Source organism: Saccharicrinis carchari, from assembly GCF_900182605.1.
GTDB lineage: Bacteria > Bacteroidota > Bacteroidia > Bacteroidales > Marinilabiliaceae > Saccharicrinis > Saccharicrinis carchari.
The window spans coordinates 346,028-403,698 of record NZ_FXTB01000004.1 but is presented as its reverse complement, the minus strand read 5'-3'; the positions used below and the strand labels follow the sequence as shown (position 1 = coordinate 403,698).

Annotated in this window: 34 protein-coding genes and 1 tRNA gene (2 of these 35 running past the window's edge); 28 read left to right on the top strand and 7 right to left on the bottom strand. The window is 41.8% G+C overall.

Features of this window, described 5'->3' with window-relative positions; genetic code table 11:
- Both FN809_RS10325 and FN809_RS10320 read right to left on the bottom strand, forming a co-directional pair.
- Nucleotides 1-394, bottom strand: partial view of a RagB/SusD family nutrient uptake outer membrane protein gene (locus tag FN809_RS10325; protein ID WP_185957528.1) — the start only. 1,226 nt of this gene lie to the left of the window's left edge; 394 of the gene's 1,620 nt are visible here — the first part of the coding sequence; the start codon lies at nucleotides 392-394; the stop codon falls past the left edge of the window.
- Between the two features lie 20 nt (nucleotides 395-414).
- Nucleotides 415-3,390: a SusC/RagA family TonB-linked outer membrane protein gene (locus FN809_RS10320; RefSeq protein WP_142533433.1), complete on the bottom strand. Its 2,976-nt coding sequence runs from the start codon at nucleotides 3,388-3,390 to the stop codon at nucleotides 415-417.
- 480 nt (nucleotides 3,391-3,870) lie between these two features.
- On the opposite strand from FN809_RS10320, the gene FN809_RS10315 reads away from it, so the two are divergent.
- The 13 genes from FN809_RS10315 (at nucleotide 3,871) to ppdK (ending at nucleotide 25,801) form a co-directional block, all read left to right on the top strand.
- Nucleotides 3,871-4,950, top strand: coding sequence for a LacI family DNA-binding transcriptional regulator (locus FN809_RS10315; RefSeq protein WP_246095572.1), 1,080 nt, complete (start codon nucleotides 3,871-3,873; stop codon nucleotides 4,948-4,950).
- A gap of 712 nt (nucleotides 4,951-5,662) precedes the next feature.
- Nucleotides 5,663-7,012, top strand: coding sequence for an MFS transporter (locus FN809_RS10310; RefSeq protein ID WP_142533432.1), 1,350 nt, complete (start codon nucleotides 5,663-5,665; stop codon nucleotides 7,010-7,012).
- A 110-nt stretch (nucleotides 7,013-7,122) separates the two neighbouring features.
- Nucleotides 7,123-7,782: a beta-phosphoglucomutase gene (gene pgmB, locus FN809_RS10305; protein WP_142533431.1), complete on the top strand. Its 660-nt coding sequence runs from the start codon at nucleotides 7,123-7,125 to the stop codon at nucleotides 7,780-7,782.
- Nucleotides 7,783-7,819: 37 nt separating this feature from the next.
- Entirely contained in the window at nucleotides 7,820-9,922 is a 2,103-nt protein-coding gene (locus FN809_RS10300) for a glycoside hydrolase family 97 protein (RefSeq protein WP_142533430.1), read from the top strand.
- A gap of 130 nt (nucleotides 9,923-10,052) precedes the next feature.
- Nucleotides 10,053-12,362, top strand: a complete 2,310-nt coding sequence (locus FN809_RS10295; protein ID WP_142533429.1) for a family 65 glycosyl hydrolase domain-containing protein — start codon at nucleotides 10,053-10,055, stop codon at nucleotides 12,360-12,362.
- A gap of 392 nt (nucleotides 12,363-12,754) precedes the next feature.
- Nucleotides 12,755-14,575 carry a glycoside hydrolase family 13 protein gene (locus tag FN809_RS10290; RefSeq protein WP_142533428.1) on the top strand — a complete coding sequence of 607 codons (1,821 nt, stop codon included), beginning with the start codon at nucleotides 12,755-12,757 and terminating at the stop codon, nucleotides 14,573-14,575.
- Between the two features lie 20 nt (nucleotides 14,576-14,595).
- Nucleotides 14,596-15,897, top strand: a complete 1,302-nt coding sequence (locus FN809_RS10285; protein ID WP_142533427.1) for a Na+/H+ antiporter NhaC family protein — start codon at nucleotides 14,596-14,598, stop codon at nucleotides 15,895-15,897.
- Nucleotides 15,898-16,048: 151 nt separating this feature from the next.
- On the top strand, nucleotides 16,049-16,957 hold the full coding sequence (locus FN809_RS10280; RefSeq protein ID WP_185957527.1) for a DMT family transporter: 909 nt from the start codon (nucleotides 16,049-16,051) through the stop codon (nucleotides 16,955-16,957).
- 39 nt (nucleotides 16,958-16,996) lie between these two features.
- Nucleotides 16,997-18,217, top strand: a complete 1,221-nt coding sequence (locus FN809_RS10275) for a helix-turn-helix domain-containing protein (protein WP_142533425.1) — start codon at nucleotides 16,997-16,999, stop codon at nucleotides 18,215-18,217.
- Between the two features lie 121 nt (nucleotides 18,218-18,338).
- Nucleotides 18,339-20,942, top strand: coding sequence for an InlB B-repeat-containing protein (locus FN809_RS10270; RefSeq protein WP_142533424.1), 2,604 nt, complete (start codon nucleotides 18,339-18,341; stop codon nucleotides 20,940-20,942).
- 294 nt (nucleotides 20,943-21,236) lie between these two features.
- Complete coding sequence (locus FN809_RS10265; RefSeq protein ID WP_142533423.1) at nucleotides 21,237-21,620, top strand: STAS/SEC14 domain-containing protein; 384 nt, start codon at nucleotides 21,237-21,239, stop codon at nucleotides 21,618-21,620.
- A 215-nt stretch (nucleotides 21,621-21,835) separates the two neighbouring features.
- Complete coding sequence (locus tag FN809_RS10260; protein ID WP_142533422.1) at nucleotides 21,836-22,843, top strand: dihydroorotate dehydrogenase-like protein; 1,008 nt, start codon at nucleotides 21,836-21,838, stop codon at nucleotides 22,841-22,843.
- A 240-nt stretch (nucleotides 22,844-23,083) separates the two neighbouring features.
- Nucleotides 23,084-25,801, top strand: a complete 2,718-nt coding sequence (gene ppdK, locus FN809_RS10255) for a pyruvate, phosphate dikinase (protein WP_142533421.1) — start codon at nucleotides 23,084-23,086, stop codon at nucleotides 25,799-25,801.
- Nucleotides 25,802-26,214: 413 nt separating this feature from the next.
- Here ppdK and FN809_RS10250 read toward each other — a convergent pair whose 3' ends face one another.
- Nucleotides 26,215-27,399 carry a response regulator gene (locus tag FN809_RS10250; RefSeq protein ID WP_142533420.1) on the bottom strand — a complete coding sequence of 395 codons (1,185 nt, stop codon included), beginning with the start codon at nucleotides 27,397-27,399 and terminating at the stop codon, nucleotides 26,215-26,217.
- 295 nt (nucleotides 27,400-27,694) lie between these two features.
- On the opposite strand from FN809_RS10250, the gene rsgA reads away from it, so the two are divergent.
- The 11 genes from rsgA (at nucleotide 27,695) to FN809_RS10195 (ending at nucleotide 47,721) form a co-directional block, all read left to right on the top strand.
- Complete coding sequence (gene rsgA, locus FN809_RS10245; protein WP_221929402.1) at nucleotides 27,695-28,765, top strand: ribosome small subunit-dependent GTPase A; 1,071 nt, start codon at nucleotides 27,695-27,697, stop codon at nucleotides 28,763-28,765.
- 142 nt (nucleotides 28,766-28,907) lie between these two features.
- Entirely contained in the window at nucleotides 28,908-31,445 is a 2,538-nt protein-coding gene (locus FN809_RS10240) for an endonuclease MutS2 (protein ID WP_142533419.1), read from the top strand.
- 294 nt (nucleotides 31,446-31,739) lie between these two features.
- A tRNA-Cys gene (locus FN809_RS10235) sits at nucleotides 31,740-31,810 on the top strand.
- A 185-nt stretch (nucleotides 31,811-31,995) separates the two neighbouring features.
- Nucleotides 31,996-32,187 (top strand): YwbE family protein, encoded by a 192-nt coding sequence (locus tag FN809_RS10230; RefSeq protein ID WP_142533418.1) that lies wholly within the window; start codon nucleotides 31,996-31,998, stop codon nucleotides 32,185-32,187.
- 298 nt (nucleotides 32,188-32,485) lie between these two features.
- On the top strand, nucleotides 32,486-34,708 hold the full coding sequence (locus FN809_RS10225) for an amino acid permease (RefSeq protein WP_142533417.1): 2,223 nt from the start codon (nucleotides 32,486-32,488) through the stop codon (nucleotides 34,706-34,708).
- 386 nt (nucleotides 34,709-35,094) lie between these two features.
- Nucleotides 35,095-38,304, top strand: coding sequence for a SusC/RagA family TonB-linked outer membrane protein (locus FN809_RS10220; protein ID WP_142533416.1), 3,210 nt, complete (start codon nucleotides 35,095-35,097; stop codon nucleotides 38,302-38,304).
- Between the two features lie 11 nt (nucleotides 38,305-38,315).
- On the top strand, nucleotides 38,316-39,980 hold the full coding sequence (locus FN809_RS10215; protein WP_185957526.1) for a SusD/RagB family nutrient-binding outer membrane lipoprotein: 1,665 nt from the start codon (nucleotides 38,316-38,318) through the stop codon (nucleotides 39,978-39,980).
- A 24-nt stretch (nucleotides 39,981-40,004) separates the two neighbouring features.
- Complete coding sequence (locus tag FN809_RS10210) at nucleotides 40,005-40,913, top strand: hypothetical protein (protein WP_142533415.1); 909 nt, start codon at nucleotides 40,005-40,007, stop codon at nucleotides 40,911-40,913.
- Between the two features lie 989 nt (nucleotides 40,914-41,902).
- Nucleotides 41,903-45,112 (top strand): SusC/RagA family TonB-linked outer membrane protein, encoded by a 3,210-nt coding sequence (locus tag FN809_RS10205; protein ID WP_142533414.1) that lies wholly within the window; start codon nucleotides 41,903-41,905, stop codon nucleotides 45,110-45,112.
- 11 nt (nucleotides 45,113-45,123) lie between these two features.
- Entirely contained in the window at nucleotides 45,124-46,788 is a 1,665-nt protein-coding gene (locus FN809_RS10200) for a SusD/RagB family nutrient-binding outer membrane lipoprotein (protein ID WP_185957526.1), read from the top strand.
- Nucleotides 46,789-46,812: 24 nt separating this feature from the next.
- Nucleotides 46,813-47,721 carry a hypothetical protein gene (locus tag FN809_RS10195; RefSeq protein ID WP_142533412.1) on the top strand — a complete coding sequence of 303 codons (909 nt, stop codon included), beginning with the start codon at nucleotides 46,813-46,815 and terminating at the stop codon, nucleotides 47,719-47,721.
- 479 nt (nucleotides 47,722-48,200) lie between these two features.
- Here the strand turns inward: FN809_RS10195 and FN809_RS10190 are convergent, their stop codons facing one another.
- Complete coding sequence (locus FN809_RS10190; RefSeq protein ID WP_142533411.1) at nucleotides 48,201-48,617, bottom strand: DUF6146 family protein; 417 nt, start codon at nucleotides 48,615-48,617, stop codon at nucleotides 48,201-48,203.
- An 87-nt stretch (nucleotides 48,618-48,704) separates the two neighbouring features.
- Complete coding sequence (gene carA / locus FN809_RS10185) at nucleotides 48,705-49,802, bottom strand: glutamine-hydrolyzing carbamoyl-phosphate synthase small subunit (protein WP_142533410.1); 1,098 nt, start codon at nucleotides 49,800-49,802, stop codon at nucleotides 48,705-48,707.
- A gap of 478 nt (nucleotides 49,803-50,280) precedes the next feature.
- On the opposite strand from carA, the gene FN809_RS10180 reads away from it, so the two are divergent.
- The 4 genes from FN809_RS10180 (at nucleotide 50,281) to nth (ending at nucleotide 56,231) form a co-directional block, all read left to right on the top strand.
- Nucleotides 50,281-51,345, top strand: coding sequence for an acyloxyacyl hydrolase (locus FN809_RS10180; protein ID WP_185957525.1), 1,065 nt, complete (start codon nucleotides 50,281-50,283; stop codon nucleotides 51,343-51,345).
- A 196-nt stretch (nucleotides 51,346-51,541) separates the two neighbouring features.
- Nucleotides 51,542-52,912 carry a dipeptidase gene (locus FN809_RS10175; protein WP_142533408.1) on the top strand — a complete coding sequence of 457 codons (1,371 nt, stop codon included), beginning with the start codon at nucleotides 51,542-51,544 and terminating at the stop codon, nucleotides 52,910-52,912.
- A 378-nt stretch (nucleotides 52,913-53,290) separates the two neighbouring features.
- Nucleotides 53,291-55,480, top strand: a complete 2,190-nt coding sequence (locus FN809_RS10170; RefSeq protein ID WP_142533407.1) for a glutamine synthetase III family protein — start codon at nucleotides 53,291-53,293, stop codon at nucleotides 55,478-55,480.
- A gap of 103 nt (nucleotides 55,481-55,583) precedes the next feature.
- Nucleotides 55,584-56,231, top strand: coding sequence for an endonuclease III (gene nth / locus FN809_RS10165; protein ID WP_142533406.1), 648 nt, complete (start codon nucleotides 55,584-55,586; stop codon nucleotides 56,229-56,231).
- A 116-nt stretch (nucleotides 56,232-56,347) separates the two neighbouring features.
- Here nth and FN809_RS10160 read toward each other — a convergent pair whose 3' ends face one another.
- Together FN809_RS10160 and FN809_RS10155 are read right to left on the bottom strand one after the other, a co-directional pair.
- On the bottom strand, nucleotides 56,348-57,343 hold the full coding sequence (locus tag FN809_RS10160; protein ID WP_142533405.1) for a YhdH/YhfP family quinone oxidoreductase: 996 nt from the start codon (nucleotides 57,341-57,343) through the stop codon (nucleotides 56,348-56,350).
- A gap of 115 nt (nucleotides 57,344-57,458) precedes the next feature.
- A protein-coding gene (locus FN809_RS10155; protein ID WP_142533404.1) for an efflux RND transporter periplasmic adaptor subunit crosses the window boundary here: on the bottom strand, nucleotides 57,459-57,671 show its 3' end. It continues 897 nt past the right edge of the window; the window shows 213 of its 1,110 coding nt (coding positions 898-1,110); its start codon lies off the right edge, out of view; the stop codon is at nucleotides 57,459-57,461.

The window sequence follows — 57,671 nt, the reverse complement described above, 5'->3', positions numbered from 1 at the left end:
AGGTCACACTCAAGCTCAAACGCTGATATGCAGCAGTTAAAAATGGGTTCTGCGCACTCCATGTCTGGGTGTTCAAATCGGCAATACCCACATCGCCCCACGCATTCATCACTTCGTCGGTGGTTATCTCCTGTAAGTTCCATAAGGCTCTCATCAAAACAAAGAAACCATCGTCGGAGGAAGTAATGTCGGCCTGACCGTCGCCTTGTCCTGAGATAATAAAACTGCTATAAAGCTTACCTAATGCCCGTTCCATATTGGCAGGGTCGTCGCCCAGGTTACCGGCCAACACCTTGTTGGGGTCGATGGGCTTCACATCTAAATCGTTCACGCACGATGTAAACATCAGTGTGGAGATTACGATTCCGAATAATATATTTAATTTGATTTTCATCGTCATCTGTTGTTAAATGATTAAAATGTTAAATTAACACCTAAAGTAAAGGTTCGGGGTCTTGGGTAGAAATTGTTATCGACCCCCCCATCTACCTCCGGATCGAGCCCTGAGTATTCGGTTACGGTAAATACGTTTTGTACGGTAAAGCTTACCCTTGCACTAACATCTTGCCCACCTACCTTATCAAAAAGATAGCCTGCGCTAATGTTATCCATCTTCAGGAAAGATGCATTCTCAACAAAGTGATCCGATGTAAACTGACGTTTCACAAAGTTAGTGCCACTTAGGTGGGTAGGCATGTTTTTCCAGTATCCAATTTGTTGCATCTGGTCGTACGATGATCCCGAAGCTACCTGATTTAATACATAATTGTCGATATTGGCACGTAATGAGGTGGACATATCGAATTGCTTGTAATTAAAACGGGCCGAGAAACCTAATATATAATCCGGGTTTGGATTGTGATATACATATTTATTGGCATTGTCGCCACCTATTTTACCACCTTTTCCGGCAATGTCCTCGTACAGTCCCTCTATTGGATTTCCGTTAATATCATAAATTTGTTTGTTAACAAAGAAAGAATTGGCGGGTTCTCCCACTCTGGTTACTTGTGTAACACCTGTCATACCGCTTCCTATAAGAACACCGATATAATCTGGGTCGTCATTTAACAACAACCTGGTGATTTCATTTTTGTTGTGGGTAAAGTTCAATCCAATATTCAACGACATGTCTTTTTTGGAGATGGGCACAAAATCCAGTGAAACTTCGACACCTTTATTTTCAAGGCTACCTACGTTGGTAAGTAAGGTGTTGGAGAAGTTGCTGCCACTGGGGATAACCACTCGGTTCAACAGATCTTTGGTTTCGCGCATGTAATAATCAACGGAACCGTTTACTCTTCCATTTAAAAACCCAAAGTCAATACCGATGTTCTGTGTTGTGGTTTCCTCCCATTTAATATCCGGGTCGTAAGCTTCAGGACGCAAGGTGGGGATGTAATTGCCATTAATAATATAATAGTATCCCTCGTTTGCCTTTGTATATTGAGCTTGATACGGATAGTTGCTGTCGGTTACATCCTGCTGGCCTGTGATACCCCAACCTAGTCTCAACTTAAGATTGGACAATACATCAACATCCCGTAAAAAGGCCTCTTCATGTATCTTCCATCCAAAAGCAGCCGACGGAAAGAAACCCCATCTGTTGTCCTCAGAAAAACGGGATGAGCCGTCGTAACGGAAAGTACCTGTTAGCAGATACCTGTTTTTAAGTGCATAGTTTAATCGGCCAAAAAACGAAACCAAATAATTTTCGGTCTTAAATTCCGTATCATTATCAACTTCTAAAGGATGATCGGGTAAACTTTCTATTGACCTTGTATAATTGCTGCCTTCGCGCTCAAAGTGTTGCCACGAGTAACCTGCCGTAGCATCCATCCTATGATTATCGTTAAATTCCTTGTTATAATTCAGATAAAAATCGAGCAGGTTATTTTTATTGGTGTCGCCGTAGTCGCTCAACTTACCATAGTCCCCGGGGACCAGGGTGGAGGGCGAAGTTATCGGTCGGTTGTTAATCCCGTCGCTTTCGGTATAATCAGTAGCCACATTTAAGGTAGCCATTAACTCCGGTAGCATGGGTAAAGAATAATCCAATTTTAAGCTACCTACAAATCTAATTACATCGGATGTGTTATCAACTGCCAAGGCTTGCTCAACAGGGTTTGGTGTACCCAGATTGGCACCATAGTTTTGCCATTGGTAATACCCACCAAAATCATCGGCACCTGGATCGTAAACAGGCTGAGTTGGATCCATTGATATGGCCGACCCGATTGCACCGTCGTCACCAAAGTTATGTTTGGTGCTCATTAGTTTGGCATTAACATTTACTTTTAAACTTTCGTTCAGTAGGGTTGGATTCAGGTTAACCGATCCGGTAAACCTTTGCATATCCGTGTTTTCCAATATACCTTCCTGATCGGTGTATCCCAATGAAACACGGTAAGGTAACATTTTATACGCGCCCGAAAGAGCTACGTTATGGTCGTGTGAGATAGCGTTGCGGAAAATTTCTTTTTGCCAGTCGGTATTGGCGGTTCCTAAGGTGTTATAGTTTACCGCACCAAACAGTCCTTCATGATCCAGCGCTATTTTGCGCATTTGATCACCCGAATAAACATCAATATAATCTGTAGGCGACGATATAGAAACATTACCACTGTAGGATATTTTTAGGTCGCTACCTTTTGCACCTTTTTTTGTGGTGATGAGGATAACTCCGTTAGAAGCCCTTGATCCATAGATAGCGGTTGCGGAGGCATCTTTGAGTACGGTAAAAGTCTCAATGTCGTTGGGGTTGATAAATGAAAGGGCATTGGCACTACCGCTCACGTTATTGGCCACACTCTCGATAGGCATACCGTCAACAATAATAAGAGGATCGTTGGAAGCATTCAATGATGATCCACCACGAACACGGATAGTTGAACCACTTCCGGGAGCACCGCCTGATGAAGTTATTACAACACCTGATGATTTACCCACTAAAAGATCCTGTGCCGAGGTAATATTACCTTTGTTAAAGTCCTTTGAGGATACGCTGACCACCGATCCGGTTTTATCTTCCTTCTTTTGAACTCCATAACCAATAACAACTACCTCTTCCATACCTATAATGTCAGGTTGTAATTGAATATTAATGGTTTGCTGGTCTCCAACAATAACCTCTTGTGTTGTAAAACCAATAAATGAATAGATAAGTACATCACCTTTGTTGGCGGTTAAAGTGTACCTGCCATCCGGTGTAGTTATAGTTCCGGATGTGGTTCCTTTTATGGCAACGGTAACGCCCGGTAGCGGGTCGCCAAAATCGGCATCGATCACCGTACCGGAAACAGTCATTTGCTGAGCCATGGCAACCGTTGTTATCATAAACAAACCTGCCAGTGCCAGCACGACTTTGCTGAAACGAAATGATTTAATCATAAAACTAAAGATTTAACATTAAAAAAACATGATTATTTTATTAAGATTTTAAAACAATGGAAGTAACTGCGTTCAGTTACTTAATAACTTAATCAACAAGAGTAAGCTCCTGTTTTTAAACATTTTATTTACTTTTTGGACAATACAAACATAGTACAAATATCTGTCGATATTAAACATTTATTAACATCGCGAGTTGCTTTTGTTACATTTTTTAACGCAAACGTTTGCGAAACCGTTTGCGAAACCGTTTGCGAAAAATAAGCATGTTGCACAACATGTTTTTGTTTGGCCGCTAAGCACATGAATTACCTGAATTTTTACTATTGCAGTTTTAAAAATTGGTGTAATTAGTGAAATTAGCAGTCGAAATGTTAAAGAGCTGTTAAGCAATACGGGCTTTATTCTCGCCGGATAGTGGGGATTGTTGAAGGCCTTATCAATATATGTTGAATAATGATTTGCTAATACGGCATTATTATGAACAATTATTGTATTTTTAACCAGACAACAGTAAATAATTTCAACACACAAATGGCAACACCTCCTATAACTATAAAAGATATTGCAAAAACATTAGGTATTTCTGCGTCTACCGTTTCCAGGGCATTAAAAGATCATCCCGATATTAGTCCCCGTACCAAACAGTTGGTGCAGAATTTTGCCAAAAAGGTACATTATCGACCCAATGCTTTAGCCTTAAACTTACGACGCAGTAAAACCAATACGATTGGTATCATATTGCCCGAATTGGTTCATCATTTTTTTTCTTCGGTGTTGGCCGGTATAGATAAGGTGGCCTACGCTGCCGGCTATAATGTAATGATTTGCCAATCGAACGAAGAATACGAACGCGAAGTAATCAATGCTCAAGCATTGATTGACAATCGGGTGGATGGGATATTAATATCATTGAGCAAAACAACCTACGATTTGGATCATATACAAAGTATCATAGACCAAGGGATTCCCGTTGTTTTTTTCGACCGGGCACCGGAAAGCATTGAAACCGATAAGGTGCTTATTGATGATTTTACCGGGGCAAAAATTGCCACACACCATTTAATGGCCATAGGATGTAAAAAAATTCTTCATCTGGCAGGGCCGCAAAATCTTTTGATAGGTCAAAAACGTTTGGAGGGATACAGGGATGCCTTGAAGGAAAATGGCATAGCCTTCGATCCTAATCTGGTAATAAAATGCGACACACAAGATGAAGTATATGCCAATGCCGGAAAAATACTACAAATTGCGAATCAAATAGACGGCATATTTACCGTTAACGACTCTACTGCCATTGCCGCTATGCAAATATTAATGAAAAACGGTTATGAAGTGCCCGATCAAATCTCCGTTATCGGTTTTGGTGACGGCCCCAATGCTACCATCGTGTACCCGGCTCTATCTACTGTTGAACAAAAAGGAAGTGAAATGGGCAAAGAAGCTGTTCAGCTCCTTATGAAACAAATGGAAGACGAAGGTGAAGTTCATATTCCACAAACAAAAGTCCTTACCCCGGTTTTAAGAATTAGGGAATCAACTACTAAGATGAGGGATTAGAGCCCCCTCCAAACTCCCCCGAATGGGGGAGGGATTGGAAAACCACTCTTTGAGCACTTTGGGCATGACGGGTAAAAGATGGCTTTGATTTACAGCGAAATGAGGTAAGTTATAGCCAGGTATATCTCGCAACGGGGTGGTTTTATGCTTTGCCGCCAAAAAATAAGCACTTAAAGGAGCTGTATTAATCCCCATCCCTGCAACTGCGTCGCAGTACTTCCCCTTCCAAAAAACTGGAAGGGGAAGAGTCGCCGTTGGTTGTAATAATGCTTTAAACTGTGAGCCTTGCCTTTTCCTGCAACCGTTTGCAAAACACCTTACAAAAAAACTTACAATTATTTTTAATTATTTTCACCTTCCATTTACGTTTAATGCAAACGGTTGCAATATACCAAAAGCCAATATTAGGCTGTCTTTTTTATGTTATTTCATGTTTTAAGTGTTTAGGTTATTGGTGTTTATATTGTATATTTGTAACAGATTTTAAATCATTGGACACGATTTACTACTTATCCATACATCATCCTTTAATAGGATATGTTTGATTAAAAGTTAATATAGAATAACTTAACCCGTTCCGGTTCCGGAACTTGTTACGCATTTTTTTACCTTGGGCAAAAAAAACGGTGGGTACAATATTAATGTACTAACCACTATTACAAGCGGCCACGCATATAGGCTGCACAGTAACCATGTAATTAACTTTTGCTTTATGAAGAAAATGCCCCGATTATCCTTTTGGCAAATATGGAACTTAAGTTTCGGTTTCCTGGGAGTACAATTTGGCTTTGCATTGCAAAACGCCAATGCCAGCAGAATTTTAACCAGTCTGGGTGCCGATCCCCACAACTTATCCTTTTTTTGGTTAGTAGCACCTATAATGGGACTGTTAGTACAACCTATAGTTGGAGCTGCCAGTGATAAAACCTGGACCCGCATTGGTCGTCGCTCACCCTACATATTGGGTGGCGCTATAGTTTCGATGATAGCCATGTTTTTTATGCCCAACGCCCCACTGGTATTTAAGGCCGGAGGGGTTGCTGCGCTGGCTTTTGGTGTAGTGATGTTGGCGCTCATGGATGGATCTTTTAATGTTACCTTTCAACCTTTTAGAGCCCTGGTGGCTGACATGACGCCGGATGAGCAACGCAATGTGGGCTATTCGGTACAGAGTTTTTTAATCAACTTTGGTGCTGTAATAGGTTCTGCATTACCCTTTGTTTTAACCGCTGGCGGTATATCCAATGTTGCCGATGCCGGAAAAGTGGCTCCCTCGGTCATTTGGTCCTTTTACATTGGTGGCGCATTATTGCTGCTTAGTGTGTTGGTTACGGTATTTAAAACAAAAGAATATCCACCCGCCGAATACGAAGCCTACAAAAACATCACAACAGAAGACAAGGAGAAAAAGGAGAATTTTTGGCAGTTGTTAAAAACTACGCCCAAGGTGATGCGCCAACTCTCGCTTGTTCAGCTCTTTTCGTGGTTTCCGCTTTTCTTGCTATGGGTGTATTCCACCACCGCCATATCGCAACATTACTTTGGCGTTCCCATAGATTATAATGCCAGCCAAAATACGGACCAGGCACTACGCGAGGCTTTTGACGAAGCCGGAAACTGGGTGGGTATATGCTTTGCGGCCTACAGTTTAGTTGCCGCCCTATATTCTATTGTACTACCCAAATTAATTTCATGGACCAGCCGCAAGTTAGTTTATGGCGGGTCTCTTTTGCTTGGAGGACTAAGCTTTATAAGCATCTTCTTTTTTAGCAACCAGTATTATTTGCTGATACCCATGATAGGTATCGGAATGGCTTGGGCGGCCATACTATCCATGCCGTATGCTATTTTATCGGGCGTTCTACCTCCCAAGAGAATGGGGATTTACATGGGCCTTTTTAACCTTACGGTGGTAGTGCCACAAATTTTGAGTGGCGTTATCGGCGGCCCCATATTGCGCACTTTTTTTGGTAACCAGGGGGTTTATATCCTGGTACTGGCAGGTGTCATCATGGTTTTGGGGGCACTTTCTGTTTCGTTTGTAAAGTCGGCAGAGGAATAAGTTAAAAAATGAATATAACCCAAATAGTAAAACGCCCCGAATAAAAGGTAAAATTCATGAACGCTGACTTTTTGGGGAGACGCATAATTATTAAATTTAAAAACATCAACATGACAAAAATAAAAGCCTGCATTTTCGATTTGGATGGGGTTATCGTGGATACCGCCAAATTTCATTACATAGCCTGGAAAGAGTTGGCCGACGAAATGGGCTTCGAGTTTACCGTGGAAGACAATGAACGCCTGAAGGGTGTAAGTCGGATGACCTCGTTGGATATACTGCTTTCGATAGGTAAAGTGAATAAGAGTGAGGATGAAAAGCTTGCCCTGGCTACCCGTAAAAACGAAAATTATTTGACCTACATCCTAAAAATGGGTCCTGAAGAAATACTCCCCGGCACAAAAGCATTTTTGGATACTTTAAAAGAAGAGGGCGTAAGGATAGCTCTGGGATCGGCCAGTAAAAATGCGATGACCATTTTGGAACGACTAAAGTTGACTAATTATTTTGAAGCTATTATCGACGGAACGAAAGTGAGCAAAGCGAAACCGGATCCTGAAGTGTTTTTAAAAGCAGCTGAAGCTCTGGGTGTTCAGCCGGATAATTGCGTGGTGTTCGAAGATGCCGAAGCAGGTGTAGAAGCAGCCCTTTCCGGAGGAATGAAATGCGTGGGCATAGGTAAAGCCGATGTATTGGGCAAAGCACATTTAATAATAGACGGATTGCACCAAATGAACATGCAAAAACTATACGCGTTAAACGAAAAATAAGCGTTTGCTTCTGGCAAACCAACAAAAATATGTAATTATGAAGAAGCAATTTTTATTTATTTTAATTGTTTTAATATCCTTCAGTGTTAAGGCGGAGGAAATTAAATCGCCAAACGGGAAATTCCTGTTAAATTTTGACGTAAAAGAAGGGGTACCCGTTTACCAACTCCAGCTCAACGGCAAAGTAGTTATTAAAGAAAGCAAGCTGGGTTTGGAGCTTAAAGATACGGAGTCTTTACTGGATGGATTTGAGCTGAGCAATACAGGTAAATCTACCTTTGACGAAACCTGGCAGCCAGTATGGGGCGAGGTAAAGGAAATTAGGAATCATTATAATGAAATGGTGGTTACCTTGAAGCAAAATGCTACCGAACGTACTATGCTTATCCGTTTTCGTTTGTTCAATGATGGACTGGGATTCCGTTATGAGTTCCCGGAGCAGGACAATCTGATTTATTTTGTGATAAAGGAAGAGAAAACACAATTTGCCATGACCGGCGATCATAAAGCTTTTTGGATACCCGGCGATTTTGACACCCAGGAATACTCTTACACGACCTCAAAACTATCTGAAATCAGAGGTTTGATGGATGAGGCTATTACGCCCAACGCTTCGCAAACACCATTTTCAGATACCGGGGTACAAACCTCCCTCATGATGAAAACAGACGATGGGCTGTTCATTAACCTGCACGAGGCGGCTTTAGTGGAGTATTCCTGTATGCACTTAGAGCTGGATGACGAAAACATGGTTTTTGAGTCGTACCTTACTCCCGATGCCCGCGGCGACAAAGGACACATGCAGGCGCCCTGCCATACCCCATGGCGTACCGTTATTGCAAGTGATGATGCAGCTGATATTTTGATGTCGCACATTACCCTTAACTTAAATGAGCCATGTGCTTATGAAAACACCTCGTGGATAAAGCCGGTAAAATACATTGGCGTTTGGTGGGAGATGATTACCGGAAAAAGCAGCTGGGCTTATGCCGATATACCCAGCGTAAAATTGGGCGAAACGGATTACTCCAAAGTAGAACCCAACGACACACATGCAGCCAACACGGCCCATGTTAAAATGCATATCGACTTTGCCGCAGAGCATGGTTTTGATGCCGTATTGGTAGAAGGTTGGAACGAAGGTTGGGAAGATTGGTTTGGCAAATCGAAGGATTACGTGTTCGACTTTGTTACGCCGTATCCCGATTTTGATTTGGAGCTGCTGCGCGACTATGCAAAAAGCAAAGGAGTACGCCTCATGATGCATCACGAAACATCCGGATCCGTGCGTAACTATGAGCGCCATTTGGACCAGGCTTATCAATTTATGGTAGATAATGGATATAATTCGGTAAAGAGCGGTTACGTGGGCGATATCATCCCCCGTGGCGAAACGCATTACGGCCAATGGATGGTGAACCATTATTTATATGCGGTAAAAAAAGCAGCCGATTATAAAATCATGGTCAATGCGCACGAAGCGGTACGCCCAACAGGCTTGAGCCGTACCTATCCCAACCTGATTGGTAACGAATCGGCTCGTGGCACCGAGTATGAATCCTTTGGCGGCAACAGCCCCGATCATACAACAATACTGCCATTTACCCGATTGATTGGCGGACCGATGGATTATACGCCCGGCATCTTCGAAACCGATATCAGCAAATACAATCCCGACAACACATCGTATGTGCGCAGTACCATTGCCCGTCAGTTGGCGCTATACGTTACCATGTACAGTCCATTGCAAATGGCGGCCGACTTGCCTGAGACTTATAATAAATACCTGGATGCTTTTCAGTTTATTAAAGATGTGCCTTTAGATTGGGACGACACCAAAGTTTTGGAAGCCGAACCGGGCGATTACATTACTTATGCGCGAAAAGAAAAGGGATCAGACAATTGGTTCGTTGGCCGTACTAACGATGAGGAGGCACGTACCTCAAGCATAAAACTGGATTTTCTTACACCGGGTAAAAAATATATTGCTACCATTTACAGCGATAAAAAAGAGGCCCATTACAAGGACAATCCTAAAGCTTATCAGATTAAGCAAAAAACGGTAAGCAGCAATACAAAACTGAAGCAATATTGTGCTCCGGGTGGAGGTTATGCCATTAGCATTATAGAGAAAAAATAAAAAATTGATATAACTATCATGATAAAGTAAAAGAAGATTAAAGATGAAGACTGAAAAATTTACTGGTGTAATCCATGGTTTTAGTCATCTTAATACTTGATACTTAAATCCTGATACTAAATTAAAAAATATGAAAAAATATTTGAGACCCGACGAATGGTGCGTAATAGAGGAAGGTTTTGATCCCGCCAACCACCGAGCTTCTGAAAGTATTTTTAGCATCGGAAACGGTAAAATGGGCCAACGGGCGAATTTTGAAGAGAAATATTCAGGATCTAGCTTGCAAGGGAGCTATGTGGCAGGTGTGTATTATCCCGACAAAACCAGGGTAGGCTGGTGGAAAAATGGTTATCCGGAGTACTTTGCTAAAGTGCTCAACTCACCCAACTGGATAGGTATTAACGTACATGTCGATGGCACCGAACTGGATTTAAACTACTGCGATGTGGAAAACTTTGTGCGTACCTTGAATATGAAAGAGGGTTACCTGCAAAGGGAATTTGATGCCACCCTGGACGGTAATAAAAAAATACACGTAAAAGCACAGCGCTTTGTAAGCATGGCCGACACCGAAAATGGCGCCATACGTTACGAAGTAACGCCAGTAAATTTTAGCGGAAAAATTAGTTTTACGCCTTATATCGATGGCGATATAGAGAATGAAGACAGCAATTACGACGAGAAGTTCTGGAATATTCTGGATGTTGATGCAAGTGAAGGAGCGGCCTATCTGGAGTCGCAAACAAAAAAATCAGATTTTCGCTGTGGCTTTGCCATGCGATACCAAGCCACGGTTAACGGTAAAGCGGTAACTACCAAGCCCGAGCTTATCCAATCGGCCAAATGGGTGGGCAACCGTATAGAGCTTGAAGTGAAAGAAGGTGAAAAGGCCTGTCTGGAAAAATTTGTGGGGGTTACCTCATCGCTCAACTATGCAACGGACGTGCTAAGGAGCAATGCGGTAGAACTGGCAACATGTGCGTACAAAAAAGGCTTTGACCAATTGTTTGCCGACCATAAACAAAAATGGGAAGATAAGTGGGTGCACAGCGACATAAAAATAAAAGGCGATGTAGAAGCGCAGCAGGGCATTCGCTTTAATATCTTCCATCTGAACCAAACTTATACAGGCGAAGACGAAAGGTTAAACGTTGGACCCAAAGGTTTTACCGGCGAAAAATACGGAGGTACAACTTACTGGGACACCGAGGCTTATTGTATCCCTTTCTTTTTAATGACTTCGCCTTCGCAGGTAACCCGCCAGCTGCTCATTTACCGATACAAGCATCTGCAAAAAGCGATCGAAAATGCAGCAAAGCTGGGATTTACAGATGGTGCGGCGCTATACCCCATGGTTACAGCCAATGGCGAGGAGTGCCACAACGAATGGGAAATTACCTTTATGGAGGTGCACCGTAACGGAGCCATGGCTTATGCCATTCATAACTATATTCGCCATACAGGTGATTATAAGTATCTCGAAGAATATGGGCTGGAAGTATTGGTGGCTATCTCCCGGTTCTGGAGTCAGCGCATTACTTTTTCAGAGGCAAAAAATCAGTTTGTGATGCTGGGCGTTACCGGACCTAATGAGTACGAAAACAATATCAACAACAACTGGTATACCAACAAGATAGCTGTTTGGTGTATGAAATATACAATGGAAGCACTCAACTATGTAAAGGACAGCCACCCTGCCCGTTACAAAGAGTTGGTTGCCAAGATGAACTTCAACTCCGGCGAGGAAACGCAACGTTGGAAAGATATCATGGGCAATATGCATTTCCCTTACAACCAGGAGTTGGATGTGATTATGCAGCAGGACGGTTTTATGGATAAAGAGCAACTTATGGCCGACGACCTGGATCCCGCTCAACGCCCCATAAACCAATACTGGTCATGGGATAGGATTTTGCGCTCCAATTTCATCAAACAGGCTGATACGCTTCAGGGCATTTATGCGTTTGAAGAGGAGTTCACTAACGAAGAAATTGAACGGAACTTTAATTTCTATGAGCCCCGCACGGTCCACGAGTCGTCGTTGTCGCCCTGTGTGCATTCTATCCTGGCCACTAAGATCGGGCGTATAGAAAAGGCGTACGAAATGTACCTGCGTACCTCGCGTTTGGATCTGGACGATTACAACGCCGAAGTACACGAGGGCTTGCACATTACCAGCATGGCCGGCACATGGATGTCGATAGTAGAAGGCTTCGGAGGAAAGAGAGCGTACGACCAGAAGCTCTACCTAAGCCCGGTTATACCGGAGCAATGGCAGGAATACGCTTTCCGCATAACCTTTAAGGGCAACGATTTGGAAGTAAGGGTTACTGCCAAGGAAGTGGAAATTATCTCTCATGCCAAAGAAACCATCGAATTATATTTATACGATGAGTTGGTAAGCGTGGAAGCTAATGAATCAAAGACGGTTTGGCGATAAGTTGATAACGGTATGGAATATATGGAACGGTTCTTTATTTGCAAGCTGCAAGTAAAGAACCGTTTCTTTTTTATTGGCATTGATGTATGGTTTTAATAGGCGATTATTACCTTTGATTAATTCATGTGGTAAAAATAATGAACCACAACGAACACAAAAGATACACAACAGCCACTAATAATCATGGTGGACTTAGTGCCTTTGTTGTGAACATGGTGGTGTAAATAGCAACCGTAAAGCACATAAGAGACAGGCACGGGACACTAGAATCATGGAGGGCATAGCAGCTTCATTATGAACATAATGGTTAAAATTACAAACAATATTGGACAAATTATACATTTCCCGTAAGCACCTGAGCTGTAACTGATATATCAACATTTGAATCATTTATGTTACCAAATAACACAACTCAAAAAAAACAATCCCCGATACATCGCATCGAACCAGGCAATTGGTGGATAGGCATGAAATCATCTGCCCTGCAATTACTAGTGTATGGCCCACAAATAACACATGCCCGCGTAAGTATCGACTATCCCGGTATTAGCTTGCAAAAGCTTACTAAAGTTGAGAATCCCAATTACCTGTTTATCGATTTGCTGATTGATGATGCTGCCCAAGCCGGCAATGTCCCCTTAAATTTTACTATTAAGGGAGTCCATATCTGTACCTACGATTACCCCTTGCTGAATAGAGAACCCCACTCGGCTGTGCGCAAAGGTTTTGATTCGGGCGATGCCATCTATTTGATTATGCCGGATAGATTTGCCAATGGCAACCCAAGCAGCAACCATGTGGATGGCATGCGCGAAATAGCGGACAGAGCTGCCCCCTACGGAAGGCACGGCGGCGATTTGCAGGGCATACTGAGCCATTTGGATTATATCCAGGAGATGGGCTACACGGCCTTATGGCTCACCCCGGTGTTGGAAAACAACCAGCCCTCGGCATCGTACCATGGATATGCCATCACCGATTTTTATAAGATAGACGCTCGTTTGGGTTCTAACGAGGAATTTAAACTGCTGACCCGTGAATGCAACAAACGGGGCATTAAAATGATAATGGACATGGTGTTTAACCATTGTGGTAGCCACCATTGGTGGATGAACGATTTGCCCATGTTTAGTTGGGTAAATCAATGGCCCGAGTTTACGCGTTCCAACAATCGTTTAGGCATTATATCCGACCCTTATGCCTCAGATGCCGATAAGCAACTTTTGGTGAAGGGTTGGTTCGACACCGCCATGCCGGATCTGAATTTAGAAAATCCATTACTGCTCACCTACCTGATACAAAACAGCATATGGTGGATTGAATACGCCGGATTGCAAGGCATACGGATGGATACCTATCCATATCCCGATAAACGGAGCATGGCGATTTGGGCGAAACGTATATTAAACGAATATCCCAATTTTAACCTGGTAGGGGAGTGCTGGATTAACGAGGCGGCTAAATTGTGTTACTGGCAAAAGGACTTCCCCGGCAAGGGCGGTTACAACTCGCACTTACCCAGCCTTATGGACTTCCCCCTGCAAGAGGCCATTAAATATGCTTTTAACGAGGCAGAAGGATGGACGACCGGAATGGCCCGATTGTACAATGCTTTGGCCAACGACCATCTGTACCCGAAGCCGATGAACCTGATGGTTTTTGCCGATAATCACGACGAGGGGCGCATATTTCACCTGCTTGGTAATGATATCGCCAAACTTAAGATGGCACTTACCTATGCAGCAACAATACGTGGCATACTGCAAATTTATTACGGAACAGAACTGCTGATGGATGGCAACGGTTGGGATGGTCACGATAAAATACGTTTAGACTTTCCGGGTGGATGGGATTCGGATACCGTAAACGCATTTACCCTAAAGGGAAGAACCAGGGAGCAAAACAATATTTTTAATCATATTAAAAAATTGCTGAATTACCGCAAACAGTCCGAAGCGCTGAAATACGGAAAAACACTTCATTTTATCCCGGAAGAGGGCATCTATGTTTATTTTAGATATACGGATAATCAAACCGTAATGGTAATCCTGAACAATAATACCAAAGGCAGTAAAAAAGTCCACAGCATGCGGTTTAGAGAAGTGATGGGTGGTTTTACCCATGGAACAAATATCATATCAGGGCGAAAACTGATAGATTTAAAAAATATTAATACCAAAGCCAAGACAGCCATGGTGCTTGAATTAAAATAACTTTCTTTGCAAAAAAAACAATGAACAGCAATCCGCTAAAACGGCCTGCATTAGCTTTAGTGCCCATAATTGTATTTTTAATACTCTATTTGGTTTCCTCAGTTATTGCGGGCGATTTTTATAAGATGCCCGTTCCGGTTTCCTTTCTGGTGGCCTCGGTTGTAGCCCTGGGCATGAACACCAAACGCAAATTCAGGGAACGCATAGAGACCTACCTCAAGGGGATGGGAAATTCGGGCATTATGATGATGTGCCTGATTTTTATTTTGGCCGGTGTATTTGCCAGCCTGGCCAAAGCCATGGGCGCTGTTGATGCCACGGTAAATATTGGCATTAACCTGTTGCCCGCTAACATATTAATTGCAGGTGTTTTTGTAATCGGCTGTTTTATCTCCCTTTCGGTGGGCACCTCATTGGGCACAGTGGTGGCGCTTACACCGGTAGCCATGGGCATTGCCGAGCAAACAGGCGTGTCAGCCGGGCTGGTCCTGGGGGCAGTGATAGGAGGTGCCATGTTTGGCGACAACCTTTCTTTTATTTCGGACACTACCATTGCCGCAGCCAGAACACAGGGCTGCCGGATGAAAGATAAATTTAAAGTAAATTTCATCATCGTTTTCCCTGCCGCCGTACTCACCTTTATTATTTACTTGTTTATTAACCCCGAACAAATAGCCATTCCTTACGATGGCTCTATCGAATATCAATGGCTGAAAATTTTACCCTACTTATTTGTTATCGTGGCAGCACTGGCAGGTACCAATGTATTTTTGGTGCTTTTAATCGGGTCGGTTCTATCCGGTATTATTGGCCTTTCCATTGGTAGTTTCGACGCCTGGGGCATGGTAAATTCCATCGGCAACGGTATCGACAGCATGTCCGAAATCATCATTATTTCCATATTGGTGGGCGGTATGGTCGAGATAATCAAATACAACGGAGGCATCGATTTTATCATTCGGGTTATCAGTAAAAAAACGAAAACAAAAAAAGGTGCCGAGTACAGTCTGGCATTTCTCACCTCGGTTGTCAATATATTTACGGCCAACAATACCATTACCATTTTAATGGTAGGCCCGCTGGCCAAAGACATAGCGGCTGAGTATGGGATACCAGCGCGTAGGTCGGCCAGCATATTGGATACGTTTTCGTGCTTTATGCAGGGGCTGCTCCCGTATGGTGCCCAGCTATTGGCAGTGATAGGTTTGGCCGGAGCCATAATAACACCATTTGGCATAATGCAATTTTTATTTTATCCCTACTTGATGGGCTTTATTTCCTTATTGGCTATCACGTTTGGTTTTCCCAGGTTAAAGGGTTAAATAGTACCTTTTCTCTAACACTAGCTGTCCCGCCAAAACGGGAGGAGAGGCCTTATTGGCTGGTTCCATCGAAACGAAGTTCTTTCCAATGCCATAAAGAATTAATCCTTTAATGAGGAAAATACCAATAAGAACAAATATTTATGACGAGATGAAAAATACCATTAGGCAGACTTATTTCCTTGCCATCATTGCCTGCTTGCTTTGGTCAACAGCATTTGCAGGAATAAAAATAGGCTTGGAATATACCACGCCCCTGCAATTTGCCGGGATACGCTTTTTTTTAGCGGGAATCATACTTTTCCCTCTTGTTAAAAACAGGAAAAACATTACCCTTGCAATCAAACACCATTTTTGGCTTATACTAAAGATATCGCTGTTCCAGACCATGATTTTGTACAGTTTATTTTACCTCGGTGTAAGCCTGGTTCCTGGTGCCATTGCAGCCATCTTCATCGGTTCGTCGCCCTTGTTTGCCGCTATCGTATCGTCGCTGATGCAGAAAAACGACAAGCTAACCCTACCCAAAATGCTTACCATATCCCTGGGCATCGCAGGTATCGTGCTGATTGCCTACCATAAGGAATGGAGCGATAAGGACGAGCTGAAACAATTGTTGGGTATGGGTATTTTAATTGCAGCCAATATATCCTCGGGCGTGGGCAATGTTTTCGTATCCCGACAAAAAGGAAAAATTCCACCTACTACCTTAAATGCCTTACAAATGAGCCTGGGCGGCTTGGTGTTGTTTGTAGGTTCTTTGTTTTACGAACCCTTTACGGGCTTTAACCATCCACCTGCCTATTTTATTTCGTTGGCCTGGCTTAGTTTTCTTTCGGCGGCTGCTTTTAGTATATGGTTTAAACTCCTGCAGCGCCCCGGCGTATTGGTTTCGGACCTGAATATTTGGAAATTTATAGTGCCCATCTTTGGGGCAATATTGAGCTGGTTACTCCTGCCCGATGAACAACCCGAACTCATACCCATTATAGGAATGCTCATTATTGCTGTTTCCTTGATAATGTATAATTTTGTGAACAGAAAGGCCAGAATAAAATAAGGTAACCTGCAGTATTTGTGAGTTTATAAAAGACAAACCATGTTAAACTATTCCTATATATTTCTGCTATTCCCTTTTATCGTAAGCCTTATTTGGTTTTTCACTTTTATATTCAGCAAAATATCATTGCGAAACCCCAGGTTCATCATGGCTTTGTTCATGGCGTGCGGTAGCATTACATTTCTCTCCGGTATAGGCATGTACGGTGGAGCATTACATATCTATAAAATAGTTTACCCCTTTGTGTTTTTTACCGCTCTGGCTTTATTTCCGCTATTTTATATTTATGTGCTCCAAATTGTGACCCCATCGAAAATACGTAAGCAACTTTTTATTCATTTCGTGCCGGCCGGAATCTTGCTCTGTTGCTCGGTAATCCTGTACGCGCTACTTATGAGTCCGGAAGAAAAACTTTATTATATAAATCAATTTCTACTCAATAAAACGTCTGTTGCCGATGAGGTGTATCGAAAATTTAGCTTGATGAAATTCGTTGACACAACAGCCAAACTATCCTATATACTTCTTTCTATTGTTTATTATATAGCCACGGTTCGTCTGGTGAACAAGCACCAAAAAACCATTGAAGATTATTATTCTTCGCTTAAAGCGGTATCCCTGGATTGGGTAAAAACACTCGGCATCTTTTTTGTGCTGGCCGTTATTTCCGGTATCGCTGTGCATTGGTTCCATCGCCGCGATATTCTCGACAACGACATGTTGTCATCCATCCCGTTTCTGTTTTTGGGCATCTTCTTTGCCATGATTGGCAATCATAGCAACCGGCAAAGTGTTAATATATTTCCCTCTAAAAATTTAGAAAGCGACGAATCGGAAGATACAAGCGTACTGAAAAGTCTGCCCGAAGAAAACACAAATGACGGGGAAGACGAAAACTCCGGTACAATCCCGGACGGATTAAAAGATAAACTGGAAATTTATTTTTCCGAAAAACGCCCTTACCTCAATCCCGAACTAAAAATATGGGACGTGGCACGCCACCTCAATACCAACCGTACTTATATTTCGCGTCTGATAAACCAGGCGCATGGTGTCCGATTTTCGGTTTTCGTAAACCGTTACCGGATACAGGAGGCGAAAGAAATGATGACGCATCCCAAAACCGGTCAATACTCGCTTTCGGTAATCGCCGGCATGTCGGGCTTCGTCAATTACTCCTCTTTTGTGCGGGCTTTCAGGCAATTCGAGGGTATTGCCCCCAATGAATTCCGTCAGAGAAACACGGCGTTTAATCAATAGTTCCCCGCTTTTTTACCTTTTTATAGCACGTTTTACCTTTTGCACGAACGCAAATTCATCGCACACGTATTTTTAGCGAGAAGAATATATTATTGACTACTCATAATTGAAATTTACCGCGATGAAAAAAAATTTATCATTTCTATGTATCCTTACTTTGCTTTGCATAGGCACTTATTCAACTTTAAACGCGCAAAGTTACCAGACTGAAATTTTTACCGGAGAATCCTATTCAACCGCCTCTTATGTTGGCTATTCTCATGGTCACAGGTCAAATCTTTATAAAGACAATGCCGGCACTTTGCATTTGGTGGTGGTGGATAATTATAAGTTGAAATATTTAACCAGTTCGGATGAAGGATTGAATTGGCAGGAACAATCCGTCCCCTCTGAATTTGATGGAAAAATTTCCAATGCCATGATTAAGGGAAATGGAAACGGAGATTTGTTTCTTGCCATAGATGTTAGACCAGGTTATGACTATGGAAATTCAATTTCATTGGACTACTACTTTTGGCGCCATATTTATGTGTATAAATATACGGGTAACGCATGGCAACAAGAGGCCATAGAAACACCCGGCCAAACCATGGGCGGTAAGGTGATAAGAGACCTTTTGGTTGATGAGGATGGAACGGTGCATTTAATTACCATATATAGCGGCTGGTGGGATTATGGCGGAAAAGCTTATGAATTTAGGAGGGATCCCATCACCGGAGCCTGGCAAACCATTACAATAGCCGATTATAGCGACACCGGAGTTGATAGCGGTATGGGCTATTTCTCTGCTATAAAGCAACAGGACGGCTCCATAGCCGGACTTTATTGGAGAAATAAAGGTAACGGAGAATTGGGCTATAGAACGTGTGTGGATGGTGCCTGGGGCGCACCGGTGGTTATTTCTTCGGCTGCTAAAAACTATATGGATATTTGCAGACATTCCGATGGAAACCCACGTATTGTTTATATAACTAAATCTTCTCCACAGAAAATAATGTATAAATCGGTACTTGACAACAGCCCGGGAGAAGAAATTTTGACACTTGCAGAGGGGCAAGCAGTAAATGCAGTAAATGTTCACGCCAATGCTATGGGTAAAGAAACCATAATTGTTAGTATAGCAGGCGAACGTGCCATGTACGCAGAAAAATATCCGGAGGACGAAACCTGGCCTACCGAATTTCAGCAAGTTCCCTTGATTGAGGCTGCCTATGGCCTTTCAACTGTGTCATCTTCATCGGATGCATTGGTCAATTTTTCGTGTACCTATATAGATTATAAAAAGAATGGCATCTATGGTCCCCACGGCCCAAACGTTCGGTACTTTTTTAATGTTCCCGATATGCGAATAGTCTCTTGTGTAACAGCGCCACAGGAGGGAGGAATGGTAAGTGGAGCAGGACAGTACGAAAACAATGCCGCTGTATCATTAACAGCTACCGCTAACAGTGGTTATATTTTTACCGAATGGAGCGAAGGCGGAACTATACTTTCATCTGAAAATCCGTTGACATTTAGTGCAACAGGTAATCGCACCATAAGCGCACATTTTGTTCCTGTTCACAATATTATTGTGCAACCCTCGGCTAATGGATTGGTACAAGTTTTAAATGGTGCAAGTGAGGTTCTTCTTCCTGATAATGAAATTACAGGCAGTTATATTATTCGCGAAAATGAGAATGTGCAAATTAAATGCATTCCGGGCATAGGCTATCATTTTGTTGAATGGCAGGAGGCTGGAAGTTTATTGAGTACAGATAATCCTTACGTACTGACGGTAACCGAAGATAGAACATTTACGGCTGTGTTGGAGATCAATACTTACAACCTTACCTACACTGCCGGTGCAAACGGTTCTATCAGTGGTGCTGCCTCCCAGAGTGCAAAACACGGTCAGGATGGCACTGAGGTAACAGCGGTTCCCAATCAAGGCTATCATTTTGTACAATGGAGCGATGGTGTAACAACAGCTGCCAGATCCGATATGTCAGTTCAAGCAGACATAAATGTGAGCGCTGAGTTTGCTATCAATACTTACAGTCTTACCTATACTGCCGGCGTAAACGGTTCTATCAGTGGTGCTGCCTCGCAGAGTGTAGATCACGGTCAGGATGGTGCAGAAGTTACAGCGGTTCCCGATCAAGGTTATCATTTTGTACAATGGAGTGATGGTGTAACAACAGCGGCCAGAACCGATATGGCGGTAAATGGAGACATAAATGTGAGCGCTGAATTTGCTATTAATAAATGGGTGGTGACTTTTAGCGTAACCATGGACGGGGAAGCTGTTGAAAATGCCCTTATACAAATTGAGAGTGTTGGAGAAGATATATTGACAAATTATGCAGGCGAGGCTACAATCGAATTGCCCAATGGGAGTTACACCTATCAGGTAACAGTAAACGCTGTGTCTGTTCATGATGCCGTATTACTTGTTGCTGATATGGATGTTTCTGAAGCAATAGTTTTAACAGCGACCTCAATGGCCTCCACAGCACCGTCATCTGTTAAAGTTTGGCCAAACCCTGCAACTAAAATTGTTTTTGTAGAAGGGGTATTGCAAATTTCTAAAACAGAAATTTTTAATGTAGATGGTAGTTTAATCTATTCAACCCCTATGCAAAATAACGCGATTGACATATCACGTTTACCAATGGGGATATATATATTCAGAATTACAGATGTACAAGGAAATATAATAAGTAAGCGCATTATTAAAAAATAGGTAATAAAAGATTGCTTATAATTAATCAGGGTATCCCATTTTGGTGAAACCCTGATTTTATATGCGCTTTGCAATAGTATTGTTAATGTGGGGGAGTAAATACTTCCCGGGGGTAAAGTAATACTACGCTCTATACCCATAATACAGAACTGCCTTCCGCAATATCGTGGGAGGCAGTTACTGTTTTAATTGCAGGTTTATATTTTTTAAAACTTCATATCGGTCTAAAGTAATTTATCGTTATATTGTAGCTATAAACTAGTTGGCCCCGTTCCAACACTACAGACATCAATTATGAAGTTTTCGATAAGCGTGGATCATGACTTGAGGATAGTTAGATATACACATTCGGGATTGATAACAAAAGAAGATATCGGCGAAGCGTGGGCGGAACTATTAACTATGAAAGAATTTACCCAGCTAAATTATAACCTGTTATCCGATTACAGAAAAGGCAAATTTGAAATACCGCTGGATGCCTTACCCGAGATAATAGAGTTCTTGCATACGGTAAAGCACGTTGTTCAGGCCAAAAAGCAGGCACTTATTGTGAATGATCCATATTCGGTTGCTGCATCCATACTTTTTTTGGAGAAAGTAGGTAAAGAAACCGGTTTTGAAGTTCAGGTGTTTTCTACAAAAGTATCCGCACTAAACTGGCTTATAGCCAAGTTGTGAACAAAGTCAGCGAGGCTGGAGTTTTTTTCCCTGAATGGATGCCTTCCATAAAATACTAATGAGTTCTTATTTTTAATAGAAAACAAATAGCGTAGGCAAAGAATTAATATCCACAAACATATTAGTCAGTTTACAATTGTTTATGTATTTTTACGTATCAACTTTTAATTATCATCAATTGTTAAATACACTATAATCCCTTAACAAATAAAAACATGGATCTAAAAACTACCTACATGGGAATTGAACTCAAAAATCCCATTATAGTTGGAGCCAGCAATTTGGTTACCAATGTAAAGATGGCTCAAAAACTGGAAGAGGCAGGAGCGGCAGCAATAGTTTATAAATCACTTTTTGAAGAACAGATACACTTGGAGTCTGCCGAACTGGAGGAGGATTTGAGCGAATATGAGCATCGTCATGCAGAGATGATTACCCTGTTTCCCCAGGTTGAACATAGTGGCCCCAAACTTCATTTGATGGGGCTTAAAGAGGTGGTTGATGCTGTTTCAATTCCTGTTTTTGCCAGTTTAAATTGTGTGTACGATGTTAGTTGGGTCGAGTATGCCCAATATCTGGAGCAAACAGGGGTGGCAGGTATAGAGCTTAATTTTTATCACACTATATCCGAAAATCAAAAAAGCTCGTCGGATATTGAAAAAGAACAATTGAATGTGTTTAAAAAGGTGAAAGAGGCGCTAAAAATACCCGTAAGTATTAAATTGAGCCCCTATTATGCCAATACATTGAATGTGATTCGCAACTTTGATGAGGCGGGTACAGATGGTTTCGTTTTATTCAACCGTTTTTTTCAGCCCGATATCGATATCGAAACGGAAGAATTAAAAATGCCCTATAACCTAAGCAGCAAAAACGACAACAGACTTTCCTTGCGTTATGTTGGCTTAGTTTCCGGTACCGTTAAAGGTTCCTTATGTGCATCCAATGGAATTCACGATTCAGAAGATTTAATAACGGTATTATTGGCCGGCACAGATGTGGTGCAGGTTGTGAGCACGGTTTATAAAAACGGTGTATCGGAAATCACTACCATGCTCGAAGATTTAAATGTATGGATGAAAAATAAGGGTTATACTAAGTTAAGTGATTTTAAAGGGAAGCTGTCAAAGGAAAACCTAACAGAGCCTTTCGCTTATAAAAGAGCGCAGTATGTCGATTATTTGATGAAATCGAAAGATATTATTAAAAAATATATGGTGTAAACCCATGTTTACAAATATTATATTTAAAGAGGTGCTTAACAGTACCTCTTTTTTTTTGGTTGTAACCGGTAAAATGGATTGTTTATATGGCCACTTCCTGCATTCATTACAGTAAAAAACAATCCCGTTGTGAAGAAGTGACCAGAGGCATTTTTATTCTCAAAAAAAAACGTTTACTTTATTAGCGCTTAAAATAAATACCTAACAATTCAAAATTCTAACTTATAAAATTCCTTAATTATGGCTGTAAAAAGAGTTTATACCTTCGGAAATGGAAAAGCCGAAGGAAGGGTTGACATGAAAAATCTGCTGGGCGGTAAGGGTGCGAACCTGGCCGAAATGAATTTGATTGGCGTACCGGTGCCCCCCGGGTTTACCATAACCACAGATGCCTGTATCGAATACAATAAATTAGGTAAAGATGCTATTGTTGACCTTTTGAAAGCCGAGGTTGAAGCCGCTGTTAAAAATGTAGAGGCCTTAACCAATACTTCCTTCGGCGATAAAAATAATCCTCTTTTGGTTTCCGTACGCTCAGGTGCCAGAGCATCAATGCCCGGTATGATGGATACGGTACTTAACTTAGGACTCAATGATGATTCCGTTGCAGGAATTGCTGCCAAATCAAATAACGATCGTTTTGCCTGGGATTCTTACCGTCGCTTTGTGCAGATGTACGGCGATGTTGTGTTGGGCATGAAACCAGAATCGAAAGAAGAGATTGATCCCTTCGAACGCATAATGGAAGAGGTGAAGGAGCGCAAAGGGGTTGATTTAGATACCGATTTGGATGTGGAAGACTTAAAAGAGCTGGTTACTTTATTTAAGCTTGCTGTAAAAGAACAAACAGGTCATGATTTTCCGGAAAGTGCCTGGGAGCAACTGTGGGGTGCGGTTACAGCCGTTTTTGACAGTTGGAATACCGATAGGGCAAAAATATATCGCCGCATGGAAGGCATACCCGATGAATGGGGAACTGCCGTTAATGTTCAGGCCATGGTGTATGGTAATATGGGGGATAACTCGGCCACAGGGGTAGCCTTTACCAGGGATGCCGGAACAGGTGAAAATATATTTAATGGCGAATACCTTATCAATGCACAGGGCGAAGATGTGGTTGCCGGTATACGCACACCACAGCAAATAACCAAAGAAGGCTCTCTACGCTGGGCCGAGCTTCAGGGGGTTACTGAAGAGGACAGAGTAGATATGTATCCTTCGCTCGAAGAGGCGATGCCAAAAGTGTACAAGGAATTGGATGCCGTTCAGAAAAAATTGGAACACCATTATAAGGATATGCAAGATCTTGAGTTTACCGTTCAGGATGGTAAATTATGGTTGCTGCAAACACGAAACGGTAAGCGAACGGGTGCGGCTATGGTAAAAATTGCGATGGATATGTACCGCGAAAAAATTATCGACGATAAAATGGTTTTGATGCGTATTGAAGCCAATAAGCTGGACGAACTTTTACATCCGGTTTTTGATCTGGATGCCATTACTTCTGCTCAGGAGTTGGCAAGGGGATTGCCTGCATCGCCGGGAGCAGCCTCCGGACAAATTGTTTTCTTTGCCGATGAGGCCAAAAAGTATCCGGTAACTATCCTGGTGCGCACCGAAACATCACCCGAAGATTTAGAAGGCATGGTAGTGGCCAAGGGCATACTCACCGCCAGAGGGGGGATGACATCGCACGCTGCCGTAGTAGCACGCGGAATGGGTAAGTGCTGCGTATCTGGTGCCGGTGCCTTAAAAATTGATTACAAAGAACGTGTGATGCGTATAGATGGTAAAGTGTATAAAGAAGGGGATTGGATATCGTTGAACGGTTCAACAGGTAAGGTTTATGGCGGAAGCGTTAAAACAACTCAGCCTGATTTAGATGGCGATTTCGGTCATATCATGGATTTTGCTACAAAACACACCCGGATGAATGTACGCACCAATGCCGACACGCCCAAGGATGCCAGGGTAGCACGCGATTTTGGTGCCCAGGGTATTGGTTTATGCCGCACAGAGCATATGTTTTTTGAAGGTGGCAGGATAAAATCGGTACGCGAAATGATTCTTTCGTCGGATGAAAACGGAAGAAGAGCTGCATTGGATAAACTGCTTCCTTATCAACGTGAGGACTTTGAAGGTATATTTGAAGCCATGGACGGGTACAGCGTTACCATTCGTTTGCTGGATCCGCCTTTACATGAGTTTGTACCGCATACCGAAGCCGCCCAGCAAGATATGGCCACGGAAATGGGAATCAGCCTGGCTGAGGTGAAAACAAAAATTTCGGATTTGGAGGAAATTAACCCCATGTTAGGTCATCGTGGTTGCCGTTTAGGGAATACTTATCCCGAAATTACCGAAATGCAAACCCGGGCAATTATAGAGGCAGCTATTAATCTTAAGAAAAAAGGTGTTATTGCAAAACCCGAAATTATGGTACCCCTCATTGGTACAGTGGAAGAATTGAAAATGCAAAACGACATTATCCGCAAAACAGCCGACCTCGTATTTGCCGAAAAAGGGGATAAAGTAGACTACTTGGTAGGTACCATGATAGAAATACCGCGTGCCGCCTTATTAGCCGACAAGGTGGCCGAAGTGGCCGAGTTCTTTTCGTTTGGTACCAATGATTTAACGCAGATGGCCTTCGGTTACTCACGCGATGATGCCAATAAGTTTTTACCTGTTTATCTCGAAAAAGGTATTCTTAAAACAGATCCCTTCCAGGTGCTGGATCAAGAAGGGGTGGGGCAACTGGTTGAAATGGGAACCCAAAGAGGACGTTTTACCAAGCCCGACCTTAAGGTAGGTATTTGTGGCGAACATGGAGGTGAGCCTAAGTCTGTAGAGTTTTGCGACTCAGTGGGGATGAACTATGTTTCGTGTTCCCCTTTCAGAGTGCCGATAGCCCGGGTGGCCGCAGCCCAGGCTAATATCAAAAAGGATCTAAAATAAGTTTATAATATTGGATGAGTAAAAAGGCGGGTCTATAACAGATCTGCCTTTTTTAATGTGAAATAAACTTATATCTCAAAGAGAATTAGTTATTGCATGTTGGCAGTAAGCGGAAAACGATTTGCTATGCAACCATAATACTAAAAATGCACCTATATTGTAAACAGGTTAAAATATGAAAATTTCTTTTCTAACAGAGTGTAAACTGAATTCTGTCCGATGTTTATTTTGCGTTTTCAAATTAACTCATATTTTTTCGTTGAACCAATTTCTAAAAGCTTATTCAGGTAGCGATCATGTTCTGTCAAGGGTGGCTGAGGTACGTGCCGCAAACGCTGCAGCGCGTATAAATCAATCTTAACTCAACGCAAAACTTATTACTGTAAAGCCTCCCGCTTTCCGATTCCTCATTTTTAACCCTTATATCGATATCCCATTAGCAATACATCGTCTATCTGTTCATTGTGCCCCATCCAATCGTTAAAGTAATCAGATAAAAGCTTCTTTTGTTCTTTCATGCTTAAATTGTGTTGTTTAAGCAGCAGGGCCTTAAAATGGCCCAGCATCATTTTCCTGTTTGCCTCTCCTCCAAACTGGTCGGGGTAGCCATCTGTAAAAAAATACATGAGATCTCCCGGTCTGAGTTTAATTTTGTGATTACTAAACGGAGCTTGTGATGGATAAATTCCAACAGGCATCCTGTTCCCTTTAAATTCTATAAGTTCATTGTTGCGAATCAGGTAAATAGGAAGGTTGGCACCGGCATATTCCATGCTATCCGTTTCGGGATCAATTAAAACAATGGCCGCATCCAGCCCATCCGAAACAATATTGTTACCATCGTTGCTGAAGGTTTTAATAATAAGGGTACGCAACTGATCTAAAATGAGGTTGGGCCGATTGGTTTTTTCTATATTGATAATCTCATTAATCAGTGCCATGCTCATCATACTCATTAAAGCACCCGGTACACCATGGCCGGTACAATCGGCGACTACCAACAAAATTTTATGCGCTATCTGATGTACCAGGTAAAAGTCGCCACTAACAATGTCGCGTGGTTTATAAAATAAAAAGTGCTCGCCTAAAACTTTATCTAAATAAGATTTGTGCGGTAAAGTGGCCTCTTGTATTCGTTGTGCATAATACATGCTATCGGTGATGGTATCATAAATAGCCTCTATCGACTTTAAATACAGCAGGTTATTGTCGGCTATTTTTTTATACTTAAGTTGGTTGGCAACCCTTGCTCTGAGTACATCTTCATGAAACGGTTTATTAATAAAGTCGGATGCGCCCACCTTAAATCCTTTTACCAATGTTTCGGGTTGGTTTTGATCCGTTAAAAATATAACCGGTATATCCTTTGTAAGCTGATCTTGCTTTAGCTCTTCACAAACATCGTAACCGTTCATGTTATCCATCACCACCTCAAGTAAAATCAGGTCGGGTTGTTTTTCAGCTTTGGCTAATAAAAGTGCATTAGCACCTGATGTGGCTACTATACATTTATATTGGTCCAGTACTTTTTGTAATACCTTAATGTTCGAAGCGGAATCATCGACGATAAGTATTTTTTGCGGCTCGGGAGTGAACATAAATAAGCTTGTTGATTGCGATATAAGTTAATGAATTTAGATGGAAATGATGAATTAAAGTCTAAATTGTTGTTTGTGGGTCTCAAAACAATAAATTAGCTTTGTAACTTATGACTACTTCCATACATATCTTCTTTGCTGAGTACTTGTATTCGGTATAATGGGCAGGTGCCTTACCTGTAATAACTTCAACAATATTGTATTGAGGGCTTTGTGGCACCTGTCGGTTTAACCTTATAACATCAAATTTAACTATCACGATTAACTTATTCAATAGTGTACAAGAATCAGAAAAATGACAGATAAAAAATATATAATTTCACTTGAAAGCTTAGGTTTCGGTCCTGAATTTGAAGTGTTTAAAGCAGAAATAGGCGAGCAGAATTTAGCCAGGGTAATCGCCGAGCATAAAGAGCGGTATATCGTAAAAAACGAAAATGGTGAGTACATAGCAGAGGTAATTGGAAACCTAAGGTTTAGCGCCCATTCCAGATTTGATTTCCCAAGCGTGGGTGATTGGGTATCCATCTCGGTGTACGAAGGAGGAAAAGCATTTATACATCGCATTGCGAATCGAAAAAATGCCTTAAAAAGACAGGCAGTCGGAAAGGATGGCGAGGAGCAGATAATCGCAGCAAATATTAATTATGCATTTGTTGTTGAAGCTGTAAACAGAGATTTTAATATCAACCGCTTTCAACGTTTTCTGACCATTTGTTACGAGGCCGATATTGAGCCCATCCTTATATTAAATAAGATAGATTTAATAGGTAAGGATAAATTAAGTGAGCTCTCAAAACTAATAAGCAGCAGAATCCCGAATGTAGATTTAATAACAACAAGCTGTTACGATAGTTCCGGTATAAGTGCATTGCGAGAAGCTATACAAATTGGGAAAACCTATTGTTTTTTAGGCTCGTCAGGTGTGGGTAAGTCCACCCTTGTTAATCGGTTGTCGGGTGCTGTCATGATGCAAACCAACAGTGTCAGCGAAACAAGCGATAGGGGAAAGCATACCACATCCCACCGTCATCTGGTGGTTTTAAAAGAGGGCGGCCTACTTATCGACAATCCGGGAATGCGTGAGGTAGGCATTGCAAATGCTCAAATGGGCTTGGAGAGTAGTTTTCAGCATATTACCCGCTTATCAGAAACATGCCACTTTAAGGATTGTGCTCATCGGCACGAAAAAGGCTGTGCCGTATTGAAAGCGCTGGAGAATGGAGAGATAGGTAAAGATAACTACCAAAACTACTTGAAAATGCAACGGGAAACGGAGCATTTTGAAGCCAGTGAGCTGGATCGGAAACAAAAGGGGAAAAAGCTATCGAAATTGATTAAGCATGTGAATAACAGAAGGACATGATAATACAGTGATTCTTGATTAGGTGAATCCCCCAGCAATAAGGTTGCAGGATTCATGTTTGCTACTATTAAAAGCATGCTAAGGTAATCAAGCCATTTTTACTATTTTTGCAGCTTTAAATAAATTAAATAATACATCAGCATTGATATATCCGGAATTTTTTGAAGAGAAGATAAGGTTTAACCGTGTGCGCGAACTTGTTAAGGAACAGTGCCTGAGTTCACTGGGTAGGGAGCGTGTTGACGAAATGCGCTTTGTTACACTGCACGATGTGGTGCAGCGCTGGGTAAATCAAACCAATGAGTTTAAACGTATTTGTGTTGAGGAATCGTCGTTTCCTACGAGTTATTATATCGATGTGCGGGGACCCTTAAATAGAATTAAGGTTGAGGGTTTGTTTCTGGAGGAGAGGGAGTTATTTGACTTGCGGCGTTCGTTATTGTCAGTAAAAGAGATTGTACGTTTTTTTAAAAATAAAGAAGAACAAAACGCTTATCCCTATCTGCGGGAAATTGCTGCCAAAGTAATGGTATATCCTTATGTTTTTGAGCGTATCGATGCTATTTTAAATAAGTTTGGCAAGATAAAGGACAATGCTTCACCTGAGCTGGCACGTATACGCCACGAAATGGTGAAAAAACAAGGTAGTGTTTCGCGTAAAATGGCGGCTATCCTTAATAAAGCACGTCAGGATGGTTTGATCGAAGCCGATGTGAATGTGGCTATTCGCGACGGGCGGGCGGTTATTCCTGTGCCGGCCGGCAACAAACGCAAGCTGAGTGGTATCATACACGACGAATCGGCCACTGGCAAAACATCTTTTATCGAACCCACCGAAATTGTAGAAATTAATAATGAGATTCGCGAGCTCGAATATGCCGATCGAAGGGAGGTAAGTCGTATTTTGATTGCCTTTTCGGATAATATTCGTCCATATTTGGGCGACCTTATTTTTTCTTACGAATTTTTGGGTATTATGGATTTTATCCGTGCCAAAGCAAAATTTGCCTTACAAATAAATGCTGGCCTGCCCAACATGGTTACACATCCCGAGGTAAACTGGGAGGAGGCCACTCACCCCTTGTTGTATTTGCAGCATTCGGCCGAAGGCAAGGAAGTAGTGCCACTTACCATCCAACTCAACCGTGAACAGCGTATTGTGCTTATTTCAGGACCCAATGCGGGCGGTAAATCGGTTTGTTTGCAAACAGTGGGCTTACTCCAATATATGTTTCAGTGTGGGCTATTGGTTCCTATGGACGAGCGCAGTGCCATAGGTATCTACAAGCATATATTTATCGACATTGGCGATCAACAATCCATCGAAAACGACCTGAGTACCTACAGCTCCCATTTGGTCAATATGAAGTTTTTTCTTAAAAACGGTACCCCGGAAAGCCTCATCCTGATTGATGAGTTTGGTACCGGTACCGAGCCTGCCTTGGGCGGTGCGATTGCCGAATCAGTATTAAAAGAATATAACCGGATGGGCCTGCATGGGGTAATCACCACGCATTATACCAACTTAAAACATTATGCCTCGGGTGCACAGGGAATCGTAAATGGCGCCATGCAATTTGATACCCACCAGATTAAACCCTTGTTTAAACTGCTGACAGGCCAGCCCGGTAGCTCCTTTGCTTTTGAGATTGCCCGTAAAATTGGTCTGCCTGATCACCTGCTGGATAGTGCAAAAGAGCAAATAGGGGAGGATCATATTAATTTTGACAAACATCTGCGCGAAATAGCCCGTGACAAACGCTACTGGGAACAAAAGCGCGATAATATACGTCGTAAGGACAAGCAGTTAGAGGATGTGTACGACAAATATCTCAGCTTGCTCGAAAACAGCAAAAACGAACGTAAACTAATTATAGAGAAAGCGCGCCACGAAGCGGAACAGTTGATGGCCAATGCCAATAAGCAGATTGAACGCACCATTCGCGAGATAAAAGAGAGTCAGGCCGAGAAAGAACGAACCAAAAAAGCACGCGAAAACCTTGCCGATTTAAAAGTAAAGTTAGAGAAGCCCGACAATCAAAAGCATAAAATTGATCGTGAGATTGAACGCATTAAAAAACGTAGGAAAAGAAAAGACGAAAAAGAAGAGAGCCAAAAAGAAAATGTTGCTACAGATGCGCGGTCAGATTCAGAGATAGGGGTAAAAAAACAAACTTCAAGCACCAAAACACCGCACGACGATGTTATCCGCAAAGGGGATAAAGTTAAGCTGGAAGGACAGTCCCTGCCGGGAGAAGTAATGGAGGTAAACGGAAAAAATGCTTTGGTGGGCTTTGGACATTTAATTACTAATGTTAAAACATCGCGTTTGCAAAAAATGAGCAACAACGAAGTGAAACAAGCGCTGCGTGTACTTAACAGACCAAGTGTAGGAGCAGGTGTGGCCGAAAAAGTGAGGGAAAAAAAACTTACCTTTAAGCCCGACATCGATGTGAGAGGGCAACGGGCAGAAGAAGCCATACAAAACGTTACCGAACATATTGACGATGCTGCCATGTGCGAAGTGGCTACAGTGAAAATATTACACGGTAAAGGAAACGGCATTTTAAGACAAATGCTGCGCGAGATGCTGAATACCATGCCACATGTAAAAAGTTTTAAGGATGAGGATATTCGCTTTGGGGGGAGTGGAATCACAATTGTTGAAATAGATATTTGACAAAAATATAAAGAGGGAATAGCAATGGCACTGCGGTAATGGGGACCTGCAGCTTTTTAATTTTATCCTTTAAGCACACAGATGCTGCGCTATCTTGGTCGGGCTGAATCATACAAATGTTGAGAAAATAAACAGGCCAGGAGGTTTACCAAATAGTCCTGTGTTTTTTATTTTGCATCATAAATAATTGATTGGCGATAATTTACAGATGCAATAAGTAAAAAACGCCTCAAATGCCTTGTGTTTATTTGCGGGTAACAAAATAAATTACTTAATTTGCATCCCTAATAAAACGGTTCCTTGGCCGAGTGGTTAGGCACTGGTCTGCAAAACCAGGTACGGCGGTTCGAGTCCGCCAGGAACCTCACAAAAAACTCCCCATTTTTTTCTCCGAAACAGATAGGGAGTTTTCGCTTATACCAAAGTGTGCCTCTGCTTTAGCCAATACTATGCAAATTATTGTATGCTGCCTAAGCTAAAATGTATGGGCCCTAAGGCCTTTTGTGCGTGCAGGATAAAAAAGACAGTTAAATTTTAAAGTGACAATTCGATGGACGGAAGAGAAAGAAAAAACATTAAAGTGGGTAGCAAGGTAGCCATAGTACAAAACATGGATGCCCGTTCGGGACACCTAACCCATGGTGTGGTAAAAGAAATATTAGACGAAGATCAATTTCATTTAAAGGGCATACAGATTAAATTAAAAACAGGACAAGTAGGCCGGGTGAAGATGATAAAGTGATTGATTTTCTTTTTTTTATTCATGCCACCTGTACTATAACTGTAAGCTGCTGAATAAACTTATTTTTCTTCACCCAAAGTAAACAAGCCTTTTTCCCAAATCATCTCGTGCGATGGTTTATCCAACCCAAAAAAGCTGCTTACATTAATGCTAACCCAAAGCATTATTTTACATTTCAATGTCCTTTTGTACCTAATAGTTTTGGTGCTGATTCGGTTTTTACACCGTGGATAAGCACGCTTGCGCGCTCACCTTCGTTTTTTTTCCTATTTTTGATTTGGACTAACAACTAAGGGATATGCAAAAAACACTCACCAACCCCAATGCCTCTTTTGGTGCCATGCCGGTATTTATGACCGCCATTTCTACTATTTTGGGTGCCATACTTTTTTTACGTTTCGGGTGGGCCATTGGTAACGTTGGCTTTGTGGGCGTTATCACCATCATCATTATAGGTCATCTGGTAACTGTACCCACAGCCTTGGCCGTGGCCGAAATAGCTACCAATCAAAAAGTACAGGGCGGTGGGGCTTATTATATTATATCGCGCTCCTTTGGTCTTAACATTGGTGGTGCCATAGGTATAGCATTGTATCTTTCACAAGCCATAAGCGTGGCCTTTTACATCATTGCTTTTGGTGAGGCCTTTGATGCCATTATTCCTTATTTAAACCTGAGCCTGGATCCCGTTCTTTTTAAAAAACTGATTACCCTGTTAATGATGGGTATACTAAGTGCGGTTGTGCTTATACGCGGAGCCAACATTGGTATGAAGGCACTCTACGTAGTGGTGGGTATATTATTTTTATCCATTTTTATGGTGTTTTTAGGGTCACCTACCGGTGAGACAGTTACTTTTGAACTGAATGAAAAAACAAGTGATCCTAAACCGTTTTTTTACGTCTTCACCATTTTATTTCCGGCATTTACGGGTATTGCCGCCGGCCTTGGCTTGTCGGGCGATTTAAAGGACCCCAAACGCGCTATCCCAAGGGGTACCTTATGGGCCACGCTGGTGGGTATGGTGGTGTATATTGCCATAGCTTACAAAATGACAATGTCGGCATCCACCGAAGAATTGGCTTCCGATCAGTTGGTAATGCAGCGCATTGCTATCTGGGGTCCTATCATTCCCATCGGCCTGGCTGCCGCTACCCTTTCATCGGCTATTGGTTCCATATTGGTAGCCCCACGTACCTTGCAAGCCATAGGTTTCGATGATATTTTTCCATACCCCATACTCAATCGCTGGCTGGCCAAAGGAAAAGAGAAGGATAACGACCCGGTTAACGGAACCATTGTTACGATTGTTATTGCCTTCTTTTTTACCGGTATTGGCGATGTAAACTTTGTAGCGCAAATCATCTCCATGTTTTTTATGGTTACCTATGGTGTGATCTGTCTAATCAGCTTTTTGGAGCACTTTGCTGCCGACCCTGCCTTCCGTCCCACATTTAAGCACAACCGTTGGTATTACTCACTTGCCGGCGCAGTTTTTTCGTTCTGGCTGATGTTTAAAATGGATACTACCTACGCCTTCCTTTCTATTCTTATCATGGGCCTTATTTATATGGTTATCACAAAATACCGACCGGAACGCCGGGGGTTGGAGAAGCTTTTCAAGGGTGTGATGTTTCAGCTTAGTCGTCAGATACAAATATTTGTGCAGCGCGCCAATAAAGAGGAAGCGCACTACAACTGGCGCCCTTTTGCAGTGTGCGTTAGCGCCGATAGCTTTGAGCGGCAGTCGGCATTCGACTTGCTGGGCTGGATATCGCATAAATATGGCTTTGGTACTTACATCCATTATGTGCAGGGTATGTTAACCTACCAAACTAACCAGCAATCATCCGAAATTCTGGAGCGCTTGATTAACAGAGCCAAAGGAAGTAACACACGGGTTTATATTGATACCATCATCAGTCCCTCGTACACCTCGGCCATTGCCCAGGTAATACAGCTATCGGGTATATCAGGAAAGGGGAGTAATCTAATTCTTTTTGAGTTTCCCAGTAACAATCCCGCATCGCTAAAAAACGCCTTAGACAATTATGCCTTGTTTAATTCGTGCAAAATGGATGTATGCTTGTTGAATACTTCGATAAAAGGATTTGGTTATAAAAAAGAAATACATGTGTGGATAGGCCGGCATGATTTTTATAATGCCAACCTGATGATTTTAATGGCTTACATTATTTTGGGTCATCCCGATTGGAAAAAAGGTTTTATCAAGATATATTTTTTGGCGCCTTCGGACGATATAGATCGTGAACGCAAAAAATGGCTCGATTTGATTAAATCAGGTCGGCTGCCCATTGCACCGGGCAATGTGCAAATGATACTTTTTAGCGAAGGCGACCGTAAGGAAGAAATTATACGCAATAAAAGTCATGATGCCGACCTTACCATCACCGGCTTTTCGTCCGATGATATTAAAAAGGGCACCGAGTGCTTTACGCGCTACGATGGCATGGGAAATATTCTGTTTGTAAATGCCTACCGAAAAAAGGAAATAGAGTAAATATCGCGATTATTTATCCGTCAAATAATAGAATTATCACCGCAATGGTTTAAAATGTGTTGATTTGTCATTGTGCGTCCAATAAAAATTATATATTTGTCCATTCATTTATAAACTGTAAGTGTTCCACCACTTTTACAAATGATTTAACTCACATTGAGTACTACTAATTACAAAAACCTTTAATCGAATGGAAATCGCAAGTGATTGTTATCTTAAATTTATGGATTTGTAAGCGTAAGCCATGTTGTTTAAATAATACGACATCGCAAACGGTAGTGGATTATGCAATATTATAACAGTTTGTAATGCATGATGTAGTCCTAAATATATCGCTTTTAAACTTTTAAATAAACACACATTTATTAATTTAAACCTTTTGTTTTATGCGCAAATTAGCATTATTACTGTGTCTGGTTCTTTTTATAGGGCTAGAGACACTTACAGCCCAAACAAAAGCTCTTACGGGTAAAATCGTCGATAATCTTGGCGACCCTGTTCCCGGAGTATCTATTGTTGTTAAGGGCACCACCACCGGGACGATATCCCAAATGGATGGTACGTACCAATTGAATGTACCTGAAAATGCAACAAGCATTTTATTTTCTTTTATAGGCATGGAGACCCAAGAGGTGCCTTACACCGGGCAGAGTACCATCAACGTGTCTATGGTGCCTGATACCGAAGACCTTGACGAGGTAGTGGTAACGGCTCTTGGAATTAAGAGGAGTGAGAAATCACTGGGTACGGCTGTTACAAAAGTAGATCAAAGTCAACTTGTTCAAAAGGCTGAGTCGGATGTGCTCAAGACCATGGAGGGAAAAGTACCCGGGGTGAACATATCATCATCGGGTGGTTCTGCAGGTAGTGCAACCCGGATTACCATTAGAGGTACCTCTTCTATGTTGGGAAATAACGAACCCCTGGTGGTAGTTGACGGTATCCCTTACAGTAACCAGAACTACCAAACTACAAATATGAGTACGGGTGGTGGTGCCTATGGTAATGCCATGGCCACGATAGACCCCAATGATATTGAATCAATGAGTGTTTTGAAAGGAGCCTCTGCTTCTGCACTTTATGGATCCCGGGCAGCCAATGGTGTTATCCTGATCACAACCAAAAGTGGCAATGCAAGGGATACGAACAAGAAATTCGAGATTACGGTGAACAGCAGTGTTACGTGGGAACAGATTGCTAGTTTACCCGATTATCAGAATACCTATGGTAACGGATCTAATTTCAACTACGCCAACTCCAATGGCTCATGGGGTCCTCGATTCGATTCAATGGACTCAATCCCTGTTTGGGATGGATACAAAGACTACGTGGGTGTATTGCCCGGACTGGATTCCGATTCTGTTCCTTATGTTGCGCAGCCCAATAATGTGGAGAGTTTGTTTGATACAGGTATGCTGGTTGAAAATTCTATCTCAATTCAAAAAGGCAGCCAAACCGGCGCTTTTAATGTTACCATGAGTAATAGCCAGAACGATAGTTATATCCCCTTTGGAGAGTTTGAGCGGACCAGTATATCGGTCGGTGGTAATTCAAAACTTTCCAACGGCTTCAGTGTAAACGGTAACCTAAGTTTCAGTACCACGGATCAAACAAGTGGTATATTTGGTAACAATCAATCCTCGAGTGATGGTGGTGGAGGATCCGGCTTTGCAAGAACACTATGGTTGGGTCGCACCTGGAACATGAACTTACCTTACGAGGATCCTGTAACCGGATTTCCTATTTCAACAAGCCCTTCTCAGTACGATCATCCACTATGGTCGTGGAAGCATAATCAGGTTAGGACGCAACAGGATAGAACTGTGGCTAATTTTGGATTAGACTATGAATTTGCGCCATGGTTAAATGTGTCCTATAAATTAGGATATAATAATTTGGCAACCAATCGACTTGAGATAATTGATTTAGGCTCCAGAAAGTTTGCCGGTGGCGGTGCCATTTATGAGGACCATATTCAATTTAGAGAAATAGAGTCAAACCTGTTATTAAATGTAAACAAGAGGTTGGGTGACGACTTCACTATAGATGGTGTAATTGGTCATCAAGTGAATCAAAGGGAGCAAATGAGATATACCTATCAAGGTAAAGATTTTGTTTCTCCGGGCATTTATAATATGGCCAATGTGCAAAGTATCGTAAATACTAAATCAGAAGAGTATAAAAGAAGATTGATTGGATTATTTTTCTCTGGTACATTGGGATACCAGGATTTTGCATATCTGACGGTAAAAGGCCGTAACGATTGGTCCTCAACATTAGCTCCGGATAACTGGAGTTATTTTTATCCGGCTGTTGAGGGTTCTTTTGTTTTTACAAATCTAATTGATATAGACAAGAATATCCTGACTTACGGTAAATTAAGAGCATCATGGGGTAAAACCGGTAACGATGCCGGAGTTTATTCAATTTACCCTTATTACAATATTAAAACCAGCACTTATTTTACTGATGCGGCTTATCCATTTAATGGACAGTCGACCTATTCGTTGCCCAATACGGCAAATAATATTAATCTAAGTCCGGAGTTCTCAACGGATTTTGAGATAGGTGCAGAATTAAGGTTTCTAAGGAACCGGATCGGAATTGATTTGACCTATTACAATAAAGTGACTACAGATTTGATTACAGCTGTTCAAACACCTGCAACTTCCGGTTACGATCAAAACTATATCAATGTAGGTGAAATAACCAACAAGGGTATTGAGTTGATGCTTGACGCAAACCCTGTAAATTATGGTGGATTTAGTTGGGATATCATTTACACTTTTGCCAAGAATGATAATGAGGTGACCGAATTGTTTGGAAAGGATGACGACAAGGTTGTATTGTATGGTCTATTTGGGGATCCTCAAATAGTGGCACAGGTAGGCTCACCCGTTGCAAGCTTCGAAGGTAATGTTCCACTAAGGGATGATGCGGGGAACTTATTGATTGATTTTGCCTCAGGCTTACCTTTGATTGCCCCGGATAAAGAAATAATAGGAGATCCTTATCACGATTTTGAAATGGGTTTAAGTAATACTTTGAGTTTTAAAGGTATAAGTGTTTCTGCACATCTGACCTATAAGCATGGTGGAGACTTCTACTCAAATTCTATTACCAGTTTGCTAGGTCGTGGTGTAACTAAAGATAACGAAGATAGGGAAAAAACAGTTATCGTACCGGGCTATTATGGCGATCCAAATACAAATGGCCCGCTTTTAGTTGATGGCAATAAAGTTGAAAATTCGACACAGATTCAGGTGAACGATCTATATTTTTCTTCGGGAGATGTGAGTTCCTTTGCAATTAACAGTGTTGGTTACTATCAGGTTTATGATCGTTCGGTGTGGAGACTCAATGAACTGGCAGTAGGTTACAACTTGCCAAAATCCTTGCTGAACAGAACACCCTTTGGCAGTGTTTATTTGGGTTTTGTAGGTAGAAACTTATGGTATCACGCTCCCAATCTGCCAGAACACACTAATTTTGACCCGGATATGGGAACTTATGGTTCTGGAAATGTTCAGGGTGTTGAATATAGTGGTGCGCCATCTGTTAAAAGATATGGTTTTAATCTTAAGGTAACATTTTAATGAATTTGATTATGAAAAATAAAATTATAGTATTATTTTCTGTGATCTTTATTAGTCTATCGAGTTGCTCCGATTTTTTAGACATCAATCAAGATCCTAACGTTCCGACGAAACCGGAAATTGAAAAATTACTACCCGGAATCATACGAGAAGTGGGTGATATTTTTTCACTAAGATTTTCCGGTATCAATAACGTTACCGCGGTATATGTACATCACCTGACTACCAGGGAAAGCATTGACGCTTATCAGGTGAAAGCGGGCGATTACGCCATACGGACCTCCTGGGATGCCACTTATGTTGAATCGTTGGCAGATATTGAAGTGTTAATGTCTTTAGCCGAGGCTGATGGCGATGGCGACGGCTTTAAAGACTATGCAGCCTATGCCGGGATTGCAAAAATCTTTAAAGCTTATGTTTATAGTCAGCTGGTAGACCTGTGGGGGGATATTCCTTTTAGCGAAGCGATATCAGATATAAATAGCCCCAACTTTAATCCCGTATTCGACGATGATGAGCAGATTTATGCTGCTTTGTTTAGCTTGCTTGAGGAAGGTATTGCCGATCTCCAAGACGATACTTCTAATAATTTTTTATTGCCTGCAGATGATGATATAATTTATGGAGGTAGCATCAATAAATGGATAAGATTTGCAAATACGGTAAGACTAAAGCTATATAACCAGGTAAGGGGAACAGCATTGTGGAACGAGTCAGTTGTTACTAGCTTACTGACCAATAAAGGAGACTCGCTAATGGCTGAAGGAGGTGATTTTTGGATGCCTTACGGTTCGTCGAATGCACCCGATAACAGACATCCCGGTTTTGTGAGCGATTACGAAGGAAGTCAGATTAGTATGTACTGCAGCCCATGGTTTTACGAGATACTCAATGGCGAAAATGCAAGAATCTTCAATGGAATTACAGACCCACGGATCCCTTATTATTTCTATAACCAGTTGAGCGGCGACGACTCGGAGGCTCCACCAGAGTATAGGAATGGCGATTTCATGTCCATCTATTTTGGCTCCCAAGGTATAAACAGGGACCATTCGGCCAGGAAATCTGCCACACAAGTGGGCATATATCCTGTTGGCGGTAGGTTTGATGATGGCAGGGGAGGTTCAGGTACCCCTGATAATGCAACCGGAGATGCTCCGCATCGTTTCCTTTCCTATAGCGATTGCTTATTCATCCAGGCAGAATTAGCACATAATGGTGTGGCGGGCGATCCTAAGGCCCTTCTCGAGGAGGCTATCACTAAGTCTTTTGAGCAAGTGGATAAGGTGGTTGCTATGACTTCAACTACTCAAGAAGTTCCGGTTTTGAAGGGAAGCGATGAATTATCGGATTATGTAGGTTTTGTAATGAGCGAATATGATTCAGGTGATAACAATAAAAAACTTGAAATTATCATGACCCAAAAGTGGATTTCGATGTTTGGTGGTAATGAAACCGATTGTTATACCGACTACCGAAGAACCGGATATCCGGTATTGTTCGATGCCAATAATGATGTAGCTAGTGGGGGTCCTGATGGAAGTGGTGTGGTGCCTACACGTGTTGATAGGGATTATCCTCTGTCTATGCCCTATGCGGATACCGAATTAGATACGAATGATAATGCCCCGGCACAAAAAAACATCACCACCGATGGTATTTTCTGGGATAATTAGTTTTAATTGTTAAATTTTAGTTATATGAAAAATATATTTAAGTTATTATTTGCATTTAGTGTACTATTGGTCACTTCGTGCGATAACGACCCGGATTTAAGGATGCCGGATACTACTGACGGTTTTTTACCACGCATCGATATAAATGCCGTTGCAGGAAGTAGTCTGGTTGATGCAAGTAATATTGATGATGTTGTCTTTGCCATGGATTTGGGCATAGAAGATGGTTTCACTAAAACAACTGCTTCCAGATATGATTTAATCGTTAAATATGGCAAGCTCGATAAGTCGTACGTTACAGCCGTTGTAGAAGCGGATGTGAAGCTTGGTGCAGTATCTTATACAATTGACGAAGTAGTGGCTGCCTTAGGTGTGAATAAGGCAAATATTGCGGTGGGGGAATCCATGGTTTTTGCATTGGATGTAACCCTTGCATCGGGGAAAAAGCTACCGGCCTTTGTAAATGGGAATAGTACCTATAGCTCATCCGTTCTTAGTCTGCCCAATGTATCGCCTATTGCCAACTATGCCGTTGCATGTGGTATTTTTGCCGACTTCACTGGGAATTATAAAGTGGAATATGTTTCTGGTGCACAGGGAACCGTATTCGGTTATGGCATTTTTGAGGAGGGTGAAATTGTTGAAATGAAAAGCACAGGTTACACTTCGCGCCAATTTGGCTTCTCTTATTTGTTTGGCGATTTTGGCCTGGTGGATTTAAAACTGGAGCTTTCCTGTGGCGATATTCTTGTTCAACATTCCAAGTCGGGTATCGGTTGTGGCGGCCCCGGGTTAAACCTCGGCCCAACAAACACTATCTATAGTTACGATCCGAATGATGACAGTGAGCTGATGATAAGCTTTACCGAAAATATTGATGCCGGTTGTGGTGGCTCACCGCAAGAAGTTGTACTGCGATTGGTAAAACAATAGCACTTAAACCCAAAGCAACTAAGCTGTGGTGGGACACATAGATTAAAGGTTTAGTTGTGCCTGCCAGTCAGGCAAGTGAGTGAGGGCAGATCCGTTGGGGTCTGCCCTTTTTTATGTTGTAACTCCGCGGGTGTTCCCGGATTAACCAGGTGTAAAGGTAAGGCTCCCGAGATAATTGGGGCAGGTATTGCCTGTGACAAGCAGGGATGCTTTATTCTTTTCTATTCTCCCCGGCTATGTTTCTTCACCAAAAAATGAACCGTCCGGTCGGTCTAATATCCATTAACAATAAGGATTATCTTTTTATTTTATCTGCATAAGCACAATAAAATAGCGATAAAAGCAATAAATTCTTTAACAAATGTTTACAAAAAACAATAAACATTTGTAAGTGTAAATAATATTTGCAATATTGTGAACATCTTTTAACACAAAAGCGATGTTGAAAATACTAATTGTTACGACTAAAAAAAGGGATATCATTTCGTGCGAAATGATATTTAAATAAGGTTTACGGGCAGCAAGCTACTATTCGTTGCCTATGAATATCATTAAATTTACCTCGACCAAAGCTCCCGGAACCTACTTGGCAGAAATTCTACTTATCGTAATATGTACGAATATCCTGCAAGCGCACAAATTGACAAAACCTTCTTGATGCTTTTAGCAAGCGACTATTTGTCAATGGAATATCACAATTGGACCCCTATTTACAAATGATAACTGTTTTCCCCGATTTGTAAATACGCTAACTCACTTACGTTCTACCAATTACAAAAACCTTTAATCGTATGAAAATCTAAACTTTAATCCCTTAAAAACTTACGAATGCAGCAGGTGTTTACCTAACTATTCGAATAATCTGCCACTTATAGTTCAAGTGTCGGGTTGGCTGCCTGTTTACGGTTTGATACATAGGGCCGTAACATTGCTCTAAATGAGTTGTTATAAAAATAAACACACATTTACTAATTTAAACCTTCTGTTTTATGCGCAAATTAGCATTATTACTGTCGTTGGTCCTTTTTATAGGGCTGGAGACACTGACCGCCCAAACAAAAGCTCTTACGGGTAAAATCGTCGATAGTCTTGGCGACCCTGTTCCCGGGGTATCCATTGTTGTTACGGGCACAACCATCGGAACCATATCGCGTCCCGACGGTACGTATCAAATAAACGTACCTACCAATGCAACAAGCATTTTATTTACTTTTGTCGGCATGGAGGACAAAGAAGTGGTCTACAGCGGACAGAGTACCATCAATGTGTCTATGGTTGCCGACATCGAATCCCTTGACGAGGTGGTGGTAACGGCCCTTGGAATTAAGAGGAGTGAGAAATCACTGGGTACGGCTGTTACAAAAGTAGATCAAAGTCAACTTGTTCAAAAGGCTGAGTCGGATGTGCTCAAGACCATGGAGGGAAAAGTACCCGGGGTGAACATATCATCTTCGGGTGGTTCTGCAGGTAGTGCAACCCGGATTACCATTAGAGGTACCTCTTCTATGTTGGGAAATAACGAACCCCTGGTGGTAGTTGACGGTATCCCTTACAGTAACCAGAACTACCAAACTACAAATATGAGTACGGGTGGTGGTGCCTATGGTAATGCCATGGCCACGATAGACCCCAATGATATTGAATCAATGAGTGTTTTGAAAGGAGCCTCTGCTTCTGCACTTTATGGATCCCGGGCAGCCAATGGTGTTATCCTGATCACAACCAAAAGTGGCAATGCAAGGGATACGAACAAGAAATTCGAGATTACGGTGAACAGCAGTGTTACGTGGGAACAGATTGCTAGTTTACCCGATTATCAGAATACCTATGGTAACGGATCTAATTTCAACTACGCCAACTCCAATGGCTCATGGGGTCCTCGATTCGATTCAATGGACTCAATCCCTGTTTGGGATGGATACAAAGACTACGTGGGTGTATTGCCCGGACTGGATTCCGATTCTGTTCCTTATGTTGCGCAGCCCAATAATGTGGAGAGTTTGTTTGATACAGGTATGCTGGTTGAAAATTCTATCTCAATTCAAAAAGGCAGCCAAACCGGCGCTTTTAATGTTACCATGAGTAATAGCCAGAACGATAGTTATATCCCCTTTGGAGAGTTTGAGCGGACCAGTATATCGGTCGGTGGTAATTCAAAACTTTCCAACGGCTTCAGTGTAAACGGTAACCTAAGTTTCAGTACCACGGATCAAACAAGTGGTATATTTGGTAACAATCAATCCTCGAGTGATGGTGGTGGAGGATCCGGCTTTGCAAGAACACTATGGTTGGGTCGCACCTGGAACATGAACTTACCTTACGAGGATCCTGTAACCGGATTTCCTATTTCAACAAGCCCTTCTCAGTACGATCATCCACTATGGTCGTGGAAGCATAATCAGGTTAGGACGCAACAGGATAGAACTGTGGCTAATTTTGGATTAGACTATGAATTTGCGCCATGGTTAAATGTGTCCTATAAATTAGGATATAATAATTTGGCAACCAATCGACTTGAGATAATTGATTTAGGCTCCAGAAAGTTTGCCGGTGGCGGTGCCATTTATGAGGACCATATTCAATTTAGAGAAATAGAGTCAAACCTGTTATTAAATGTAAACAAGAGGTTGGGTGACGACTTCACTATAGATGGTGTAATTGGTCATCAAGTGAATCAAAGGGAGCAAATGAGATATACCTATCAAGGTAAAGATTTTGTTTCTCCGGGCATTTATAATATGGCCAATGTGCAAAGTATCGTAAATACTAAATCAGAAGAGTATAAAAGAAGATTGATTGGATTATTTTTCTCTGGTACATTGGGATACCAGGATTTTGCATATCTGACGGTAAAAGGCCGTAACGATTGGTCCTCAACATTAGCTCCGGATAACTGGAGTTATTTTTATCCGGCTGTTGAGGGTTCTTTTGTTTTTACAAATCTAATTGATATAGACAAGAATATCCTGACTTACGGTAAATTAAGAGCATCATGGGGTAAAACCGGTAACGATGCCGGAGTTTATTCAATTTACCCTTATTACAATATTAAAACCAGCACTTATTTTACTGATGCGGCTTATCCATTTAATGGACAGTCGACCTATTCGTTGCCCAATACGGCAAATAATATTAATCTAAGTCCGGAGTTCTCAACGGATTTTGAGATAGGTGCAGAATTAAGGTTTCTAAGGAACCGGATCGGAATTGATTTGACCTATTACAATAAAGTGACTACAGATTTGATTACAGCTGTTCAAACACCTGCAACTTCCGGTTACGATCAAAACTATATCAATGTAGGTGAAATAACCAACAAGGGTATTGAGTTGATGCTTGACGCAAACCCTGTAAATTATGGTGGATTTAGTTGGGATATCATTTACACTTTTGCCAAGAATGATAATGAGGTGACCGAATTGTTTGGAAAGGATGACGACAAGGTTGTATTGTATGGTCTATTTGGGGATCCTCAAATAGTGGCACAGGTAGGCTCACCCGTTGCAAGCTTCGAAGGTAATGTTCCACTAAGGGATGATGCGGGGAACTTATTGATTGATTTTGCCTCAGGCTTACCTTTGATTGCCCCGGATAAAGAAATAATAGGAGATCCTTATCACGATTTTGAAATGGGTTTAAGTAATACTTTGAGTTTTAAAGGTATAAGTGTTTCTGCACATCTGACCTATAAGCATGGTGGAGACTTCTACTCAAATTCTATTACCAGTTTGCTAGGTCGTGGTGTAACTAAAGATAACGAAGATAGGGAAAAAACAGTTATCGTACCGGGCTATTATGGCGATCCAAATACAAATGGCCCGCTTTTAGTTGATGGCAATAAAGTTGAAAATTCGACACAGATTCAGGTGAACGATCTATATTTTTCTTCGGGAGATGTGAGTTCCTTTGCAATTAACAGTGTTGGTTACTATCAGGTTTATGATCGTTCGGTGTGGAGACTCAATGAACTGGCAGTAGGTTACAACTTGCCAAAATCCTTGCTGAACAGAACACCCTTTGGCAGTGTTTATTTGGGTTTTGTAGGTAGAAACTTATGGTATCACGCTCCCAATCTGCCAGAACACACTAATTTTGACCCGGATATGGGAACTTATGGTTCTGGAAATGTTCAGGGTGTTGAATATAGTGGTGCGCCATCTGTTAAAAGATATGGTTTTAATCTTAAGGTAACATTTTAATGAATTTGATTATGAAAAATAAAATTATAGTATTATTTTCTGTGATCTTTATTAGTCTATCGAGTTGCTCCGATTTTTTAGACATCAATCAAGATCCTAACGTTCCGACGAAACCGGAAATTGAAAAATTACTACCCGGAATCATACGAGAAGTGGGTGATATTTTTTCACTAAGATTTTCCGGTATCAATAACGTTACCGCGGTATATGTACATCACCTGACTACCAGGGAAAGCATTGACGCTTATCAGGTGAAAGCGGGCGATTACGCCATACGGACCTCCTGGGATGCCACTTATGTTGAATCGTTGGCAGATATTGAAGTGTTAATGTCTTTAGCCGAGGCTGATGGCGATGGCGACGGCTTTAAAGACTATGCAGCCTATGCCGGGATTGCAAAAATCTTTAAAGCTTATGTTTATAGTCAGCTGGTAGACCTGTGGGGGGATATTCCTTTTAGCGAAGCGATATCAGATATAAATAGCCCCAACTTTAATCCCGTATTCGACGATGATGAGCAGATTTATGCTGCTTTGTTTAGCTTGCTTGAGGAAGGTATTGCCGATCTCCAAGACGATACTTCTAATAATTTTTTATTGCCTGCAGATGATGATATAATTTATGGAGGTAGCATCAATAAATGGATAAGATTTGCAAATACGGTAAGACTAAAGCTATATAACCAGGTAAGGGGAACAGCATTGTGGAACGAGTCAGTTGTTACTAGCTTACTGACCAATAAAGGAGACTCGCTAATGGCTGAAGGAGGTGATTTTTGGATGCCTTACGGTTCGTCGAATGCACCCGATAACAGACATCCCGGTTTTGTGAGCGATTACGAAGGAAGTCAGATTAGTATGTACTGCAGCCCATGGTTTTACGAGATACTCAATGGCGAAAATGCAAGAATCTTCAATGGAATTACAGACCCACGGATCCCTTATTATTTCTATAACCAGTTGAGCGGCGACGACTCGGAGGCTCCACCAGAGTATAGGAATGGCGATTTCATGTCCATCTATTTTGGCTCCCAAGGTATAAACAGGGACCATTCGGCCAGGAAATCTGCCACACAAGTGGGCATATATCCTGTTGGCGGTAGGTTTGATGATGGCAGGGGAGGTTCAGGTACCCCTGATAATGCAACCGGAGATGCTCCGCATCGTTTCCTTTCCTATAGCGATTGCTTATTCATCCAGGCAGAATTAGCACATAATGGTGTGGCGGGCGATCCTAAGGCCCTTCTCGAGGAGGCTATCACTAAGTCTTTTGAGCAAGTGGATAAGGTGGTTGCTATGACTTCAACTACTCAAGAAGTTCCGGTTTTGAAGGGAAGCGATGAATTATCGGATTATGTAGGTTTTGTAATGAGCGAATATGATTCAGGTGATAACAATAAAAAACTTGAAATTATCATGACCCAAAAGTGGATTTCGATGTTTGGTGGTAATGAAACCGATTGTTATACCGACTACCGAAGAACCGGATATCCGGTATTGTTCGATGCCAATAATGATGTAGCTAGTGGGGGTCCTGATGGAAGTGGTGTGGTGCCTACACGTGTTGATAGGGATTATCCTCTGTCTATGCCCTATGCGGATACCGAATTAGATACGAATGATAATGCCCCGGCACAAAAAAACATCACCACCGATGGTATTTTCTGGGATAATTAGTTTTAATTGTTAAATTTTAGTTATATGAAAAATATATTTAAGTTATTATTTGCATTTAGTGTACTATTGGTCACTTCGTGCGATAACGACCCGGATTTAAGGATGCCGGATACTACTGACGGTTTTTTACCACGCATCGATATAAATGCCGTTGCAGGAAGTAGTCTGGTTGATGCAAGTAATATTGATGATGTTGTCTTTGCCATGGATTTGGGCATAGAAGATGGTTTCACTAAAACAACTGCTTCCAGATATGATTTAATCGTTAAATATGGCAAGCTCGATAAGTCGTACGTTACAGCCGTTGTAGAAGCGGATGTGAAGCTTGGTGCAGTATCTTATACAATTGACGAAGTAGTGGCTGCCTTAGGTGTGAATAAGGCAAATATTGCGGTGGGGGAATCCATGGTTTTTGCATTGGATGTAACCCTTGCATCGGGGAAAAAGCTACCGGCCTTTGTAAATGGGAATAGTACCTATAGCTCATCCGTTCTTAGTCTGCCCAATGTATCGCCTATTGCCAACTATGCCGTTGCATGTGGTATTTTTGCCGACTTCACTGGGAATTATAAAGTGGAATATGTTTCTGGTGCACAGGGAACCGTATTCGGTTATGGCATTTTTGAGGAGGGAGAAATTGTTGAAATGGAAAGCACAGGTTACACTTCGCGCCAATTTGGCTTCTCTTATTTGTTTGGCGATTTTGGCCTGGTGGATTTAAAACTGGAGCTTTCCTGTGGCGATATTCTTGTTCAACATTCCAAGTCGGGTATCGGTTGTGGCGGCCCCGGGTTAAACCTCGGCCCAACAAACACTATCTATAGTTACGATCCGAATGATGACAGTGAGCTGATGATAAGCTTTACCGAAAATATTGATGCCGGTTGTGGTGGCTCACCGCAAGAAGTTGTACTGCGATTGGTAAAACAATAGCACTTAAACCCAAAACAACTAAGCTGTGGTGGGACACATAGATTAAAGGTTTAGTTGTGCCTGCCAGTCAGGCAAGTGAGTGAGGGCAGATCCGTTGGGGTCTGCCCTTTTTTATGTTGTAACTCCGCGGGTGTTCCCGGATTAACCAGGTGTAAAGGTAAGGCTCCCGAGATAATTGGGGTAAGTGCTCTAGCGGCCCCTGCAAGTGGAAGAATATAAACTGCGCTTTTTCTTCCTGTTCTTTGTGCATCCATCGTATTGCTTGCGGTTTTCTATTGCAGGTATAGATATAGGTAGTATATGCACCCGATAGTGTAGAGCGATTAAGAAGGTAAAATTTGATTTGCAGAAACTTCAGTAAAGCTTGCAGAGAATCAATCACATATTGGTTGCCTGCCTTATGTAATATTTCATGTGCAAAAGATTTATGGAAATTGATTTTTTATCGGCTGATGGTGACTGGTAAAGCTAATCTGTATTTACCTTGGGGTTTTTCCTCTACGTATCAACACAATGCCATATTCCTTTTCAATAAATAAAAAGTAGTTATAAAGTTGGTAATTCAGGTCAATACCATAATCGATATGTGGGCTATAATCAATCCTTGTTTCATAAAAATCACCGTAACGTAACGTATTGTTGTGGCGGATATTCCATTCTGTAACATATTGCTGGTTCCAATTACTAAGGTATTGGTTCGAGTAAAAGGATTTAGGGGGCTGGGTGGCAAGAAACGAATCAAATCGAGCATCCATAACAATGAGCTCGTATTGCGTAGAGTCACTTGTAGCTTCGCTTATTTTAGCTGTGGCTGTGTCTCCTTTAGTAACCGGTTTTGTGGTGTGGCAGGCCATTACAGCAAGCATGAACAGTAGTGATAGTATAGAAAGTCGCATAATCTGAACCTTTAAGATGAATACTTTCCCTTAAAGTTACAAAAAAGCCCCGGCATTTTACATCTCGGGGCTTTAGCTTATTTCAGATTAAGTGTTACTTATTTTTTTGCTTTCTTCTATCAATTGGATAAAATCATCGAACAAAAACTCGGTGTCGGTAGGTCCGCTCGAGGCTTCGGGATGGAACTGAGTAGAGAAAAAAGGTTTGGACTTATGACGGATACCTTCGTTACTTCCATCGTTCAGGTTAACAAAAAAAGGCTCCCAATCGTCGGTAAGTGAATTGTTGTCAAGGGCATAGCCGTGATTTTGCGATGAGATATAGCAACTGTTGGTACCTACTTTTATAACCGGATGATTGTGGGCGCGGTGTCCATATTTTAATTTATACGTACTGCCACCCGAAGCAATACCCAGCAATTGATTGCCCAGGCATATGCCAAATATTGGCTTGCCAATTTCAATGGCTTTTTGTATGTGCTTTACGGTCTGAGAGCACATCTGCGGATTGCCCGGACCGTTGGAGAGCATGATGCCGTCGTAATCCTCCTGAGTAAAATCATAATCCCAGGGCACTTGTACCACAGTAGTGTCTTTTTTTAGCAGACACCTTAAAATATTATTTTTGGCTCCTGTATCTACTAATACCACTTTATGTTTTCCATTGCCAAATACCTTACGCTCTTTAATGCTTACCTGTGCTACCAGGTTTTCGTGGTTGGGGTCGTAGGTGGCTATATCTTCATCATCCACCAATATTTTACCCAACATGCTGCCTTTTTCGCGAAGCAACTTGGTGAGGGCGCGGGTATCGATACCAAAAATTCCCGGCACTTTGTTTTCAATAAGCCAATCGCTCAACGAGGTTCTTGCATTCCAGTGGCTGTACTCAAAAGAGTAATCGGATATGATTAAACCCGAAATATGGATTTGATCTGATTCGTAAAACAAAGGGATACCATATTCGTCCGTATCGTTAACCGGAACACCGTAGTTACCAATCAAAGGGTAGGTAGCTACTAATATTTGTCCTTGGTACGATGGATCGGTTAAACTCTCGGGGTAACCTGCCATGGCAGTATTGAATACCACTTCGCCGGCCACAGATTTGTTATATCCAAACGACTTTCCTTCAAAGATAGTCCCATCTTCGAGTACCAATTTAATTCCTTTTACTTCGGGCATAATATCAAGATAATCTATTGATTAATATGGTAGAGGGGCGTAGCGCAATAATACGCAGAACCCTCTTATTTTTGTACGGGCGCAAAGGTAAAAAAAATATTTGCTCTTTTTATTAAAAAACACACTGCATGTATAAATATTAAGCAAAAACAGCATAAAATGTATAAATATGCAGAAGTGAAAACGGCTATCCGTTATATCGGTAAAGGGTATTCTGTCCGAGTAAAAATTGCTCATCTGTTGGTTTTTTATTGTATACGATATGTTTACTAATCCAAAAGCGTTAGTATGGCCATGCTACTTTAACCGTTTTTAATTTTTAAATCGACACTGCATATGGCAAACAAGCAAGCTAAATACCAAACTGGTGGATAACGTATCACAATCTTTACTTATCTTTAATCGCATCAATTTGTACATATTTAATGTGCTATTTGAAAAAATAACCATGCGCTTACAGATAAAAAATATAGGTATCATGTTATTCACGAATTACAATGTTGTGCTGTGTTTGTGTTTATTGTTGTTCCTACCTGATGTATTATCGCAAAGCAAGCAAACCGACAAGCCGGTTTTTTATAGTCTTGCGGCCAATTATGGATATTTTCAGGTACATACCAAAGTTTTATCTCCATTTCGGGGTTCGCAGCCCAGGGGTGTGGAGCTCCAGGTGAGCCAAATGTTATTTACCAACAAGGCAAAAAACACCTTTGGATTTTATCCTAAATGGGCACTTGGTTTGAGGTACGTTAATTTTGGACATCCTGATTTGGGCTATGCGGTTAAAGGTTTGGCCTATTTCGAGCCTTTTTTAAAAGTACAGGGAGCATGGCGCTTTTCGGTCAAAGCCGGTATGGGAGTAGCTTATATGAGCAATCCGTACGATGCTAATTCCAATCCGTTTAATCGTACGTATAGCACAAAGCTGGCCTTTCCCTTATCGGCGGGTGGGAGTGTATATTATTTTTTTAACCATAAATGGGCGTTAAAAACCAGCGTTTCCTTCGAGCATATATCCAATGGCGGATTAAGAGCGCCCAATCTTGGCATTAACTATCCCTTGATGTCGCTTGCCCTTGAGCATACCTTGGATAGATACAATGCGAATCCAATAAAAAGTTCCGGGCTCCTACCCAAAAAGCAGAGGCAGGAGCTGCTCGTTGCTTATTCCTTAAAAGAAGATAGTTTGTCCAATTATCAATCGCTTGCTATGTTATTTTACAATAGGAGTTTTGCAGGTGGACGGATAAATGCCTTTACTGTTTCCGGCATGATTGAATACCGACAAATACATAATGATAACAAAGCGCTGGATAAGTGGAGTATCGCTCCATTAATCGGCAATGAGTTTTTGTTAGGTAAATTACGGTTTGGACAGCAATTGGGCTTGTATTTATTACAGGCACCCGAAGCGCCAAACAATTTGTTTCAGCATTACTATCTCCGATATTTCGTTGACAAGCGTATAGTTACCGGGGTTGCCCTCAAAGCTCATGGAAGAGTAGCAGATTATCTGGCTATTCAGCTGGGGCTTGTTTTTTAATTTTTTGCTCTGGTGCAATATTTTATATGGCGCACCTAATCCCGCTCCAGGGTTAAGAATCATACGCTGTTATCTCCTTACTCTAAACATTAATCTTTCTGCTCTCCACTATACACTCCCCACTCTTTCCTGACTTTATTCATACTACGTTCTAATTAAACTTTTGTATCTTGCATTCTTTTTAAATTTTTATAATATGGAAGGAATAAAGAGTTATATAAGTGAAAATAAAAGTCGTTTACTATCGGAGCTGTTTGATTTGTTGCGCATCCCCTCGATAAGCAGTATTGAATCGCACAAGCCTGATATGTATAAGGCGGCAGATATGTGGGTAAATATTTTAAAGGATGCGGGTGCCGACAAAGCGGATATTTATGAGACAGCCGGTAATCCAATTGTGTTTGCACAAAAAATTATCAATCCGCTTTTGCCCACGGTGTTGGTTTATGCTCATATGGATGTGATGCCTGTAGATCCCATTGAGTTGTGGGATAGTCCACCATTTGAGCCAATTATAAAAGATGGGCGTATCTATGCCAGGGGAGCCGACGACGATAAAGGGCAAGGTTTTATGCATGCCAAAGCTTTTGAGTTTATGGTTAAAACCAATCAGCTGCCTTGCAATGTCAAGTTTCTGATTGAAGGCGAGGAGGAGATAGGATCGGTTAATCTGCCACAATTTTGTGAAGAAAATAAAGAGATGTTAAAAAGCGATGTGATATTAGTTTCTGACACATCTATGATAGCTCCCGGTATTCCATCCATTACCACGGGGCTTCGTGGTCTGGCCTATTGGCAAGTGGAGGTTACCGGGCCAAACCGCGATTTGCACTCAGGACTTTTTGGGGGAGCTGTGGGTAATCCTATAAATGTGCTGGCCAAAATGATTGCCCAAATGACGGATGAGGATGGAAAAATAACGGTTCCCGGATTTTACGATGATGTGATAGAAGTGGATGCTGAGGAGCGTAAAAGAATGAGTCAGGCCCCTTTTGACGAAGAAAGATATAAAAGGGCGATAGGAGTGGAGGAGTTGGCCGGTGAAAAAGGCTTTGCTACTACCGAGCGAACAGGAATACGCCCAAGTTTTGATGTGTGCGGTATTTGGGGCGGTTATACCGGTGAAGGCGCCAAAACAGTTTTGCCTTCAAAAGCTTTTGCAAAGATATCATCACGTCTGGTACCCAATCAGGATCATCATAAAATTGCCGATTTGTTTAAGGCTCATTTTGAGTCTATTGCGCCCAAAAGTGTACAGGTAAAAGTGGATATATTACATGGAGGGCAAGGCTATGTGTGCCCTATTGACCTGCCTGAATACAAGGCAGCAGAGATGGCTATTGATAAAGTATATAGTCGTAAGCCGGTGCCTGTTCGTAGCGGAGGCTCTATACCCATTATTTCAACTTTTGAAGAGATATTGGGTGTTAAATCCATTTTACTGGGCTTTGGTTTGGAGGCGGATGCCATTCATTCGCCAAATGAAAATTTTCCGCTGGAGCAGTTTTTTACCGGTATAGAAACCATACCCTATTTCTATAAAAACTATGCAGAGTTAAAAAAATAACGAGTTTGTTCAAGTAGTTATATTATGCCGGCTAAGCACTTAGTCGGCATTTTTTATGCTTATAATTAGGTTGCCGTGTGTGTTATCTGAAAAAAACAATTGTAATATCGACCATGAGCTTACGAAATGCAACTATAAAATCACTTAATCTTTCAGTTTTTATAATGTTAAAATTGAATTATAAGATGTGGGCTTGAATAAGTGGGTGTGTGACTAATTAAAGCGTAGTTAAATTGGTAATAAGTGTAAATAAAAGGGGGTGGATTGGTTATTTTGTACATTTTATAATAAAACATCCTCTGTTTTTGACATTTTAAATTATAATCTGTATTTTTGACATCGTAATTTATTCCAAAAATAAAAAATTAAAACAACAAGATGGCTACATTACGATTTCATGCATTAGACGAGTTGCTTACCAGAGCCCCCAAAGAAGTAAAACTGCCGTCGGGTAATTTGACGGAATATTACGCCGAAAAGGTATTTAATACCGATTCGATGCGCAGATACCTTTCAAAAGAAGCGTTTGCTGCGGTTGAAGTGGCAAACTTAAAAGGAGGCACTATCAACCGTAAAATGGCGAGCGGCGTTGCTTCCGGCATGAAAGCATGGGCTATCGAAAAAGGCGCTACCCATTACACCCACTGGTTTCAGCCCCTTACAGATACAACAGCCGAAAAACACGACGGCTTTATTGATTATGCCGACAATGGTAGTATCATTGAAAATTTCGCGGGTAAACTGCTGGTTCAGCAGGAACCTGATGCTTCTTCCTTCCCATCGGGTGGTATCCGGCAAACCTTTGAAGCGCGTGGTTACACCGCATGGGATACCTCATCACCGGCATTTATTGTAGGTACAACACTGTGTATCCCTACTGTATTTATTTCGTATACGGGTGAGGCTTTAGATTATAAAACGCCTTTGCTAAAAGCTTTAGCGGCCGTTGATGAAGCGGCAGTAGCTGTTTGTCAGTATTTTGATAAAAATGTTACCCGTGTTCATACCAACATGGGGTGGGAACAAGAGTATTTTTTAATTGACGAAGCGCTTTTTAAGGCACGCCCGGATCTGGTGCTTACAGGCCGTACCTTGATGGGGCACTCCTCGTCGAAGGATCAACAATTAGACGACCACTATTTTGGATCGATACCCGAACGTGTTTCCAGTTTTATGATAGACCTGGAAGTGGAAGCGCATAAGTTGGGTATACCGGTTAAAACCCGTCATAATGAGGTGGCACCTTCGCAATACGAGCTGGCGCCAATTTTTGAAGAGGCTAATCTGGCCAACGACCACAATCAGTTGATTATGGACTTGATGAAACGGATTGCCCGTCGCCATAAGTTTAGGGTGCTGTTTCACGAAAAACCCTTCGCGGGCATCAACGGATCGGGTAAGCATAACAACTGGTCTTTGGGTACCAATACCGGAGTTGTACTTTACGCGCCCGGAAAAAATCCAAAAACGAACTTACAATTCCTCACCTTTGTAGTGAACACCTTGATGGCGGTATATAAAAACCAGGATTTGTTGAGGGCTTCCATCCTGACGGCCTCTAATAGTCACCGCTTGGGTGCCAACGAGGCGCCTCCTGCCATTATTTCGGCGTTTCTTGGTACAGAAGTCTCCTCAATGCTGGATAAAATTGTGGCCGAGGTACCCGACACCAAAATGACACCGGATCAAAAAACCGCATTAAAGTTAGGTATAGGCCGTATCCCGGAAATTATTTTGGACAGCACCGATCGTAACCGTACTTCACCTTTTGCTTTTACCGGCAACCGATTTGAGTTTCGTGCTGTGGGTTCTACGGCCAACGTGGCTGCATCTACAACGGTGTTAAGTGCGGCAGTAGCTGCCCAGTTAAGAGACTTTAAAACCGAAGTTGACGGGTTGATTAGTAAAGGAACAGGAAAGGACGAAGCTATTTTTCAAATCCTCAAAAAAATGATTATAGAGTGTGCTCCCATTCGCTTTAGTGGTGATGGCTACTCCGAAGATTGGAAAAAAGAAGCGGTGAAGCGTGGTTTGACAAATATTACCGATGTACCGGAGTCTATTAGTAAATATCTGGATCCTACTGCAAAAAGAACCTTGATAGAAGGGGGCATACTGAGCGAAAAGGAGCTTGAAGCGCGTGTGGAAGTAGAGTATGAAAAATTTGTGTACAAAATCCAAATTGAATCGCGTGTGTTGGGTGATTTGGCTATTAATCATATTGTTCCCACAGCGGTTCACTACCAAACCAGGTTGATACAGAATACACAAGGACTTAAAGAAATATTTGGAGAAGAAGAATATAAGGAAATGGCAGCTTCCCGACTCGATCTAATACGAGAAATCTCGCATCACACTTCGGCAATAAAGGATATGAGAGCCGATATGATACAAGCCCGAAAAGAATGTAATAAGTTGCCTGATGGCAAGGAAAAGGCAGAGGCTTATAATACAAAGGTACGTCATTTTTTAGACGAGATACGTTATCATATCGATAAGCTAGAGCTGATCGTGGATGACGAAATGTGGCCCTTGCCCAAATATCGCGAACTACTTTTTAACTGTTAATTTACATCCAAAGGCTGCATGTCGATCAGAATTGAAAGTGAAAGCTCATTTTCATTCTCTGTAAGGCATGCAGTCTTTTGCAAGAAATTGCTAAATTGCGGGCATGACCAAAAAAGAAAGATTCGAAAAAGTTACCGCATGGTTTCAGGCCAATGTACCCATTGCCGAAACGGAATTGGATTATGGTTCTCCCTATGAATTATTGGTAGCTGTGATCCTCTCGGCGCAATGTACCGACAAACGGGTAAATATGATTACGCCCGATTTGTTTCGGCGCTATCCAACCGCAAAAGAACTGGCCGAAGCCGAGCCTGCCGAGGTTTTTGATTACATTCGCTCGTGCACCTATCCCAACAACAAAAGCAAGCATTTGGTAGGCATGGCCAAAATGCTCATCGGGGATTTTAACAATCAGGTACCCGACAACGTAAAAGATCTGCAAAAATTACCTGGTGTAGGTCGAAAAACGGCCAACGTAATTGCCAGTGTGGTTTATCAGAAACCCGCCATGGCAGTTGACACCCATGTATTTAGGGTGGCTGCGCGGATCGGACTTACCACCAATGCCAAAACACCCTTAGAAACCGAAAAACAACTGGTAAAATATTTCCCCGAAGAATTACTGGCCATAGCCCATCACTGGCTGATACTCCACGGCCGCTACATTTGCGTTGCACGCACACCCAAGTGTGCCCAATGTGGCTTACAGGACTATTGCAAATATTATCAAAAGAGTGTGAAAGTAAAGTAGCATTTTTGATGCCGGGATGGCAGACAGGCGCTCATAAAATACTGCGTTTTATGTCGGTTACCATGCGGTAGCGGCTTATGCTTTATTTTTTGTTAATGATAATTTGTAATACTACTTTATCCCGCCAAGTTCACAATTGTTCTGCCTTTTAATTGCCCTTTCAGCATCAAGTCTAATTTTTCGGGTACTTGTTCCAGCTTAATTTCATCGTAGTTGTTCATCAAGGCTTCAGGCTTCCAATCGCAAGCCAGTTTATTCCATACTTTTTGCCTTTGGTGCATCGGATAGTTTTGCGAATCGATACCGATGAGGGCAACGCCCCGTAATATAAAAGGGAAAACAGTAAGATTCAACTGTGCCGAGGCAGCATTACCGCAGCAGGCCACTGCGCCCATGGGTTGGGTGGATTTTATCATGTTATCTAAAATGCTACCCCCAACTGTGTCAATACCTCCTGCAAAAGCCGGCTTTAGCAAGGGCCTTTTTTCAGATACTTCAAAATCTTTACGTAGGATAATTCTTTTAGCACCGAGGTTTTTCAGATAGTCCTTTTCGTTCTCTTTTCCGGTAAGCGCCACCACACTATAGCCTAGCTTATTCAATATGGCTACGCTGTGAGCACCCACACCACCTGTTGCACCTGAAACGATCACATCGCCATGTTCCGGGTTTACCAATGCGGCCAGCCGCTGAACTGACATGCCGGCGGTTAATCCGGCGGTGCCAATTATCATGGCTTCCTTCATAGTCATATCTTGTGGCAGTCTTACCGCCCAATGGGCAGGCACCCTGATATATTCGGCAAACCCGCCATGGGTGTTCATTCCTAAATCGTAGCTGGTAACAATAAGCTTGTCGCCCGGTTTAAAGGCGTTACTGTCAGATGTTTGCACAGTGCCCACGGCATCAATGCCGGGCGTATGTGGATACGACCTTGTAACCCCTTTATTGCCCGATGCCGAAAGTGCATCTTTGTAATTGAGCGATGAGTAACTGACTTTAATCAGTAGATCCCCTTGTGGTAAGTCAGCTGTTTTTTTTGTTTCTATATTGGCATTGAACTGTCCATCTTTTTCGCGGACTACAAAAGCCTTATAAACGTCCTTTTCCATTATGGTTTTGTTTTTTAATTTTATAAATTCTCTAGTATTAGCGCTGTTAATGCAAAGTGAAAGGACAGGGTTGCTTGTAATGAGTTTATCAGAGAACCTTAGCCTAAATAACATATTACTCCACTTTAATATGATAAACCCCATTGAGCACTTGTTTGTTTTCCGGTTCATTGTTTAACAGCTCGGTGTAATCGGTATTTTCGCGGCCGGTGATAACTTTGGTTTTCTTGTAAAAATAGGCTTCCTCCGTTTCTTTTTTAAGCACCAAAACAAAATGGGCATTTTCTGCCTTTAATATAGCCGATGTTGGTACGGCAAGGGATGTATC

Bases quoted from the DNA above. Each gene is read 5' to 3' on its own strand.
- FN809_RS10320 (WP_142533433.1), bottom strand. From the start codon at position 3,390: ATGATTAAATCATTTCGTTTCAGCAAAGTCGTGCTGGCACTGGCAGGT.
- FN809_RS10315 (WP_246095572.1), top strand. From the start codon at position 3,871: ATGAACAATTATTGTATTTTTAACCAGACAACAGTAAATAATTTCAAC.
- FN809_RS10310 (WP_142533432.1), top strand. From the start codon at position 5,663: ATGAAGAAAATGCCCCGATTATCCTTTTGGCAAATATGGAACTTAAGT.
- pgmB (WP_142533431.1), top strand. From the start codon at position 7,123: ATGACAAAAATAAAAGCCTGCATTTTCGATTTGGATGGGGTTATCGTG.
- FN809_RS10300 (WP_142533430.1), top strand. From the start codon at position 7,820: ATGAAGAAGCAATTTTTATTTATTTTAATTGTTTTAATATCCTTCAGT.
- FN809_RS10295 (WP_142533429.1), top strand. From the start codon at position 10,053: ATGAAAAAATATTTGAGACCCGACGAATGGTGCGTAATAGAGGAAGGT.
- FN809_RS10290 (WP_142533428.1), top strand. From the start codon at position 12,755: ATGTTACCAAATAACACAACTCAAAAAAAACAATCCCCGATACATCGC.
- FN809_RS10285 (WP_142533427.1), top strand. From the start codon at position 14,596: ATGAACAGCAATCCGCTAAAACGGCCTGCATTAGCTTTAGTGCCCATA.
- FN809_RS10280 (WP_185957527.1), top strand. From the start codon at position 16,049: ATGAAAAATACCATTAGGCAGACTTATTTCCTTGCCATCATTGCCTGC.
- FN809_RS10275 (WP_142533425.1), top strand. From the start codon at position 16,997: ATGTTAAACTATTCCTATATATTTCTGCTATTCCCTTTTATCGTAAGC.
- FN809_RS10270 (WP_142533424.1), top strand. From the start codon at position 18,339: ATGAAAAAAAATTTATCATTTCTATGTATCCTTACTTTGCTTTGCATA.
- FN809_RS10265 (WP_142533423.1), top strand. From the start codon at position 21,237: ATGAAGTTTTCGATAAGCGTGGATCATGACTTGAGGATAGTTAGATAT.
- FN809_RS10260 (WP_142533422.1), top strand. From the start codon at position 21,836: ATGGATCTAAAAACTACCTACATGGGAATTGAACTCAAAAATCCCATT.
- ppdK (WP_142533421.1), top strand. From the start codon at position 23,084: ATGGCTGTAAAAAGAGTTTATACCTTCGGAAATGGAAAAGCCGAAGGA.
- FN809_RS10250 (WP_142533420.1), bottom strand. From the start codon at position 27,399: ATGTTCACTCCCGAGCCGCAAAAAATACTTATCGTCGATGATTCCGCT.
- rsgA (WP_221929402.1), top strand. From the start codon at position 27,695: ATGACAGATAAAAAATATATAATTTCACTTGAAAGCTTAGGTTTCGGT.
- FN809_RS10230 (WP_142533418.1), top strand. From the start codon at position 31,996: ATGGACGGAAGAGAAAGAAAAAACATTAAAGTGGGTAGCAAGGTAGCC.
- FN809_RS10225 (WP_142533417.1), top strand. From the start codon at position 32,486: ATGCAAAAAACACTCACCAACCCCAATGCCTCTTTTGGTGCCATGCCG.
- FN809_RS10220 (WP_142533416.1), top strand. From the start codon at position 35,095: ATGCGCAAATTAGCATTATTACTGTGTCTGGTTCTTTTTATAGGGCTA.
- FN809_RS10215 (WP_185957526.1), top strand. From the start codon at position 38,316: ATGAAAAATAAAATTATAGTATTATTTTCTGTGATCTTTATTAGTCTA.
- FN809_RS10210 (WP_142533415.1), top strand. From the start codon at position 40,005: ATGAAAAATATATTTAAGTTATTATTTGCATTTAGTGTACTATTGGTC.
- FN809_RS10205 (WP_142533414.1), top strand. From the start codon at position 41,903: ATGCGCAAATTAGCATTATTACTGTCGTTGGTCCTTTTTATAGGGCTG.
- FN809_RS10200 (WP_185957526.1), top strand. From the start codon at position 45,124: ATGAAAAATAAAATTATAGTATTATTTTCTGTGATCTTTATTAGTCTA.
- FN809_RS10195 (WP_142533412.1), top strand. From the start codon at position 46,813: ATGAAAAATATATTTAAGTTATTATTTGCATTTAGTGTACTATTGGTC.
- FN809_RS10190 (WP_142533411.1), bottom strand. From the start codon at position 48,617: ATGCGACTTTCTATACTATCACTACTGTTCATGCTTGCTGTAATGGCC.
- carA (WP_142533410.1), bottom strand. From the start codon at position 49,802: ATGCCCGAAGTAAAAGGAATTAAATTGGTACTCGAAGATGGGACTATC.
- FN809_RS10180 (WP_185957525.1), top strand. From the start codon at position 50,281: ATGTTATTCACGAATTACAATGTTGTGCTGTGTTTGTGTTTATTGTTG.
- FN809_RS10175 (WP_142533408.1), top strand. From the start codon at position 51,542: ATGGAAGGAATAAAGAGTTATATAAGTGAAAATAAAAGTCGTTTACTA.
- FN809_RS10170 (WP_142533407.1), top strand. From the start codon at position 53,291: ATGGCTACATTACGATTTCATGCATTAGACGAGTTGCTTACCAGAGCC.
- nth (WP_142533406.1), top strand. From the start codon at position 55,584: ATGACCAAAAAAGAAAGATTCGAAAAAGTTACCGCATGGTTTCAGGCC.
- FN809_RS10160 (WP_142533405.1), bottom strand. From the start codon at position 57,343: ATGGAAAAGGACGTTTATAAGGCTTTTGTAGTCCGCGAAAAAGATGGA.